General features: G+C 53.2%; 45 protein-coding genes and 1 pseudogene (1 of these 46 only partly in view). 21 read left to right on the forward strand and 25 right to left on the reverse strand.

The window, feature by feature from the left end; all coding sequences use genetic code 11:
* The 4 genes from L2731_RS03670 to gcvP form a co-directional block, all read left to right on the forward strand.
* On the forward strand, window positions 1-494 hold the 3' end of the coding sequence (locus L2731_RS03670) for an FAD-dependent monooxygenase (RefSeq protein ID WP_249251884.1). It extends 715 nt beyond the left edge of the window; 494 of the gene's 1,209 nt are visible here — the last part of the coding sequence; the start codon falls outside the window, past its left edge; its stop codon occupies window positions 492-494.
* A gap of 476 nt (window positions 495-970) precedes the next feature.
* The gene (gene gcvT / locus L2731_RS03675) at window positions 971-2,065 is read left to right on the forward strand and encodes a glycine cleavage system aminomethyltransferase GcvT (RefSeq protein WP_249251886.1); all 1,095 of its coding nucleotides are present in this window, start codon (window positions 971-973) and stop codon (window positions 2,063-2,065) included.
* A gap of 202 nt (window positions 2,066-2,267) precedes the next feature.
* Window positions 2,268-2,657 carry a glycine cleavage system protein GcvH gene (gcvH, locus tag L2731_RS03680; protein WP_041508592.1) on the forward strand — a complete coding sequence of 130 codons (390 nt, stop codon included), beginning with the start codon at window positions 2,268-2,270 and terminating at the stop codon, window positions 2,655-2,657.
* A gap of 171 nt (window positions 2,658-2,828) precedes the next feature.
* Window positions 2,829-5,717 (forward strand): aminomethyl-transferring glycine dehydrogenase, encoded by a 2,889-nt coding sequence (gene gcvP, locus L2731_RS03685; RefSeq protein WP_249251887.1) that lies wholly within the window; start codon window positions 2,829-2,831, stop codon window positions 5,715-5,717.
* A 434-nt stretch (window positions 5,718-6,151) separates the two neighbouring features.
* On the opposite strand, the pseudogene L2731_RS03690 reads toward gcvP, so the two are convergent.
* Window positions 6,152-6,383 (reverse strand): annotated as a pseudogene (locus L2731_RS03690) (transposase family protein); the annotation flags it as partial.
* A 211-nt stretch (window positions 6,384-6,594) separates the two neighbouring features.
* Between L2731_RS03690 and L2731_RS03695 the strand changes: the two are divergent.
* Window positions 6,595-7,248 (forward strand): hypothetical protein, encoded by a 654-nt coding sequence (locus L2731_RS03695; protein WP_249251888.1) that lies wholly within the window; start codon window positions 6,595-6,597, stop codon window positions 7,246-7,248.
* A 169-nt stretch (window positions 7,249-7,417) separates the two neighbouring features.
* Here the strand turns inward: L2731_RS03695 and L2731_RS03700 are convergent, their stop codons facing one another.
* Window positions 7,418-10,153 (reverse strand): DEAD/DEAH box helicase, encoded by a 2,736-nt coding sequence (locus tag L2731_RS03700; RefSeq protein WP_249251889.1) that lies wholly within the window; start codon window positions 10,151-10,153, stop codon window positions 7,418-7,420.
* A gap of 234 nt (window positions 10,154-10,387) precedes the next feature.
* Here L2731_RS03700 and L2731_RS03705 point away from each other — a divergent pair, with 234 nt between their 5' ends.
* On the forward strand, window positions 10,388-10,777 hold the full coding sequence (locus tag L2731_RS03705) for a hypothetical protein (RefSeq protein ID WP_249251890.1): 390 nt from the start codon (window positions 10,388-10,390) through the stop codon (window positions 10,775-10,777).
* Window positions 10,778-10,939: 162 nt separating this feature from the next.
* Here the strand turns inward: L2731_RS03705 and L2731_RS03710 are convergent, their stop codons facing one another.
* On the reverse strand, window positions 10,940-12,136 hold the full coding sequence (locus L2731_RS03710; protein ID WP_249251891.1) for a serine hydrolase domain-containing protein: 1,197 nt from the start codon (window positions 12,134-12,136) through the stop codon (window positions 10,940-10,942).
* Between the two features lie 475 nt (window positions 12,137-12,611).
* Between L2731_RS03710 and L2731_RS03715 the strand changes: the two genes are divergently transcribed.
* Complete coding sequence (locus L2731_RS03715) at window positions 12,612-15,026, forward strand: cytochrome c family protein (protein WP_249251892.1); 2,415 nt, start codon at window positions 12,612-12,614, stop codon at window positions 15,024-15,026.
* 69 nt (window positions 15,027-15,095) lie between these two features.
* Here L2731_RS03715 and L2731_RS03720 read toward each other — a convergent pair whose 3' ends face one another.
* From L2731_RS03720 to L2731_RS03740, 4 genes are all read right to left on the reverse strand, one after another.
* The gene (locus L2731_RS03720) at window positions 15,096-15,533 is read right to left on the reverse strand and encodes a dCMP deaminase family protein (protein ID WP_239852184.1); all 438 of its coding nucleotides are present in this window, start codon (window positions 15,531-15,533) and stop codon (window positions 15,096-15,098) included.
* A 270-nt stretch (window positions 15,534-15,803) separates the two neighbouring features.
* The gene (locus L2731_RS03725) at window positions 15,804-16,826 is read right to left on the reverse strand and encodes a substrate-binding domain-containing protein (RefSeq protein ID WP_415837031.1); all 1,023 of its coding nucleotides are present in this window, start codon (window positions 16,824-16,826) and stop codon (window positions 15,804-15,806) included.
* Window positions 16,827-17,298: 472 nt separating this feature from the next.
* Window positions 17,299-19,365, reverse strand: coding sequence for a methyl-accepting chemotaxis protein (locus L2731_RS03735; protein WP_249251893.1), 2,067 nt, complete (start codon window positions 19,363-19,365; stop codon window positions 17,299-17,301).
* Window positions 19,366-19,735: 370 nt separating this feature from the next.
* Complete coding sequence (locus tag L2731_RS03740) at window positions 19,736-19,984, reverse strand: DUF3297 family protein (RefSeq protein ID WP_011866839.1); 249 nt, start codon at window positions 19,982-19,984, stop codon at window positions 19,736-19,738.
* A gap of 216 nt (window positions 19,985-20,200) precedes the next feature.
* Here L2731_RS03740 and L2731_RS03745 point away from each other — a divergent pair, with 216 nt between their 5' ends.
* Window positions 20,201-20,587 (forward strand): ribosome recycling factor family protein, encoded by a 387-nt coding sequence (locus tag L2731_RS03745; protein ID WP_249251894.1) that lies wholly within the window; start codon window positions 20,201-20,203, stop codon window positions 20,585-20,587.
* A 92-nt stretch (window positions 20,588-20,679) separates the two neighbouring features.
* On the opposite strand, the gene L2731_RS03750 is transcribed toward L2731_RS03745, so the two are convergent.
* Together L2731_RS03750 and L2731_RS03755 are read right to left on the reverse strand one after the other, a co-directional pair.
* The gene (locus L2731_RS03750) at window positions 20,680-21,645 is read right to left on the reverse strand and encodes a hypothetical protein (RefSeq protein ID WP_249251896.1); all 966 of its coding nucleotides are present in this window, start codon (window positions 21,643-21,645) and stop codon (window positions 20,680-20,682) included.
* Window positions 21,638-23,356, reverse strand: a complete 1,719-nt coding sequence (locus tag L2731_RS03755; protein ID WP_249251897.1) for a hypothetical protein — start codon at window positions 23,354-23,356, stop codon at window positions 21,638-21,640. The genes L2731_RS03750 and L2731_RS03755 overlap by 8 nt, the downstream gene beginning before the upstream one ends.
* A gap of 346 nt (window positions 23,357-23,702) precedes the next feature.
* On the opposite strand from L2731_RS03755, the gene L2731_RS03760 reads away from it, so the two are divergent.
* Entirely contained in the window at window positions 23,703-24,272 is a 570-nt protein-coding gene (locus L2731_RS03760) for an SOS response-associated peptidase (protein ID WP_249251898.1), read from the forward strand.
* On the opposite strand, the gene L2731_RS03765 is transcribed toward L2731_RS03760, so the two are convergent.
* On the reverse strand, window positions 24,259-25,161 hold the full coding sequence (locus tag L2731_RS03765) for a substrate-binding periplasmic protein (RefSeq protein WP_239852173.1): 903 nt from the start codon (window positions 25,159-25,161) through the stop codon (window positions 24,259-24,261). The two genes, L2731_RS03760 and L2731_RS03765, sit on opposite strands and share 14 nt — an antisense overlap.
* A gap of 348 nt (window positions 25,162-25,509) precedes the next feature.
* On the opposite strand from L2731_RS03765, the gene L2731_RS03770 reads away from it, so the two are divergent.
* From L2731_RS03770 to L2731_RS03780, 3 genes are all read left to right on the forward strand, one after another.
* Window positions 25,510-25,743 (forward strand): hypothetical protein, encoded by a 234-nt coding sequence (locus L2731_RS03770; protein WP_239853211.1) that lies wholly within the window; start codon window positions 25,510-25,512, stop codon window positions 25,741-25,743.
* Between the two features lie 217 nt (window positions 25,744-25,960).
* Window positions 25,961-27,529, forward strand: a complete 1,569-nt coding sequence (locus L2731_RS03775; protein ID WP_249251899.1) for a sensor domain-containing diguanylate cyclase — start codon at window positions 25,961-25,963, stop codon at window positions 27,527-27,529.
* Between the two features lie 178 nt (window positions 27,530-27,707).
* Window positions 27,708-29,894, forward strand: coding sequence for an OsmC domain/YcaO domain-containing protein (locus L2731_RS03780; RefSeq protein ID WP_239852171.1), 2,187 nt, complete (start codon window positions 27,708-27,710; stop codon window positions 29,892-29,894).
* Window positions 29,895-30,042: 148 nt separating this feature from the next.
* Here L2731_RS03780 and L2731_RS03785 read toward each other — a convergent pair whose 3' ends face one another.
* The 4 genes from L2731_RS03785 to L2731_RS03800 form a co-directional block, all read right to left on the reverse strand.
* Window positions 30,043-30,528, reverse strand: a complete 486-nt coding sequence (locus L2731_RS03785; RefSeq protein ID WP_249251900.1) for a hypothetical protein — start codon at window positions 30,526-30,528, stop codon at window positions 30,043-30,045.
* A gap of 155 nt (window positions 30,529-30,683) precedes the next feature.
* Entirely contained in the window at window positions 30,684-31,877 is a 1,194-nt protein-coding gene (locus L2731_RS03790; protein ID WP_249251901.1) for a trypsin-like serine peptidase, read from the reverse strand.
* Between the two features lie 25 nt (window positions 31,878-31,902).
* Window positions 31,903-32,508 (reverse strand): DsbA family protein, encoded by a 606-nt coding sequence (locus L2731_RS03795; protein ID WP_249251902.1) that lies wholly within the window; start codon window positions 32,506-32,508, stop codon window positions 31,903-31,905.
* Window positions 32,509-32,698: 190 nt separating this feature from the next.
* A complete protein-coding gene (locus tag L2731_RS03800; protein ID WP_249251903.1) occupies window positions 32,699-33,451 on the reverse strand; it encodes a sporulation protein in 753 nt (250 codons plus the stop codon).
* A gap of 218 nt (window positions 33,452-33,669) precedes the next feature.
* On the opposite strand from L2731_RS03800, the gene L2731_RS03805 reads away from it, so the two are divergent.
* Window positions 33,670-33,915: a hypothetical protein gene (locus L2731_RS03805; RefSeq protein WP_239853209.1), complete on the forward strand. Its 246-nt coding sequence runs from the start codon at window positions 33,670-33,672 to the stop codon at window positions 33,913-33,915.
* 168 nt (window positions 33,916-34,083) lie between these two features.
* Here L2731_RS03805 and L2731_RS03810 read toward each other — a convergent pair whose 3' ends face one another.
* Window positions 34,084-36,159, reverse strand: coding sequence for a M13 family metallopeptidase (locus L2731_RS03810; protein ID WP_249251904.1), 2,076 nt, complete (start codon window positions 36,157-36,159; stop codon window positions 34,084-34,086).
* Between the two features lie 313 nt (window positions 36,160-36,472).
* On the opposite strand from L2731_RS03810, the gene L2731_RS03815 reads away from it, so the two are divergent.
* On the forward strand, window positions 36,473-36,943 hold the full coding sequence (locus tag L2731_RS03815; RefSeq protein WP_239852160.1) for a cupin domain-containing protein: 471 nt from the start codon (window positions 36,473-36,475) through the stop codon (window positions 36,941-36,943).
* Between the two features lie 76 nt (window positions 36,944-37,019).
* On the opposite strand, the gene L2731_RS03820 is transcribed toward L2731_RS03815, so the two are convergent.
* Both L2731_RS03820 and L2731_RS03825 read right to left on the reverse strand, forming a co-directional pair.
* Window positions 37,020-38,465: a phospholipase D-like domain-containing protein gene (locus tag L2731_RS03820; protein ID WP_041508624.1), complete on the reverse strand. Its 1,446-nt coding sequence runs from the start codon at window positions 38,463-38,465 to the stop codon at window positions 37,020-37,022.
* Window positions 38,466-39,080: 615 nt separating this feature from the next.
* On the reverse strand, window positions 39,081-39,383 hold the full coding sequence (locus L2731_RS03825) for a DUF1840 domain-containing protein (protein WP_249251906.1): 303 nt from the start codon (window positions 39,381-39,383) through the stop codon (window positions 39,081-39,083).
* Window positions 39,384-39,708: 325 nt separating this feature from the next.
* On the opposite strand from L2731_RS03825, the gene L2731_RS03830 reads away from it, so the two are divergent.
* Complete coding sequence (locus tag L2731_RS03830; RefSeq protein WP_249251908.1) at window positions 39,709-41,361, forward strand: hypothetical protein; 1,653 nt, start codon at window positions 39,709-39,711, stop codon at window positions 41,359-41,361.
* A complete protein-coding gene (locus L2731_RS03835) occupies window positions 41,361-42,863 on the forward strand; it encodes a hypothetical protein (RefSeq protein WP_249251910.1) in 1,503 nt (500 codons plus the stop codon). Before L2731_RS03830 ends, L2731_RS03835 begins: the two co-directional genes overlap by 1 nt.
* A 102-nt stretch (window positions 42,864-42,965) precedes the next feature.
* Here the strand turns inward: L2731_RS03835 and L2731_RS03840 are convergent, their stop codons facing one another.
* Together L2731_RS03840 and L2731_RS03845 are read right to left on the reverse strand one after the other, a co-directional pair.
* Complete coding sequence (locus L2731_RS03840) at window positions 42,966-44,636, reverse strand: amidohydrolase (RefSeq protein WP_249251912.1); 1,671 nt, start codon at window positions 44,634-44,636, stop codon at window positions 42,966-42,968.
* A gap of 104 nt (window positions 44,637-44,740) precedes the next feature.
* The gene (locus tag L2731_RS03845; RefSeq protein ID WP_249251913.1) at window positions 44,741-45,829 is read right to left on the reverse strand and encodes a GGDEF domain-containing protein; all 1,089 of its coding nucleotides are present in this window, start codon (window positions 45,827-45,829) and stop codon (window positions 44,741-44,743) included.
* Window positions 45,830-46,136: 307 nt separating this feature from the next.
* Here L2731_RS03845 and L2731_RS03850 point away from each other — a divergent pair, with 307 nt between their 5' ends.
* Both L2731_RS03850 and L2731_RS03855 read left to right on the forward strand, forming a co-directional pair.
* Window positions 46,137-46,817 carry an energy-coupling factor ABC transporter permease gene (locus L2731_RS03850; RefSeq protein WP_249251914.1) on the forward strand — a complete coding sequence of 227 codons (681 nt, stop codon included), beginning with the start codon at window positions 46,137-46,139 and terminating at the stop codon, window positions 46,815-46,817.
* Window positions 46,818-47,028: 211 nt separating this feature from the next.
* Window positions 47,029-48,672 carry an endonuclease gene (locus L2731_RS03855; protein ID WP_249251915.1) on the forward strand — a complete coding sequence of 548 codons (1,644 nt, stop codon included), beginning with the start codon at window positions 47,029-47,031 and terminating at the stop codon, window positions 48,670-48,672.
* Between the two features lie 76 nt (window positions 48,673-48,748).
* Here L2731_RS03855 and L2731_RS03860 read toward each other — a convergent pair whose 3' ends face one another.
* Complete coding sequence (locus L2731_RS03860; RefSeq protein WP_239852139.1) at window positions 48,749-49,276, reverse strand: acyloxyacyl hydrolase; 528 nt, start codon at window positions 49,274-49,276, stop codon at window positions 48,749-48,751.
* Window positions 49,277-49,457: 181 nt separating this feature from the next.
* On the opposite strand from L2731_RS03860, the gene L2731_RS03865 reads away from it, so the two are divergent.
* The 3 genes from L2731_RS03865 to L2731_RS03875 all read left to right on the forward strand — a co-directional run bounded on the left by L2731_RS03865 (window position 49,458) and on the right by L2731_RS03875 (window position 52,630).
* Window positions 49,458-50,480 carry a M14 family zinc carboxypeptidase gene (locus tag L2731_RS03865; RefSeq protein WP_239852138.1) on the forward strand — a complete coding sequence of 341 codons (1,023 nt, stop codon included), beginning with the start codon at window positions 49,458-49,460 and terminating at the stop codon, window positions 50,478-50,480.
* Complete coding sequence (locus L2731_RS03870) at window positions 50,477-51,265, forward strand: alpha/beta fold hydrolase (protein WP_239852137.1); 789 nt, start codon at window positions 50,477-50,479, stop codon at window positions 51,263-51,265. The genes L2731_RS03865 and L2731_RS03870 overlap by 4 nt, the downstream gene beginning before the upstream one ends.
* Before the next feature lie 69 nt (window positions 51,266-51,334).
* Entirely contained in the window at window positions 51,335-52,630 is a 1,296-nt protein-coding gene (locus L2731_RS03875; RefSeq protein WP_249251916.1) for a glycerophosphodiester phosphodiesterase family protein, read from the forward strand.
* 94 nt (window positions 52,631-52,724) lie between these two features.
* Here the strand turns inward: L2731_RS03875 and proC are convergent, their stop codons facing one another.
* From proC to L2731_RS03900, 5 genes are read right to left on the reverse strand one after another with little or no spacing between them, the layout of a single operon-like run.
* A complete protein-coding gene (gene proC / locus L2731_RS03880; protein ID WP_239852135.1) occupies window positions 52,725-53,600 on the reverse strand; it encodes a pyrroline-5-carboxylate reductase in 876 nt (291 codons plus the stop codon).
* An 8-nt stretch (window positions 53,601-53,608) separates the two neighbouring features.
* Window positions 53,609-54,856, reverse strand: a complete 1,248-nt coding sequence (locus L2731_RS03885) for a glutamate-5-semialdehyde dehydrogenase (protein ID WP_249251917.1) — start codon at window positions 54,854-54,856, stop codon at window positions 53,609-53,611.
* 2 nt (window positions 54,857-54,858) lie between these two features.
* Window positions 54,859-55,959: a glutamate 5-kinase gene (proB, locus tag L2731_RS03890; protein ID WP_220072149.1), complete on the reverse strand. Its 1,101-nt coding sequence runs from the start codon at window positions 55,957-55,959 to the stop codon at window positions 54,859-54,861.
* Between the two features lie 12 nt (window positions 55,960-55,971).
* The gene (gene putP / locus L2731_RS03895; RefSeq protein WP_249251918.1) at window positions 55,972-57,468 is read right to left on the reverse strand and encodes a sodium/proline symporter PutP; all 1,497 of its coding nucleotides are present in this window, start codon (window positions 57,466-57,468) and stop codon (window positions 55,972-55,974) included.
* A 4-nt stretch (window positions 57,469-57,472) separates the two neighbouring features.
* Window positions 57,473-57,649: a hypothetical protein gene (locus L2731_RS03900; protein WP_239852124.1), complete on the reverse strand. Its 177-nt coding sequence runs from the start codon at window positions 57,647-57,649 to the stop codon at window positions 57,473-57,475.
* Between the last annotated feature and the right edge of the window lie 22 nt (window positions 57,650-57,671).

Genomic DNA, 57,671 nt, shown 5'->3' on the forward strand with positions numbered 1-57,671 from the left:
TTGAGGGAGACAAGATACAGTTCGAGCGCAGCCTTACCGCCGCCTTCGACGGTAAGCTGGGCATGTGCACGCTGGAAAGCGAGCCACAGGCCTTCCCGCTGCGGATGCGTTATGCCCGTCACTTCGCCCGTCACCGCTTGGTACTTGCCGGAGATGCGGCCCACACCATTCATCCGCTGGCGGGGCAGGGAGTCAACCTGGGCTTCTTAGACGCCGCCGCCATTATTGAGACCCTGAGCGAGCTTAAGGCCAAGGGCAAGGATATCGGCGATTATGCCAATCTACGTCCGCTAGAGCGTTGGCGTAAGGCGGACGCGCTGGAGATGATCGCGGCGATGGAGGGCTTCAAGCGACTCTTCGAAGGTAGCAATCCGGTGAAAAAAGCCTTCAGGGATCTGGGCCTCAACCTGGTGGATAACCTTTCTCCTGTGAAAACACTGTTTATGCAACAGGCTATGGGTAACAAAACCCGCTTGCCTGAGTTGTGTAAATAAGGCTTGAGAAAATGCGGCGGAATATCATTTTGTTTTTAAATACAAGTGGTTGACATCATTTGATTTGATATACGGATTCTCATGTAAAAAAACTACATTTTAAACATGAGAAAAAGTAATGGAAAAATGGTTCGGATTAGAAAATTCTCTTGTATACAAAACTGTGACGCAAGGTATAATTTCGCCGCATTTTGATACCAAGCGCGTATCTTAAAACAGAATTTGTTGATGCATCTTATTCGACGCAATTGATGCAAAAACTCATCTTTGCAATCACATCCTGGCCCTAAAGTACCCTAGGTTCAGGTGTGTCAGTTCAGCACGGTTGACTATAATCGTCTGCTTCGCTACCGCCTATTGATGACAAGAGAGTGCTTGACCGACCCTTTCGGCCTCTGCCCCATTTCATCAATCATGCCCTAGCGCTGAGGCACCGCCAGGTAAGACCCGAAAAGGGCAAAAAAGAAGAGATAATAATGGCTAATAAAACTGTACTCTTTAACAAGCACCTAGAATCTAACGCCAAAATGGTCGACTTTCACGGTTGGGACATGCCGCTAAACTACGGCTCTCAAATTGAAGAACACCATGTTGTGCGTCAAGACGCAGGGATGTTTGACGTGTCTCACATGACAGTAGTTGACGTTACCGGTGCTCAGGCCTGTGATTTTCTTCGTAAGCTACTGGCCAACGACGTCGCCAAACTCAAGGTGCCGGGTAAGGCGCTTTACGGTGGCATGTTAGACCACAATGCAGGCGTTATCGACGACCTGATCACCTATTATCTCAGCGACACCCATTACCGTATCGTAGTGAACTCGGCCACTCGCGAGAAAGACCTCGCCTGGATCACCGAGCAAGTTAAAGGCTATGACGTGACTGTCACCGAGCGTCCTGAGCTGGCGATGATCGCCGTTCAAGGCCCTAACGCTAAGGCGAAGGCGGCGGCGGTATTTACCGACGAACAAAACGCAGCAGTCGAAGGCATGAAGCCTTTCTTCGGTGTGCAGTCTGGCTCTCTCTTCATCGCAACCACAGGTTACACAGGCGAAGCCGGTTACGAGATCATCGTACCTGAGGCAGAAGCCGAAGCCCTGTGGCAAGCCCTGCTAGATAATGGCGTTAAGCCATGTGGTCTGGGCGCCCGCGACACCCTACGTTTAGAAGCAGGCATGAACCTGTACGGCCAGGATATGGACGAGAGCGTTAACCCGCTGGCGGCCAACATGGGCTGGACCATCGCCTGGGAACCCGAAGATCGTGACTTCATCGGCCGTGAAGCGCTAGCCGCTATCAAAGCCGCCGGCGCTGACAAGCTCGTTGGCTTGGTGATGGAAGCCAAGGGCGTACTGCGCACCGGCATGCCAGTCTTCTTCACCGACGCAGACGGCGTCGAGCAGCAAGGCGCTATCACCAGCGGCACCTTCTCACCAACCTTAGGTTACTCAATCGCCATGGCGCGCGTACCTAATTCTGTTGGCGATGTCGCAGAAGTCGAGATGCGTAAGAAGCGCGTCCCTGTTAAAGTGATCGCACCTAGCTTCGTGCGTAACGGTAAGCAGGCCTTCTAACTGTTTGATAAGGGTTATCCCTGTTTGACCGTCAGGTAGCCAAAAGGGCGTTGGTGGGTCTGGGTTGTTAGTCTGATACAGGCTAAGCAACTCGGGGCAAAGCTGCTAAAATATCGGCTGACCCAGTCCAACGACAGGCGCTTGAGTGGTTAAGCAGGCTTAGTTTTTAAAATTTAGCACTACGGAACAAGGAACAAAAATAATGAGCAATATTCCGACTGAATTGAAATACGCTTCTTCACACGAATGGATCCGCAAAGAAGATGACGGTTCATACACTGTTGGTATCAGTGAGCACGCCCAAGAGCTACTAGGCGACATGGTTTTCGTTGAGCTGCCAGAAGTTGGCGACAGCGTTAGCGCCGGTGATGACTGCGCGGTAGCCGAGTCGGTAAAAGCCGCTTCAGACATCTACGCACCCATTTCAGGTGAAGTGGTAGCGGTTAACGAAGCCCTGGAAGATTCTCCTGAGCTGGTTAACAGCGACGCTTACGGCGATGGCTGGTTCTTCCGCATTATGCCAAGCGACCTGAGCGAACTAGACAATCTGCTTGATGCCGAAGGCTATCAAGCGGTTATCGACGAAGAGTAATTGTCGATGACGACGAAGCCCCATATCGCATAGAGATGGGGCTTCGTTCGTTATAAGGCCATGCAATAAGCCATTGCCATATAACGAGAAGTAGAACCACATCAAACAACGAGACCGGTAACACCAGCCCCCTACAGCTAGGATACTGGCAAATATGGAACTAGGTTAATCATGACCACTGAAACCCTCACTCAGTTAGAGCAGCACGAACTATTCATCCGTCGTCATATCGGCCCGGACAGCGCAGATCAGCAAGAGATGCTGAACTTCGTTGGTGCAGAATCTTTAGAAGATTTAACACAGCAGATAGTCCCTGAGTCGATTCGTCTTGGACGCGATCTTGCCGTTGGCAGCGCCTGTGGTGAAGCCGAAGGCCTTGCTGCGATTCGCAAGTACGCCGATAAGAACAAGGTGTTCAAGAGCTACATCGGCATGGGTTACTACGGCACTATCGTGCCAAGCGTGATTCAGCGTAACGTATTCGAAAATCCAGGTTGGTACACGGCGTACACCCCATACCAGCCAGAGATCGCCCAGGGCCGTCTAGAAGCCATCCTGAACTTCCAACAGGTGTCGATGGACCTTACCGGTCTTGATCTGGCCTCAGCCTCCCTGCTGGACGAAGCCACCGCCGCAGCCGAAGCCATGGCGCTGGCCAAGCGTGTCTCTAAGGCGAAGAAGGCCAATATCTTCTTCATCGCCGATGATGTGTTCCCACAGACTATCGACGTGGTAAAGACCCGCGCCGAGTGTTTCGGTTTCGAAATCGTCGTTGGCCCAGCCAGCGAAGCGGTTAATTACGAGCTGTTTGGTGCCCTGTTCCAATACACCAACCACTATGGTCAAATCACCGACTTCACCGAGCTGTTTGCTGCCCTGCAAGAGAAGAAAGCCGTCGTGACCGTTGCCGCCGACATCATGTCGTTGGTGTCACTTAAATCGCCTGGCTCAATGGGCGCCGATGTTGTCTTCGGTAGCGCTCAGCGCTTCGGTGTGCCAATGGGCTTTGGTGGTCCACACGCGGCCTTCTTCGTGACCCGCGATCAGCACAAGCGTTCACTGCCAGGCCGTATTATTGGTGTGTCACAAGATACTCGCGGCAACCGCGCCCTGCGTATGGCGATGCAGACTCGTGAGCAGCATATCCGCCGCGAAAAGGCGAACTCAAACATCTGTACTGCACAGGTGCTACTGGCTAACATGGCCTCTTTCTACGCCGTATTCCACGGTCCAAAAGGTCTGAAGATCATCGCCGATCGTATCCACCGCTTCGCCGACATCTTCGCCGCCGGTCTTAAGGCCAAGGGCGTTGAGCTGGTAAACGATACCTGGTTCGATACCGTTTCATTCAAGGTTGCAGACAGCGCCGCCGTACAGGCACGCGCCATCGCCGGTGAAGTGAACCTGCGTATCGACAGCGACGGCATCTTAGGTGTTGCCATGGCTGAGACCACCACTCGTGAAGATGTGGCGCAGCTGTTCGATATCGTACTGGGCGAAGGTCATGGTCTGGACGTTGCGGCGATCGACGCCGACATCATCAAGAATGGCAGCAACTCAATTCCAGCCGAGCTGGTTCGTCAAGACGCCATCCTCGAGCATCCAACCTTCAATCGCTACCACAGCGAAACTGAGATGATGCGTTACATCAAGCGTCTGGAAAACAAAGATTTAGCACTGAACCACTCGATGATTTCGCTAGGTTCTTGCACCATGAAGCTGAACGCGGCGACCGAGATGATGCCGGTAAGCTGGCCAGAATTTGGCAACATGCATCCTTTCTGCCCGCAAGATCAGGCACAGGGTTATGCCGAGCTTATCGAGGAGCTGTCAAACTGGTTGGTCGACATCACAGGTTATGACGCCATGTGCATGCAGCCTAACTCGGGTGCATCGGGCGAATACGCCGGTCTGTTGGCCATCAAGAAGTACCACGAGTCTCGCGGCGAAGGCCACAGAAACGTCTGTCTTATCCCTCAGTCTGCCCACGGTACTAACCCGGCTTCGGCCCAGCTTGCTGGCATGAAGATTGTGGTTACCGCCTGTGACAAGCAGGGTAACGTGGATATGGAAGATCTTAAGGCCAAGGCTGCCGAAGTGGCCGAAAACCTCTCTTGCATCATGGTCACCTACCCATCGACTCACGGTGTGTACGAAGAGACCATCGCGGAGATCTGTGAGGTGATCCATCAGCATGGCGGTCAGGTTTACCTAGACGGTGCCAACATGAACGCTCAGGTAGGCCTGACTTCACCTGGTTCAATCGGCGCCGACGTGTCGCACCTTAACCTGCACAAGACCTTCGCCATTCCACACGGTGGCGGCGGACCAGGCATGGGCCCAATCGGCGTTAAAGCGCACCTTGCGCCATTCGTTGCCGGTCACGCCGTGGTTAAGCATGGTCGTGAGTCAGACAACAACGGTGCGGTATCGGCAGCGCCATACGGCAGCGCCAGCATCCTGCCTATCACCTGGATGTACATCAAGCTGCTTGGCTATCAGGGCCTGAGACAATCGACTCAGATGGCACTGCTTAACGCCAACTACATGATGAAGAAGCTGTCTGCTCATTACCCAGTGCTCTACACAGGCCGTAATGACCGCGTCGCGCACGAGTGCATCATCGACCTGCGTCCACTCAAAGAAGCCTCAGGCGTCACCGAGATGGATATTGCTAAGCGTCTGAACGACTACGGCTTCCACGCGCCGACCATGAGCTTCCCGGTTGCGGGCACATTGATGATAGAGCCAACAGAGTCTGAGTCTAAGGCCGAGCTGGATCGCTTCATCGAAGCCATGGTTGCCATCCGCGGCGAGATCGCCAAGGTTGAAGCAGGTGAGTGGCCAGCGGACAACAACCCGCTGCACAACGCGCCGCACACCATGGCCGACATCATGGACAGCGAGTTCGACTCACGTCCATACAGCCGTGAAACTGCCGTGTTCCCAACGGCTGCGGTTAAGGCTAACAAGTTCTGGCCGACTGTGAATCGTATCGATGATGTGTACGGCGATCGTAATTTGATGTGTTCGTGTGCACCGATTGACGATTACAAGTAAATGACTACTTGCCCTCGATAATACGGCGTCACCCCGTTGTTTTCGCTGCTCATTGACTAGAGTCAACTGCGCGGCGAAAACAGCAGGCTTCCTTGTCTTATCTTCGGCAGTAACGTCATTTGAGATGTGCATGGCACTGACCATAATAAAAAAGTGAACCCTTGTGGTTCGCTTTTTTGTTAGCTGCTTGGACTCGTTACTGCGGCGTTGAATCTCAGCTTTCGTGCTCATTGACACAAGTCAACTCCGCGCGAAAGCCTTCGATTTGCCGCCGCGGAGCTGATTGTGCAAAGAGTGCTTCGTCAGCGACGCAATTATGGCGTAACTAGCTTCATCTGAAGGTTAGATATAAAAAAGCGAACCCTTGTGGTTCGTTCTAGTGTTTGGCTGGTTGAGCATTGTTGGTGTGTTTTTAAGTGGTGACTCCACGACCACAGAATGCAAGATGCGAGCGGTGGAGTGTCGTCGAGGAATAGTATGCTTAAATGGACGGAATTTTTGTAGTCATGGCTGTATGCTATCACCATAGGTTTCAATGTCTTGCCAGCCCTTTGCACCCGAAATGATGGCGCTTAAGACAAGGAACAAAACGTCCACAATGTTATGCTTTTGGTTGACGTCAGAGCGGGCGTCTTCAACAACGGTTAGGTGTTCGAGTAAATTCATCAGGACCGCTACTTATCAAATGGGCAGCCATTAGAACAGTACCTGGGAGCTACACTCAATACTGGCAAAAAAATACAATCCCGCCCTGATTCAAAAGGAGAATTTTTTTTGGGAAAACATATACATTGGGCGGTATTAAGCAAAAAGTACCATTTCACCACAAAAGGTTTTTTAAACCCCTTATATTGGATTGTAAATAACGGAGAGTTAAATGGATTTTATATCTTGGAAAGAGCGTGAGATACATGATGGTCAGTTTTTTATTTCTGACGGAATTATCAATGAAAAGGCTTGGGAAAAAGCTCCTGTAAAAGTTCTTTTTTTGATGAAGGAGGCCTATGAAAGTTCTCCTGATGTAATAGATGAATGGGCTCTCAATGATTACCTAGCAAGTAAACGATTAAGTGAACTAGGGAAGTCCATGTGGTGGTCTATGGCGCAATGGGTCGATGGGATTAATAAGCTTATTGAAACCGGCGAGGTAATTCAGTTTGATGAGGGCTATAAGTCAAATCCTAAGTTAGAAGAGGCATTTCAAAGCTGTGCGGTAATTAATATTAAGAAGAGTAGCGGCAAAAGCTCATCAACTAACGAAGACCTGTTTGCTTATGTAAATAGTGATTGGGATTTGCTGTGGCAGCAAATTCAATCTATTAACCCTGACTTGATTATCTGTGGTGCAACGTACCCATTAATTGAATCAAAACTAGAAAAATCAGATAAGTCTGCAGAATGGTTGTACCATGCTAAAGGTTACTACTTTGTTGATTTCTGGCATCCATCGAATCAATGGCCCTACAAGGTGAAGTACTACTCGCTAATGTCAGCTTTGAAACAGTCTAAAACGCTATGGAAACCACGATAAATTTAAATAGTAATAAATAGGTTAATGGTAGGCGTTATCTAAAAAGGGTTTCTACCAGCCTCCCAGAGATAGACCTTTAGCTTCCCAATGGCTGGCTACTTACTTTAGGGAGGCCAACCTGAGGACGAAGATTGTTGGCTTTCCAGTATGTGTATCGTCGGTGATACAATTATTTGTTAGCTGGGATGTATTCCGTTTGTTTAATGCCGAACTGCTTGCAGATGTGGTCGATACACAGGTCTTGCTGCTGGCTCCACAGGCCGTAGCTCAGGGGTATTAGGTTGACGCCGGCGCGTTGCAGTAGCTTGTAGAGGTTAATCTCGAAGAAGTCCTCCCAAGGGCCAGGGTAGCCAATTAAGTCTATTGCCAGATACTGGTCGCCGTAGCGGCAGAGAATATCCAGCTCCAGCCCCGCCATATGGTAGGCGCGCCACACAGTAATCCCCTTGGCCTCAAGCGCCTGGGTCACCGACTGACCGAACTCATCTAACGCATCGACATAGTTGTGTTTAGCCTCAAACTGGGTCGCCGAGGTGAGGTATTTAGCCAGCAGATTATTGTTAGGCAGCGCCGTTTCATCCAAAGACAGAAACAGCCACTGGGCCTGTTTGGCGCGGGTGATGGCCACGTTAAACATATCGGCGCGATTCAGGTAGGCCGCGGCGCGAGTGTCTTGAGCTGTCACGCTGAAAGAGAGCAGCATGATGTCCCGTTCTTCGCCTTGAAAGCCAAAAGGCGTGGCAATACGTAGCTGATGACGCTCGATCTGCGCCAGGCTGAAACGTGCCATGATCTGCTTCGACAGATAGTCGGTCTGGTGTCGAAAACAGGAGAGCACGCCAATGCTGGCGGGCACCAAGGCATCGACCTGCTCATCGATGAGCTGGCTCAGCTTGTCGATTAAGGCCTCGGCCTCGAGGATGTTAACTCCCTTGGCGTCGCGATCGCCGTCTATCCGTATTCTGTGCAGATGTCCCGAGCTGGTGCAGGGCCTATGCAGCATCACCTTGAGGGCATTTTGATAGAAGGCCTGATTACTGAACTGGATAAGCTCAGGCTTGCTGCGAAAGTGCTCGTCCAGGAAGGTGACCTGTGACTGGGCACTCAGCGAACCAGATACCAGGTCGAGCATGCTGGCATCGCGATAGCTCATCAGTCCGCGTCTGTCGGGCGCTATGCCAAGCTGGGCCTGAATGCTGGCTTGTTTCTCGCGAGACAGAAACGAGAAGTGTCTCAGCTGTTTGCTATCACCCACCACTAGCGCCGCCTTGGCACGCTGCAGGGCGGGCAGACACTCGGCAATATTGGCCTGGGTGGCCTCGTCGATGATCACCAGATCGAACATCTCCTGCTGCATGGGCAAAACCCGGTGCAGGTTGGCCAGGCTGGATAACCAGATGGGAAAGGTCTGCTGCAGCGCCGAGAAGTCTGTGTTGTAGAATGCCTCCAGCTGTTTCGCCGACTGGCGCGCCCGTATCGCCTTGGCAAAGTTCACCAAGGAGCCGCGCTTGTTTTGCAGCAGGCGGTTTTGCCTGTGGCTGGTGGCCAGCTGCATATATTCAAGGCTGAGCTTCTCTTTCTGCGCTATCAGGCCGTTTAAGCTGTCGAGAGCCTCCCACTGACGGGAGAAGCGCTTAATGCCAGCGCGATAGAACCAGTTATAGTAGGGCAGGCGCCAGCGGGATTTTTGCTGCTCGAGTTTTGCCAGCTTCTGCCCGCGGCCGATGGCGCGTTTGCAATGGCGTGTAAAGCTCTCTTCCAGTTTTGCTTGCTGCTTGGTCACTATCTCTAGCTGTTTGTAGGCTTTCTGCAGCTCGATATCCGTCACCTTGCGATTGGCGACGGGATGAATGCCATTGAGCATGTCGTCCACCTGGGACTTGAGCTGCTTGATAAACTGCGGCGAACCGGCGCGGATCAGGCTGCTGCCTAGCTTAAATTGTTGCTGTAACTTATCGGCGATCACGTCCACGGCAACATCTGTGTGCGCGGCGATCAGTACCGACTTTCCCCGTAATATTTGTTCGGCGGCAATGGTGGCTATGGTGTAGCTCTTGCCTGTGCCGGGCGGGCCTGAGATCTGCCCTAGGGTGTGGTTGGCGGCGATATCCAGTGCCTGCATCTGGGCATTACTCAGCAGTCCCGGCAGGCAATCTTGCTGGGTTGTGATCTGTCGTTTGATCTGGAGCGATGGCTGCTGCTCGGCAAACAGGGCCTGTAGCGGCGGCGAAAGCTCAGTTGTCGCCATCAATAGGTCGAGTTCGTGCAGTATGCCGCGACTGGCCAGGGACCGCTCGGCCAGCACCAGCTGGCTGCGACTCACCAGAAAGCCTTTGCGTTTTCGCCTTAAGCCTTCAAATTCCGCTTCATCAATCAGCTTGGGAAAATGCAGTAGCTGGGTGGCATCCACATCGGCCTGTCCGGCGCTCAGCCAGGCAATCCAGCCGCTCACGTCGGTGGGATTATCACGCAGCTCCTGGGTTAGGCTGTGGCCTTCCACCACGAGCTTTTCGAGCAGCGCCTCGTTGATGGTAAAAGGGTTTTGGCCGGTCAATGACTCGCTGGCTTGCAGGAAGATCTCATCGCCATCGGCCTGTATCTGGCACTCGCGATAGAGCAGCGGTGTAACTACCTTACGTCGCTCGCCATTGAGCTCTATGGTGCCGCTAAAGAAGAGGCTGCAATGCAGCAATACCCGCTCGCGCAGATAGAGGGCGCTGCGGTTCATTAACGCCGAGGCTAAGGTGTGGGGCAAGGGGAGACGGGGGAGAAAGCCACTGGCAAGCTCATCTTCACCCTGTAGCATCAGCTGATCTTGCTCGGCCAGTTTATGACACGACCAGAGGTTGATCTCGGCGCTGTCGTGCGCAAAGCACTGTTTGTAGTAGCTCAGAATCCCTTGCAAACCCTATCCATCCCCATGGTTTATTAGCGTTGCAAGAGTAACTTAACCATTAAATTTCAACAAGGTGTGGTGGGAGATTGCGCCCTGGGTTTTGGTCTTTACCATTGCATCTGAGGCAGTACACCAGCACAATCAAATTCTATCGACAGACCGAGGTCATTTCCGGCAGCCAAGAATAAGAGCAAGCTGGCGGGTAAAGTAAGCGAAAAGCTTACGCAAGAGGTAAAGAGAGCCATGCAGCAAGGATTCCCCATCACCATCACAGCCGATGATAGATTTTCGAGTTCACTTAAGCCTTTACTGGCCAAGCTTGAGATGTGGATTAACTTTCAGGCGCTTAAGGCAGATTGGTATGGCAAGGAAGACCATATCTTATCCTTCGACTTCACCCTGGTCAGAACCTTGGATGAAAAGGCCGAGCAGCTAATCTCAGAGAGCTGGATAGTCGAACCGGGTTACGCCTATCACTACGAGAGCTGCCGCCTGATGACTATCGCCTTCATCGCCGTTGATGACTTGCTTGAGCGTGGTACAGGGATCGAGGAAGAGATAAAAAGCCGATTGGTGGCGGTTGCTAATGCGGTGGGGCAGCAGCACGGCCTCATAGCGCTAATTGCTGCTTAGGCTTGATAATACTGCCTCAGTTCGAGATTTTCGCTGCTCATTGACTTGAGTCAACTCCGCGGCGAAAACCCCAAACTTCATTGTCTTATCATCGCCAGCGACGCAATTATGGAGTAGCTGGCTTTAGTGGTCTTGGTTAATAGGAGCGAGACGGTAAGGGCACTATTCACGCATCCACATTGGAGGCCAACCATAAGCCTCCGAAACGGCTCTGGATATTTCGTGGATTAATTGAAAGCCGTTGTCCGAGTTGGTCATCACAACGAAGCCTCGTCCCGAATTTGCAAAGGAAACTGCATAGCAGGTGTATCCGGCGTTTCCGCCGCTATGCCTAAAGCGAAAAGCGTCTGCTTCACCATCTATTCCTATGCCTGTTCCACCCGCGCCGGGCACTCTGGTTAACATGGTTTTGGCTGATTGTTGTGATAGCAAAGTTTCATCCTCGCCGCGGTAGGCTTTACCCAGGGCTATCATAAATTTTGCCAAATCGGTGGGCGTGCTCCATAGACCTGCTGCCGCCTTCTCTGGGTAGAGATGGTAGCCCCCTTCAATCATGGATTGCTGGCTATCGTATCCTTTTGCAATTTGGCTCTGGAGTTCATTCGGCAGTGCCAGTTCGAATGAGCTTTGGCTCATATTTAAAGGCTTGAGTATCAATTGCTTCATTAGTTGTGAGAAAGGCTGCTCACTAGTGTCTTCCATCAAGAGTTGCAAGACTGTCATGCCACCGCCAGAGTAATATTCAGACTCACCTGGTGTTTGAAAGACCTTAACGGCAGGAGAGTTACTCAGGCTACTGCCTTGTAATATTTGAACTAGTGAGGGAATAGTCTGGTTTTGGGCATAACCTTCAAATCCAGAGACATTCAGCCCCGATGTGTGGCTCATGATCCGGCTTGGTGTGACTTTTTGTTGTTGAGTAAATTGGTTTTCGGGTACACGCCAACGTTTAAGTTTTAAGTTCACATCTTCATCAAGCTCAAAGTTGCCGTTCTGAATCATTTTAAATGCTGCGACACTGGTGACCGCTTTCGAAATGGAAGCGGCCTGAAACAGCGTATCCCTGGTTACTCCTTGGTTCGATTCTATGTCTGGCTTGCCGTATCCCTTCGACCAGATAATTTGGTTGTTATCAAATACGGCAATGCTCACCGCCGGGACGCCATAAGCCTGCATTCGCGCTTCTAGCGTATTGGTTGATGCGCTGCTGTTTCCATCATCGTCGATTGAACGAATGTTGCTTTCGAATGCATGTTGACGGGCGAGTTGTTGATTTGCGGCTGTCGATTCTTGGTTGCTGACCGAGCATCCTGCCAACGCAAGAAACATCGTTGTGAGTGTGAAATGGCTAAGCTTCATTTTGTTGCTCCTAATCTTCTTGTTTTCTGTCCCTGAGAAGTCACTTGTATGCCGTTTGTTTTATCGACAATAAAGGGATTAGCTATGTATTCCAACACTTACATATTTCCAATTGTTACATTAAGTGTTTAGGGGGACTGTCTCATTGGGAGTAGAGGGGAAGCTAGCCGGCAACAGTGGTGGATTGTGTTAGCTTAACTTGGGCATTTGATGGTTATCCTTTTCTTTTCTGTCTAGAGCAATCAATACGTTCATGGTGGAGAATATCTTGCAAAAGCTTTCAGGCATTACACCGCTTATCTACTAAGCGCTATGACGCTAAGTCATTAAGGGTCTAATGCTCTTGGCAGTATGTTCACAATGTTATAACAAAGCTTACCTAATTTGAGGTAGGTCAATATTAGATAAATTGGATTGGTTAAAATTTAACCATTAGCTGTCGCCTTTCCACAGCTTAAAATCAATGGGGGCAAATATGATGTTCAATAAACTCTCCTTTATCGCGCTTGGCGCGAGCTTGCTCATCGCCCAATGTTTTGCGGCAGATGTGGTGCCTACCGAAGTGCAGATGCCTGGGACTCAGCAGGGGCAAGCAGGCAATTTTGAGTCACCGGACAAGTGTGATAACTGCCACTCTGGCTATAACAAAACCAACCCTGAGTATGAGCCTGCTACGGGCTGGCGCGGTAGTGCCATGGCCAATGCCAGTCGCGACCCGATCTTCTGGGCGACCATGGCGGTGGCAGAGCAAGATTTTGATGGCGCGGGAGATTTTTGTATCCGCTGCCACAGCACCAAAGGCTGGTATGAGGGGCACTCAACCCCAACCGATGGTTCGGGAATTCCTGCGATGGATGACAATGGTGTGGATTGCGACACCTGCCATGTGATGACCAACACCGACAATTCCGATCCTGTGTTGCAAGGTGCGATGATTGCACCCTTTATTGCTAACTGTAGCGATAAGGCATTAGCGCCGTCGGGCACATGTCAAAGTGCCGATGAAGGTTTCTATGGCAGCGGCATCTTGTCACTCTGGAGCGCCAGCAGCGCCAAGTTAGGCCCTTATGTCGATGCTGATGCCCGTCATCAGTTTATGCAGTCAAAGTTTCATCGCCATGTGGACTTTTGTGGCTCCTGTCATGATGTGTCCAACCCTGTGGTGGGCGATTTAGCTCCGGGTAATGGCACGCAGCCCGGAGCGCCGCAGGTGATCTCCTCTCAAGATGCCAGTGGAACCCCAAATGTGGGCGGCTCTGTGGTTGAGAAGGCAGCGTTTAATAACCCTCCTTATGCCTATGGCGTGGTTGAACGTACTTTTAGCGAGTATAAAGCCAGCGCATTTCCCACCACGCAGGTGGCCGATTTTCTCTCTCTGCCTGAAAACTTACGTCATCCAGGCGGCGCGATTGAGCAGACCTATCAGGCTGCGCTATTAGCGGGAACCGGTGGAAATTATGCCGATGGTGATATTCGTTATTTCAGCTGTCAAAGTTGTCACATGCGGCCAGTGCAAGGCGCCGGTGCGAATAAGCGCGGTGTTCAAGTGCGTAAAGACTTGCCACAACATGACTTTACCGGTGGTAATAGCTGGATTGGCGATGTCATCAAATATCAGGACAGTCGCTCGCAACTAAGGCTGGGTGATGGGCTGACCACGGTGCAGTTATCGGCTATCGACTTGGCGACCGAAAGGGCGAAGCAGCATCTGCAACAGGCGGCCAACTTGAGTGTGGCGGGTAACCTGCTCACAGTTGTGAATCTCACCGGGCATAAACTGATCTCTGGTTATCCCGAAGGTCGGCGTATGTGGCTTAACATCAAGTGGTATGACGGTGACGAGCAATTGTTACGTGAAGATGGCGCTTACGGGCCGATAGGTGTGACGCTTGCCAATCCTGCCGGTGGCGCAGCTGTTGAAGTGGAATCGATAGTGGATCTAACTGGTGCCAATACCCGTATCTATTCGGCGCATTATGGGATCACCCAAGCCTGGGCTGAGCGGTTAGTGTCCTTAGGTGTCAGCGGTGATATAGCACTAGCCTATGACCGCTTGAGTGGTGAGGTGGTAACGACTCTGGCGGATTTAGCCACTGGTAGTGCAGACAGTGTGGCGGAGAGTTTTCACTTTGCGTTAAACAATCGTGTGGTGGCCGACAATCGTATTCCTCCCTATGGCATGAGCTTCGATGAGGCTAAAAGGCGCAATGCATTGCCTGTTCCCGCCAATCAATTTGGCGCTCCCGGTGTTGGCGGTGTGTATGACCATTATGATCGGCTGACGCTTAATCCTCCGGCTGGTGCTGTGTATGCCACTATCGACCTGCTTTACCAAGGCACCAGTTGGGAGTACATACAGTTCCTCTACTTGGCCAATAATCGCCAGAGTGCATTTCTCGGCGCCGAAGGCGATAACATGCTGGACGCTTGGCTCAATACGGGGATGGCTAAGCCACAGTTGATGGCGTCAACTACTTGGGGCTCACCACCTGTGACTGATGATACCTTGGGGGTGAGCAGTATCAGCACCGGGTATTTACAGCAAAGTGGTAAAGGTAAATCCCAGACAACCACTTATATCGTTTCAAGCACTATGACAGTCGGCGATGAGGTGGTTATTCGAGCCTTGGTGCAGGAAGCTAATGGCGAGCTAGAGGAAGGTGCCCTAGTCAGTATGAATGTGACCAACACTACGACGCTGGAAAGTTTTATGCTTGTTAGTGGTGCCAGTGACAGTTCTGGGGTTGCAGAGGTCCGCTGGAAAACCTCTGCGCCCAATAGAAAAGGCAGTGGCGGTACGACGCCCGGTACTTATACCATTAGCGTGACCGATGTCAGCGGTAGTTGGGATGGTGTGCCGACCAGTAGCAGTTTCAACTTAGTGAATTAACACTAGGGTCTGTAAATGGAATCAGGCACCGAAAGGTGCCTGATTCCGTGACTGATCTTGGGACTGATTTTACCGTTCAACCTGCATCCAATCGACCTCTACGCCTGCCTGGTCAAACATATCCTGGCTGACTTTGATCTTATCGCCCCAGCGGGAGAGGAAGTCGTCGCTGGGTTGTGGGCTGTGGACCACCTTTAGCCCAGTCTGGATGATCTTGGCGGCGCAGTTGGGGCAAGGAAAGTGGGTCACCCAGATCTCGCAGCTGCTGAGATCCCGCTTGGCGTAGAGAATGGCGTTCTCTTCGGCGTGCAGTGTCTTCAGCAGTTTCATCTCGCGGTTATCTGTCTCGGCACTGTCGGAGATCCCGTGCGGGTAGCCGTTGAATCCCAGTGAGACAATGCGGTTGTTTTCGGTGATCACCGCGCCAACCTGGGTCGAGGGGTCTTTACTCCAAGAAGCTACGAGCTCGGCCATCTGTAAAAAACGTATTGCCCATTTGGTCATCATCTTCTTGAGGTTCCTCTGCTAAATATCTGAATATGTTAGGCGCTATTCTCTATGGAGAACAATGAGAAATCAACTACTGCTTAGTCTCTTAATTAATCACTTGCCTAGTCACTTTTCGAGCGGCTGCTTCGTTTAGAATTTTCGCTGTCTTGGCTATGGGAAACTGTCAGCCTGAGCTAGGCGAAAGAGGCTGGCTAACGCCTATTGACTGCAATTGACGGCTATTGAAAAGTGAGAGCGTCGGAGCCTCTGCTTAAAGGTTAGCTCGGTTTAGTCGCTGCCTGTCTTAGCGCAGTGCTTGGCATTTTCTGGCGTGCAGAGTTTGATAGGGGTAAAGACGATCTGCTCGAAGGCTTGGTCGCTGACAATTTTGTGCAGGGTGAAGATTGCCTGGCGGCCCATCTCGTAGGGGCTCTGGCCTATGTTGGTATGGGCGAGGTGGTCTTGCAGCATGGCCAGCTGAGGAGGTGCCGCATCCGATATGATCACGACTATCTCTTTGTTATTTAACTTAATTTTATAGGGCGCTATCATCTTGCGATACAGGGCTTCATCGTTTTGCGGCCAGCCACCCACGGCGATAAAGGAGTCGGCCTTAACGGGTTTGCCCTTCATGACGGATTCCATCTGTCTCACCGCCTGACTGAGTTGGTCGAAGTTGGAGAAGGGCTCCCTGATCTCCGTCCAGCCGTTATCCTTGTGTAGGCGCTTTCCCGGTGGCGTGGTGTAGGTTTTGCCTGAGAGCGCGCTGCGAATCCCCATGATTCTGAGGTTGAGGTTAGGGGAGTCGGGGCGACCGGTTTGTATGATGAGGCTACCGCCATTGGGCCTGAGCTTCTTGAGTTGCTCGCCCAGTGCCAGGCCGAAGGCAAAGTTGTCTGTACCTATGTAGGCGCGGCGCAGATCTTGATGCTGGGCCAGGGTTGGGGCGTCGAAATCTGAATCGTAGGTGATCACCGGGATACCGGCGGCCTTGGCCTTGGTGAGACTGTTCTCGGCGAGAAACTTAGACTGGGTGATGGCCACGGCAATGCCGTCTATGCCTTGGTCGATAAGCTGCTCGATCACTTTGTCTTGCAGGCGCACGCTGGAGATCTCTGGCCCCAGATAGATACACTCGACATCCTTGAGCTGCCTTGCGGCGGCTTCGCAGCCGAGCTTACTCTGATCGAAGAAGGCGCCGTAAAATTTTGGCACTACGGCAAATCTCAATGTTTTGGCACTGACATCGGCGCTGAGCGTGGTGGTGGCCAGTAAGGTCAGCGAGATGAGTGTGATGAGTACCCGAGTCACAATAGCCTCTCGAATCCATTTCCTAATAACTAGGTTAGTCGTAGCTAAGGTATTAATAACTAACGTCTTGATTGCATAGCTATATCAAGCCAGATCAAGATTTCACATTTTGATAACCAAATGTAGCAAAGTGACACCGCCAAAGATATGTGTTGGATCAAGAATTTTTAGTGATAAAGGCGTGGAGCCTTGACTCGTCTGTTTGTGAAAGCGCCTCCCGGTAGGAGGCGCTTAAGTGACTAGTGCATCCTACCGAAGGGACTAGGGTCTGTTTATCTTTCAGGTTTAATTTTTGTTCAATCTAAACGCGTTTTGCTCAAGGCGCGTTTAAATGAACCCTTCGGGCAGCTTTTGTAGGCCATTTCTACGGCGTTATCTCCCGTTCATGTAGATTAACTACGCTACACAGGCTCTGCCTTGTATGAATCCCCTACAAAATGCTGCAAAAACAAACAGGAAAGGTCAACAGACCCTAGGCCAGCTTGAATTTATTCACCATGGCGCTGAGCTTCTGATTGGCGGCGGCCAGGCTTTGGGTACTGGTCACTGTGTCTTTACCGTTTTTTACCAGCTCTTGTGCCATGGCTTCTATCGTATGCATGTTTTGGCTGATCTCAGCCGTGACCGTGCTCTGCTGCTCTGAGGCGCTGGCGATCTGACTGCCGAGATCGTTTATCTCTGTGATAGAGCCGGTGACTGTGCCCAGGCTAGAGGTCACGCGTGCCGTATCCTGGGTGACCCTGTGACAGCTGTCGGTGGTTTCATGCATCACCTTTTCCGCTGTGTCGGCGTCGCGGCGTAAGGTGGAAAGGATCTGCTCAATCTGGTTAGTGCATGATTGGGTACGTGAGGCGAGAGAGCGCACCTCGTCAGCCACCACGGCAAAGCCACGACCTTGCTCGCCTGCACGGGCTGCCTCGATGGCGGCATTCAGGGCGAGCAGATTGGTCTGATCGGCGATCTCTTTTATCACGCTCAATACCGAGATGATCTGATTGGTATTACCGCTCATGGTATGAATACTTTGGGTGGCCGACTGCATCTCCTCGACCAGAGCCTTAACACTGTTAGCGGCGTCAGAGACTCTAAGGCTAGAGGTCTGTGCTTCGTTGTCGGCCTGCTGGGTGCTGCCGGCCATTTTTACCGCGCTCTGGGCGACGGCATCGGCCGAGGCATTCATCTGGCTAATGGCGGTGACAACTAGCTCGGTTTCCGCTCTGTGATTGTCTAGCGCCAAGCTGTTGCGCTCCGAGTGGCTGTCGAGCTGGCTGATCTCGCGGGTGATTTTGCTGGAGGCCTGAGAGATCTCAAGCAACATGGCTTGCAGATAGCCGATAAAGCTATTGACCGAATGTCCTATGGCCGCCAGTTCATCCTTGCTGTTGATGGCGAGTCTTGAGGTTAGGTCGGCATCCCCGGTCGATAGGGCATCGATACGGTTTTTCAGCATCAGCATGTCGGCGATGATCTTGTTGAGCAAAAACACACAGAAGGCCAGCGCAACGATGATCAGAACGCTGGCAACGGCAATGCTACGGTAAATTTTTTCGTCAAATATCGCCGCGGTGCCATCGGTAAGCCCCTGCTCTATGGTTTTGATGTTGGACTCAAAGGTACCTGTCCCTATGACCCAGCCCCATTCGGGGAGTATCTTCCTAACATAGGCAATCTGAGTCTGCTGCTTGTTGGTGGCCGGATTGGTGATGCTGAGCTCAAGGAAGGCATCGGCTTTATCCCCCAAAACCTGTTTGGCTTCTTGGGTGTTTTTGGTGCTCTGTCCTACCAGTGCTTGCTGAGGATGGGCTAATAGCTTGCCGTTGAGGTCTTGTATCCAGAAGTGACCATCCTCGCCAAACTTGGCGGCCAAAATGGCTTGCAAGGCATTGTTGACCTTGTCTTGTCGCAGAGTGCTGACATATTCACCTGTGGCGATCACTAAATTTAGCGGCTCGAAATAGAAAGAGGCAGAGAGTTTTTCCTCCACCTGTTCGGTTGATGGGTTGGAGAAGTAGTAGCTGGTGTAGCCTATGGGATTGGCCTTGGCCGCGGTGACGATATCCCTCGCATAGTAGTTGCCTCGCTCATCCAGTGCATCACGGCTATTGCCCATGGAAACACCGCCCATGCCCGAGGCCTCGTTTTCGAGGGTGTCGGCATTGTAGGCAAATAGGTAACGGCCCTCGCCCCAGCGGTATTCATTGAGAAAGGTGTAGATCAGCATAGCGGGATCGTCGGTGAGGTCATTTTCATATAGGCGATTAATGACATCACGGAACATTTTGATCTCATCGCCTAAGGCCTGTTTGATGTTCTCTTCTCGTGATTGTTGGTAGAGGTCGTTGACTGAGCGGCTTAGAGTGTCGACTTGGCCGATAAGGTTCTGTTTGATGAGGGCTTCAACTTCATGACTGATATTGAGCTCTTCTTGTTTTAGCACCTCCTGAGCGATGATGAAGGTGTTGATGATAAACAAGCCGGAAACTGCAATGAGTAAAGCGCCTACTAATATGATTAGTTTAGCTTTTATTGTTATTTTCATAAAAACCAGCCTAGTTAATTTGACCAGATATAAGAAAAATCTAATGGATATTTAGTGGCAAAATTCAACTAAAGGCAATCGGGTGGTTACAGAATCGTGATGTGGATGCAACTTGTTTGACACAAATGAGAGTTGATTAACAGATATTGCTAAGAGGTGAGCCTGTTGGCATCGCAACTGGGTCTAACTAGTTGGCAACATTAGCCATTGAGGCTAGAGCGACAGAGTGACAGCGTGATAGAGAAGAGCAAGTATGAAAAAGGGAAGCCTGGGCTTCCCTTTTACGCAGTAGATTTGTCTCAGCCTGTTGCCTTGCTTGATTGAAGCTGGCGGCCGATAGCGACTACTTGATAGCGACTACTAATAGCGACTACTTGTAGAAGGCTTCGATGGTGCCTTTGACTGTCATCATTAGCGGTTGGCCGTGACGGTCCAGGGCCTTAGGGCTAGGGATCTTTACCCAGCCTTCACTGATGCAATACTCTTCGACGTTGAAGCGCTCTTTGCCATTTACAAGAATGCCGATGTCGTGCTCGAAGTAGTCGGCCACATGGTGTGGGCTACGTGGATTGACAGATAGGCGATCGGGCAATGCAGGTAGTGATTTAGTGTCAGTCATAGTGGTTATCTTCAATCAAATAAGTTGTGCGCTATTGTAGGCAATACTGGTTATGGGCTCAAGCGAATAACACCCGCCTTGAGTTTTTGGCTTTGGGCTGGAAGAATGGCGCTCATTCCTGCCTTATTTGAGGCGCTCACGATTCATTTTAAGCATTAGCGCTTCATCCCAAGCACTAAGGTTAAGTTGAGGCTTTAGCCCGAGGACATTGCCGCCATGAACGAAGCGATCGTCATCGCCTTACCCTCGCTGATCCATCGAATCGGTCGCGAGAAGGTGACACAGGCGCAGACCTTAGCCGACGATTTTGGCTGCAGCCTGAAGCGGGTGCGACGGTCACGTAACTGGCTGCTGGCGGGCGGGGCGGTTGATGTGCAATCTTTTATCCAGGCACTCAAGCAGTGTCAGCCCGTTATGGCGCCCTATCTGATCACTAAGCTGGAGGCGGGCCTACTGCCGCATGCCGATAAGTTAGAACCCCTGGAGGTGAAGTTGGTGCGAATGATCAGAGAGACCCCAGGTATCACCCTGGGGGAGCTGATGGAGCAGACCCAGTGCACTATCATTGAGGCTCGCCAAGCAAGATTTGAGGCCGACAGTTAAGCTCTGTTTTTTAAACAAAAAGAAGGAGGATTGCCAGGCCGGCCATCCCCCTTCTTGTTAGATGAGCCATTACGCGACTCGATGAGATTAGGCTAGGCGCTCAGCTTGCGCCAGGCCGTGCCCATCAGGGTAAAAATAAAGGTGAACAATTTATAGGTGAGCCAGCAGAAACCGATAAAACCGCCGATCATCAGTACCCAGACGATCACCTCTATGGTGGTCGAAGGTTTCTTCTTGGCCTTGTCCGTTTCGCCATCTTGTTTGGCATCGACAGATTTTGCCGCCTGGTCACCGGCGGTTTGGCTAGGCTTGTGGCTCTGCTCGCCTCTGTCCGCATCTGTATCCGCGCCTGTATCTGCGCCAGTATCTGCTTTAGTTGTGTCGCCTTTTGCTGCTGTGACCGTCTTGCCACTCAGCGGCTGTAGGCTGATCCCAAACTGATTCTGGTTGTGGTCCAGCCTCACCTTAAGCTTGCGGGTTTTATAGCCCTTGTCGCTCACCTCAAGCTGGTAGTCTCCAGGTCTGAGGGGCATGCCAAACTCATATTTAGGCCCTATATTCATCACCCTGACCTTAGCCGAGGTCGGCTGGGTCACTATCTCCAAAGGGAAGGTCTTGCGTCCCTTCTCCCAAAAAGTGAGAGTCACCTGGCTGCGGCGCTTGGCCTGAACATAGACCTTGCGGGAGATGGCCTGCTTCTTCTTATCCTTGGGGCTGGCCTTGAGCCAATAGGTACCGGGGGCCAGGTAGGCTTGGCGGCTGATCTCAAAACCCGCTCCGTTGGCACGGGTAGACAGGGTTGCATTCTCGAGATCGCTGTTGCGGCCCAGAACCAGCAGGCCTGCATTCTTGTTGGTACTTATCAGTTGATACTGGTTACCTTCCACCTGAGCTATCAGGTGTGATAGCCCAGGCAGCTTGGCCAGTTCACCGGCAAAGGCCTCGAAGATGCCATCTTCTATCTTGTCTTTGATCTTCTGTTTCAGATCGGCGTGGGCGACCTCGGGAGCGAGGAGAAGTAGCAGCGCCGCACAGCAAGGTAAAATCCATTTATTCATCTGAACCTCCGATGATCTGCAGCAGGCTAGCGGCCAGTTCCGGGGCGGCTTCACCAAGTAGGTCGATAACCATTAATACGGTATCTGTGTCGCCGTGATTGACGATATAGTCACGAATGACCGCATCGACCATCTCTTTGTTTTGCTTATAGAGTTCTTCGCCGCTGCTCTTGATCAGCTCGTCTAATGCCTCACCCCTGAGGGCATCTTCGAGCTTGTCGGCCAGCTGGTTAGAGGCTTGGGTCTGGCGCTTGGCTTCGAAGGCGGTCTGGTTGCTCAGCTCTATGGTATGTTGGTTAATTTTCTCCTCGCTGATGCCCATCATCTGGGCGAATAGCGAGCTGATGTTGGAAAGCGCGACCACATCGAAGATATGTCTCTCGATTTCCGCTTTCTCCGGCATATTCTGTTTGGTCGGGCGGCTAACGTTACAGATGTTGGAGTCTGGATAGCACTTATATTCTCCTTTGTTGACCTCTACGCCATCGATAATCAGGCGCCACTCAAACACCAAACCAAATACCAGCCAGAGCATGTTGCCGCCAGGATATTGGGTGTCACCCATAGTGATCGTCTTGTGCTTGAGCTCTCCGGTCCAGACACCCGATGCACGATTACCCTGCTGTGCATTGAGGGACTGCATGTAGCTGAATTCGAGCCTCACCTCAGGTTGCTTAAGGCCTAACTCGCTGTGTGGGGTGAACTGTAATAATTCATCGCCAAGAAAGCGTTTCTTGCCTTGGTTGAGCACGCTGGCAAGCTGCTTCTCCAGCAGTCTGCCGGCAACATGAGGCTCAGGATAGGTGAAGCGCAGGTGTTCCGGGGTCTTGAGTAGCTGCGCCTCAAAGGCATCGGGCTCGGCTTTGCGCTCGGCGCGCGCCTTGCGATTTGCGTAGTAGCGTTGCATGAACAGCTGCGGGTCTAGGCCACTCCAACCAGAGACGAGCATGTTAATGTCTTCGATCTCGGCCGCCGTTTTGGTGCAGGGCATATGGGCAGCCTTGATGCTGATCTGTGAATGACCCGCCTTGATCACCTTATGTAGCATGTCGAGAAACTCGGCGTTGAGCCCGCGTTCGGCCCAACCCTTGCGGTACATCTCGAGTTTCAGGCGTCCGCGCTGGTCGATAGACTGCATGGCGATATCTGCCTTCTTGAGCATGCCGGTGCAGTGGGCACGCCTGAGGGGATTGCTGCGCGCCCAGGTTAAGAAGTCGCGGTAGCCGGCCTTGGTGTCGCTAGCGACGGCCTCCTGCCAGCGCTTATCGGTATGGCGATGGCGAGACAGATAGGCGGTGAGCCAGACAAGCAGCAGTAAGGTGCCTAAGAACTTGCTTATTCCCTGAAAGCGCGGCTCGTAGGGATATTGCTTGCTGAGGGATTTCTCGGTGGCCTGACTCATGGGAAAGCTGGTCTGATAGTCCAGCGACAGTAGCACGGGCTTGGCCAATGCCTTAATGGGCAGCAGGCGGTTCTCTTCCCAGGCGAATACGGTTTGCACCTTGCTCTTGTAGGTGTATATCTTGTCTGTGTAGATCTGGTATTTCACCGAGCCAAACGCGATCACCACAAACCAGGCGACGGCGCCAAGCATGAGGTAGCGGGTCAGGCGTCTTAGCTTGAGTCGCCAAATCGAGTCGGGTTTAGACTTGCTGAGCTTGCGAATAAACATCCATGCCACAAAACAGCCAAGAATGATCAGTTTTATCATTGTCGCTTCCGTGTCCGAGCTGAGGTGTCATGGCGCGAGTTGGGCTGAGTGATTGAGTCGGTGCGCCACGAACTGGGGTTACTTTTGTTAAAAACTATACCTATAGCCGAGGGGAAAAGAAACCTAAGTATCCACCTAAGTGTGTGATTAATCACAGAAGATTAACAAGATTGTCTTTGGGCACCCAGCCGAAAGTGGGATTGGACAGCGACAGCCCGATGTTTTAGCTTGGTCCTTGCAAGGTTTACATTTAAGCCATAGATAAATGGGCTCATTGGCTCAATAAACAATAAGCAGCTCGGAAAGAATAGAGCTAAGAAGGAATAGAGCTAATAAGGAGTAGAGCATGTGTGGCCGACTCAATGTGATTAGCGATCCCCTGTGCGACTGGGTGTCGGGTCAGCTGGGGATTAAGTTTCACAGCGAGACCAATAGGGATCTCAGACCCACCCAGCGGGTGGCAACCCTAGCATCCGACGGTATGGCCCTAAACCAGGTCGATGCCAGTTGGGGGATAAAACCCGATTGGGCCAAACGCCTGCTGATCAACGCGCAGGCCGAGACGGTTAGAGAGAAACCTACCTTCGCCCAGGCGTTTGCTCATCACAGGGTAGTGGTGCCCTGTAGCGGCTGGTATGAGTGGCAACAGGCGAATAGTGCTAAGCAGAAGTATCTGTTTCAGAGGCGTGACGGGCAACCGCTCTTGATGGCGGGGCTAGTCTATCCTCAGCTTGATGGTGGTCATGCCCTAGTGACCCTGACCACCAAGCCGATTGCCAGCTGCGCCCCCTACCATCACCGTATGCCGCTGCTTGTCGAGCCGCAGGCGCTGGACTTCTGGTTTGGCGCTGCACCCCATGAGCTGGATGCACTGCTGAGCTCGCCGGATATTCCCTTGTCTATCACCAGCTGTTAGCGGCTGTGAGGCCTATCTCCTGCGCCTGGGGGATTAATGCGCCATCGGGACGCGGGTTTGATTCTGGCTGGGCCGGAGGATTATCTGTGTGCTCCTGGGTGTGTGCCAGCGAGGTTTGTTGCCACTTCATCATCACTTTGGCTAATGCCCCCTGCTGGGAGAGGATGTCGATGGCCTGATTGACGGCGCTGACGAGTGCCAAATGGTTTACCTGCTTACTGAACATGAAGTGGATCTGGTTGCTGTCGACCAAGAGACTGAGTGGCGAGAGCACCACGCCATGGGATTGATTGGCCGTATAAGGCAGGGCCATGGCATCGCCGATCAGGATATCGCCTCTGTCATAGGCCAGCATCTGGATCGATTGGTTAGTGTTTGGGCTCAGTACCAGCAGGCCTTGATGTGACAGGGTATCTTTAGACGCCTGGTAGTCGGGGCCATACCAGCCGTAGAAGGGGGCCAATAGTTTAAGCTGTTGACTAAAGATATCTTGCCACTTTTCGACGTTTATCTGTTCGGCTCTCTCCGCCTTCACGAAGAGTTTGACCTCTTCACTACGATAGCTATTTGAAAAGTAAGCGTAGTTGGCTCTTTCATCGGTATAGCTGGCACCCATTATGATGTCTAGCATGCCGGTTTGTAACATCTGGTGGGCTCGTTTGGCTGGCATCTTGATGAAGTTGAGGCGACAACCCAGCTGCCGGGCGATCAAGGAGAGCATCTCGACATCCAGGCCTAGTACTTCGCCCTGTGGAGCTGTCCAGGAGTAGGGGGCCCAGTCGTTGAAACCGACGTTTAACGGCGTTGGACATAGGGAGGCGTCGGCTTGCGCCCAGGCTTGCCAAGGCGAGGTTAACAGCAATATGAGTAAGAGTATTTTTCTGTTCACGCTAATTTTGTTCGCACTGTTTTTATTCAGACTACTATTGTTCGTACTACTTCTGTTCGTACTACTTTCTGTTCGAACTATGGCCTGCCAGGTTGTCGGACGCTTGGTTAATCACTGTGGTTACTGGTGCTCGTGTGATTCAATGCCATCAATTTAGAACCTGCGCAAAGGGTGAGCCGCCTCTGTAAGCCTAGTCTTTGCATTTAGCTTCTTCCAGCCAGAGCCTTTAGCTGGGGCTCAGAGGCTTTCTTATGATCCTGGTCAATATGGCGCCTATGAGTGCTTAGTATATTAGTTAGGTTTAATGCTTTGCGCTGCAGGTATGGGGATGAGGCCACTATGGGAGAACTGACGGATGCCAAGCTTATTCGCCTGTTAAAGACCTGTATCTTTATCGGGCTTTGCCTGATCGCGCTCGGGATCTATCTGCATAACTTTAGTGACACCATGGAGGCCATGGGGGTGACGGGCATTATCATCAGCGCCGTCTGTGTGGCCTTCGGCATGGTGCTCTCGCTACCCACCAAGATGTATCTCACCTTTATCCTGGTTAAGCGCGAGGCCGACAGGCAGGACGATTGAGTCGGATTAGTATTACCTTGATATCAGCATGAGTGCACTTTGAACCATGGCCAGCTATCGGTCGATTCTTATCTATAGTTACCAAATGTTGAATTAAAACTCAGTTTTTAACACAAGGTTAAGGTTTTGAAAGGCAAGGTAATTTATACTAGGCTCAAATAGGCCTGCCGAGCAGGCCTTCTTGTTTAATCTGGATGAGTATTAACGTATCGCTATTATGTATAGAGACGATCATCAGGAGGCTAACCTGACCTCCGCTAAGTACAAGAAGAGCATGCTCTATTCCTTGTTGCTCCTCTTGTTTCTGTCTGCCGTGTTGGCGATTGTCTACCTGACGTCCAGCAACAATATCGCCAAACAGCGGGAGATGCGCCAATATGCCGAGCTTGGCAACATGCAGGCAAGCCTACTCGCCGAGCTGAATATCGTGGGAACGGACTTGGCCTACTATGCCCATAGTGAGCTGGCTATCTCGACCCTGCAAGATAAAGAGCCTCAGGCCAAGCGTTATCTTACCTCGCTGATGTTCCAGATCGGTAACCTATACAAGCATTACGATCAGATCCGCCTACTCAATGATGAGGGCGATGAGGTGATCCGCATCGATCAACTACGGGACGACAGCCTTTATCTGGTGCCGGACGAGGCGCTGCAGAATAAGGCGGACAGGTATTATTTCCGCGAGCTTGCCGGACTCAGGCCGCAGGAGATCTATGCCTCGCCCTTCGATCTCAATGTCGAGCATGGCGAGGTGGAGCTACCCTTTAAGCCCACCATACGTTTCGCCACGCCTATCTATGGCCCGGCCGGGGATTTTATCGGTGCAGGAGTGATCAACTATCAGGGTAAAGACCTGTTGCAGATCATCGAAGCGCTGAATGTGCATGAACATGACAAGGCCTATCTGCTTAACGGTAAAGGCTTCTACCTTATGGCAGATCAAGCCGATAAGGAGTGGCGCTTCATGTTCCCCGAGCGTGAGCAGCTTAAGTTTGGTGATGACCACCCAGTGGCCTGGCGCAAGATGCAACAGGCGGAGCTTGGCAAGGTGGTGACGGACGATGGCGAGTATTATTTCAGCCGCTTTCAGCTGGCGCCAGATTCACTGTTTACCATAGTGAATAAGGAGAGCGCCTATCTGGTTATGTTTGTGCCCGAGAGTAAGATTCAGGCCACCCAGCAGAATCTCAACAACAGCGCGCTGATCGCCTTCTTGTTGGTGTCACCCATGTTTGTCTTCCTGGCCTATAAGCTGGCCAGCGCTCAGGTCGAGCAGCAGCGTCTGTTTAGCCAGCTGACCTTCGATGCCCGTCACGATGCCCTGACAGGCCTGTATAATCGCAGCGCCATCATAGAGTATCTGGGCAAGAATATCAGCCAAAGCCGACGCCAAAAGTCCGATCTGGCGGTGAGCTTTATCGATGTGAACGATCTGAAGAGGACCAATGATCTGCATGGTCATGAGGCGGGAGACGATCTGCTCAGGGGCGTGGCCGAGGTGATCAACATGTCGATCCGCAATGGTGACTTTGCCGCACGTATCGGCGGAGATGAGTTTCTGATCGTCTTTGTGGACTGTGACGGCAGATGTGCCAACGATATCATGGAGCGAATTCAGGCCGCCTATGGCGTGATGGGGCTTGGCAAGACGGGTAAGGCCTGGAGCCTGAGCTTCGGCTGCACTCAGCTGCTGCACGAGACCGACGATGTGGACAGCATCATAGAGCGTGCCGACAGCCTGATGTATGAACACAAGATGGGACAGAAGAATCAGCAGATGCCCTAGATGGGCCCAAAGGCGGCGCTTAGGCGCCGCCTTTGGCATTAATTCCGGCCATTTGGCCTTTTTCGGTAATTAACCCAAGACTAATGGGGTAAAAACACCGATAATTCCCCTCAATTGTTTCATTCTCAAAAATAGCCTGTTGGGCCTCAGGGCGTTGCAGCGCAGTGGAAAGCACCCCATGGAAATCAAAGTTAATTTTCTCGATAACCTTAGACTCGAAGCCAAGTTCGACGACTTTACCGTTACCGCCGATCAGCCGATCCGTTACAAGGGTGATGGCTCGGCGCCTAGCCCCTTTGATTACTTCCTGGCATCGTCTGCCCTGTGCGCCGCCTATTTCGTTAAGGTCTACTGCAAGGCCCGTGATATTCCCACCGACAACATCCGCCTGTCGCAGAACAATATTGTCGACCCTGAGGATCGCTACAATCAGATCTTCCAGATCCAGGTAGAGCTGCCCGACGACATCTCGGACAAAGATCGCGAAGGGATCCTGCGCTCCATCGACCGTTGTACGGTTAAGAAGGTGGTGCAGACTGGCCCCGAGTTTAAGATTGAGACGGTGGAAAACTTAGACGCCGATGCTAACGCCATGTTGATGGGCCAGCCAGATGGTGACACCAGCACCTATATTTTGGGTAAAGATCTGCCGCTGGAGCAGACCATCGCCAACATGACTGGCCTCTTAGCCGATCTGGGGATGAAGATAGAGATCTCCTCCTGGCGTAACATAGTGCCTAACGTCTGGTCGCTGCATATCCGTGATGCGGCCTCGCCTATGTGCTTCACCAATGGTAAGGGAGCGAGCAAGGAGAGTGCGCTCTGCTCGGCCCTGGGTGAGTTTATCGAGCGTCTGAACTGTAACTTCTTCTACAACGATCAGTTCTTCGGCCTGGATATCGCCAATAGTGATTTTGTTCACTACCCGAACGAGAAGTGGTTTGCCCTGACCGATGACGACTCGCTGCCTGAAGGCATGCTGGACGATTACAGCCTGGCCATCTATAACCCAGATGGCGAGCTGTGCGGCTCACACCTGATCGACACTAACTCGGGCAATATCGAGCGCGGCATCTGCACCATTCCTTACAAGCGTCGCTCGGACGGTGAGACAGTCTATTTCCCCTCGAACCTGATCGAGAATCTGTTTTTAAGCAACGGCATGAGTGCGGGCAACAACCTGCAGGAGGCCGAGGTGCAGTGTCTGTCGGAGATCTTCGAGCGCGCGGTGAAGCGTCAGATCATCGAGCAGGAGATAGTGCTGCCGGATGTGCCCATGTCTGTGCTGGAGAAGTACCCCAGTATATTGGCCGGTATCAAGGGGCTTGAGGAGCAAGGCTTCCCCGTGGTGGTGAGAGATGCCTCCCTTGGTGGTCAGTTCCCCGTGATGTGTGTGACCCTGATGAACCCTAAGACGGGCGGCGTGTTCGCCTCTTTCGGCGCGCACCCAAGCTTCGAGGTGGCATTGGAACGTAGCCTGACCGAGCTTTTGCAGGGCCGCAGCTTCGAGGGGCTCAACGATGTGCCTAAGCCAACCTTCAACAGCATGGCGGTGAGCGAGCCGGAAAACTTCGTCGAGCACTTCATCGACTCGACCGGGGTGATCTCCTGGCGCTTCTTCAGCAATAAGGCGGATTATAAGTTCTGCGAGTGGGACTTCTCCGGCAGCAACGAGGAGGAGGCCAAGGGGCTGTTCGGCATTCTGGAAACCCTGGGTAAGGAGGTCTATATCGCCGAGTTTGAAGAGCTGGGGGCGTCGGCCTGTCGTATCCTGGTGCCAGATTACTCTGAGGTTTATCCGGTGGACGACCTCATCTGGGACAACACCAACAAGGCGCTGGACTATCGTGAAGATATCCTCAACCTGCACAGGCTGAGCGATGATGAGCTTGCCGAACTGGTCAATCGTCTGGAAGAGAGTCAGCTGGATAACTACACGGATATCCGCACTCTAATCGGTATCGTGTTCGACGAAAACACCGTCTGGGGACAGCTGACCATTATCGAGCTGAAGATCCTTATCTATCTGGCGTTGGGCGCACACGAAGAGGCGCTGGAGCTGGTGGAGGACTTCCTGCAGTTCAACGACAACACGGTTCAGCGCGGCCTCTTCTACCAGGCGATGAGCGCGGTACTCGAGGTGACTCTGGATGAAGAGCTTGAGCTTGAAGACTTTATCCTTAACTTTACTCGCATGTTTGGTGAAGAGGTGATGGCTCAGGTGGTAGGTTCGGTAAATGGCGAGGTGCGCTTCTCAGGCCTTACCGAGACCAGCATGGCGCTGGAAGGGATAGAGCCGCACCTGCGTCTCATCGAGAGCTACAAGAAGCTGCATCAGGCCCGCAAAATTAAAGCCGGCCTTTAATCTTTAATACTGTGCGTTACAGATAGTGAGTTACAGATAGCGAGTTAAAAAGCGAGCCTTGGTGCTCGCTTTTTTGTGCTTGCTGTTTGGTCCTCGCTTTTGGGTGTCGGTTAGCCGAGCCTAGCGGTTAGCCGTTAGCCGTTAGCCGTTAGCCGTTAGCCTTGGCGCAGGCGGCTGCCTTTTGTTGTTGCACCTCTGGGCTCTTGTTTTGCATCGCCTTGAGGATCAACTCATTACAACGCTTCTGCGCCCGTTGCTGCTCGCTGCGCAGGCTTGGCTCGCCTATGTGGGCGATCATAGGTTTAAAGCTGAGGGAGGCGTTACAGTACATGGTCGACAGGCGCCTGCCGTGTTGATTGAGATCGTCACGCCCCGAGAGCTGCTGACACAGACTGGTGAACATGTGCTTGGCCTTGCGGGTGCAGTAGGCATATTGGGTGACATCCTGTTTGATGTCGGCGCAGACGCTGTTATCTCGGATTCGCCACAGCTGATGCTGAAAGCCGATGGCCGTGTCTTCATACACCAGGCGCTGGCTGACGACACGGGTATTGGCGGCATCTTCATAGCTGGCGACAATGTTGCTGCTGACCATTTCCAGATAGGCGGCAAATAGCTGGGAGATAGGATCCATGACTCGTCCTTAAGTGGTTAACCTTAGCCATTTCCTTGCTAAGGGCGTTTGTGATCAGATACTTGGCCTATGATTAGGCGGCGATATTTTACGCGATTTATCGATTAGGTGCCAGCGTCGAGAACATTGCAAATGTATCCTTAATAGGTTTTGGCTTACAAACAATGCACTCTAAGGAAATAGTCACCATAGAATAAGCCGCCATTGTCGTTGAGGTATGGGACGGCACGTTGTTTAAAAAAGTAAGTTTCTCCATCGATCAAGAATGCCTTATCTCTACCGACGTTGTAGGGAGTGTTATTCTTATCGCGAATATTGCTGTACCAGGTTCGACTGTTTATGGCATTAAATAGGGCTGATCTATTTATCGGAATGGTACGTTTTATGACTCCCCAATCATCCCTGCCCTCGGGTTGATGATAGGCCTGAGCAATGATCTCTCTATCGCAGCGGTTTTCGATATGGATATAGACTTTCTTCGTGGTTTTGAATGCCACTTGCTCAAACTGAGTGACCTTATCGGGATGCCGAGCGATGATTTGCTCTATGTCTTGAATCACCTCATTTGAAAAGAGTACCGCTTCACTAATATGACCGTTCTCTTTGGCGCTTGATAAGACCCCGATTAATCTATTCCTCCTGGTTTTAGGATCTTTCATCATTATGCCCGCACCACTTGCGCCAGGGGCGACACGGCAATTGGATTGACCTATGAGTGAGCTTGTTTTCTTTAGCTCACAATCTTGATACCAAAGTGTGTGTTCTGCTTTATCCGAGGGGTAGCTCAACAGGCTCACGGGAAGATGATGGGCCTCAGTGGAAATTGCGCTTTCACCTATTGGCTTCACATAGCCAAAGCGCTTACCAAGCCCTTGTCCTGTATTAGGATTAATGACTTTTAAGATAGCGAGATCGCTAGTGTGAGTATTACGATTCAGTGATACCAAGCCATTGGGAAACTGTTGAACCTCCTTGTAGTCCTCCTTGATGTACTGCTTGTGTATCCACCCCTCCTCGATAAATACCCTAGAGCGTTTTTGTTGCCCCTCACCGAGGAATTGAGGAAAAAATTCAACACTCATGGCTGGGGTTGCACCCAAGTGGTCGAATACGCAATGGGCAGAAGTCATTAAGTATTGCTCAGCGATCAGAATAGCCGTGCAGAGGGAGCGGGTGTCTGTGGTCAGTCGGTTTTTGATGACCACCAAATTGCCGACACTTTCGGCTGGCACTATCTGACCGATTTGCGTGACCTGTACGCGCGAGTCTTGGTCAGAAAACTCAAATGCATGACAGTGAGATGTTATCAATACAGCCAGTAAAAGCAGTGTCTTGGGGATAAAGTCCATTTTATGTTGTTCTCTTTAATTAGCACTATCGGGCATGTTTTATCTGCTCAATACAGGTGTCGGCATGCTGGTAATCTATGGTGATTGGCGTGATGCCAGCAGGGCTTTGCACAAACAGGGAGGGGAAGCTATTGCCACCAATGGAGCGTGCAAATTGGATTTCGTCCAATAGGGTTTGCTGGGTCGCTTCATGGCGCAAGTCGGCGTTGAATTTGGCCGCATCCAGCCCCAGGTTTTTGGCTAAGTCGATCAATAACGCATCGTCACTCGGGTTACGCGCCTTAAGATAGTAGGCCTCTTGTATGGCGGTTAGCATCTCGGCTTCGGCTTGTTGAGCGCGGGCGGCCAGTATGGCCCTGCAGGCGGGGTAGGTTGCTCGCCTTGGCGTGTTGAGCGCCCAAAACTCATGATTAAACTCTGTGCCTAGCAGGGCCTCGATTCTGCGCCAATACGCGGCGATCTGCTGCTGCATAGCTATCGGCATAGGTTGGTCGCTATCTGGCGCGAGCCCGCCAAGCAGATAAACTATCTCAATCTCGCCCGATAGCGCCTGCTCGATTTTTGCCCAGGTGGGCTTGAACCCCCAGCACCAGGAGCACATGGGGTCGTAAACATAATACAGCTTATTCATATCGGGCCGATTCTCTGTCGAAATAGTATGCATACTATCATGGTGCATAGGCATTGAATTGATAACAGCTTATTGAGTGCTGTGGTGGCTCTGGTTATGGCGACTCTTGTTACGGCGACTCTTGTTACGGCGACTCTTGTTACGGCGATCGTGCTTGATGAGTTACCACGACCGCCATATTCGCTCGCAATTATGAAAGCAGTTCTTCCACATAGGGACGAACCGCCTCTACGGAGTCCAATTCGTTAGGGATGGCGATGCTGCGATAGCCGTCGCCTAAGAAGGCGCGATCTACCTCAATCAGTACACCTGTCTCCTCGCCGTTGTCGACGAAGCTGACTTCCAGCTCCCTGGCACCGAAGAAGGAGTGTGACTCGGGCTTAAACTCATACTCTTGATAGCAGGGCAGGTGTGAGGCGAACTCGCGAGCATGGATATAGCCCGCCTCGATATCTGTCTTGTAGAGGCGATAGCCCGCCTGCTCGATAAGCTCTAGCACCGCAAGTTGGGTGGGTGAGGGTAAGATGGTCAGTGGGTCTTTATCGCTGCCGTCGATGCCGTTCTTGATATCCAGGCCTGTCTGTAGCCAGACTTTGCCGATGCGCTGGCCAAAGAGGCGGGTGGCCGGCGTCTCTGGATGCAGGTTGAGATTAAACTGGCGCGTAATGGTCTCACCCGGGGCTATGGTCTGCTTCAGCATGGGCTTCCAGCTCTGCAGTACTAGGCTCTTGTTGTATTTTATCTCGTCGTCGCCAACGCTTTTTTCCGCCTTGGCTTCGGCCATGATGGCAAACTCCAGACCGTTGAGTTCCTGTTCCACTTCACCGCCTGTGATCACTACCTCGATGCGAAACGGCTCTCCGGCGCGCAGTTGCTCATCGAGCAAAATGGTATCGACGCTGGCCTTGCCTATGCCGACACTGGCTAAGATTTTCTTTAACATTTTCTTTCCTTGAAGGTTTATCAGTCGCGCAGACCCTAACATTGTCTGTTTTGCGCTGCAACTGACAGTGTGTAACGGCATTTTCAACGCCTCAAGCCTGAGCGCCTGAGCGCCTGAGGGCTATGACGCCAACAAGGTTCACATCTTGACTTACTCAGGGTAGAGTACGCGACATTGATTAAGTCCCGTTTACGGGCATGAAGATGAGAAGCAAAGTCATGAGTGATGATAAGACTGTAATTGATAACCTGGACGATCTTGCCAGCTTCCTGCTGGCGGTGGAAAACGGTGGTCTGGGACTGGAAGGCGTCGAAGGGGTCGGCATGGCAACCAATAACGCCGATGGCCGCCATTTTGTGGCGGTGTTCGACAAGAACCATAAACTCCTGCATGCCCGCTGGATAACGGATGAAGTATTCGAGCAGGGTAAAGAGATGGTGCGTCATGGCGTCTCGCGCCACTAAGCAGTTGATATAAAAAATTAAGCCCGCGGCATGATACCGCGGGCTTAATTATATGGTTCCCTTAACTCTAAATGAGTATTAGGGGATTAAAGTCAAGAGGTGAAACCTAATGCCTTGTTTAGGTATCGATTGAGATACCTAACCAAAATCACAGGCATTTTTATCGGTTTACCAGATCTTCACTCGTTGATCTTCAGGCAGGTACAGGGCATCACCCGGTTGAACATCGAACGCCTTGTACCAGGCATCGTGGTTACGTGGTGCAAGTGCACGGTAACGTCCTGGAGCATGGGTTCCGCCGCGAAGCTGGTTAAGCATGCTCTGCTCGGTACGCTTCTCTTTCCAAACCTGTGCCCAAGCTAAGAAGAAACGTTGATCGCCTGTCAGACCGTCGATAACGGGAGCTTCTTTACCATTAAGACTCAGCTTGTAGGCGTGATAAGCCATCGCCAGACCACCCACATCACCTATGTTTTCCCCTAGGCTGTTACGGCCATTAACGAAGTTGCCTTCGATGGGCTCATACTTGCTGTACTGGGCGGCTAGCTGATCGGCTTTGGTTTCAAATGCAGCGCGATCGGCATCTGTCCACCAGTTACGTTGAATACCGTTAGCGTCAGACTTTGACCCCTGATCATCGAATCCATGTCCCATTTCGTGGCCTATCACGGCGCCGATACCACCATAGTTAACGGCTGGATCGGCATTAGGGTCGAAAAATGGTGGTTGTAGAATGGCCGCCGGGAACACAATTTCGTTAAACGAGCTGTTGTAGTAAGCATTAACGCGCTGTGGTGTCATGCCCCAACGGTTGCGGTCAGTTTTTTGCAGCTCTTTGGCGATGCTATCTTCGCGGAAGAAGGTTCTTAGATTCTTAATGTTACCCACTAAGTCATTGTTGCTGATGGTCAGGCCATCAAACTCCTGCCAAACATCGGGGTAACCAATTTTAGGGTTGAAAGAGGCTAGTTTTGCATGAGCATTGACTTTGGTTTCTTCACCCATCCAATCTAAGCCGTCGATACGCTGTCCCAAGGCGGTGCGCAGGTTTTTCACCAACTCAGCCATCTGCTGCTTGGATGATTCAGGGAAGTAACGTTTGACGTATACCTTACCTATGGCAAAGCCTAATGACTGGGTACCAGACATCTGCTCAACAGCGCGTTTCCATCGTGGGCGCGGCTCTTGCTGTCCGCTTAATGTCTTGCCGTAGAAGTCGAAATAAGTGGTGTAGATCTCATCTGATAAGAGTTCGGCATTATCACTGACGGCGTGGAAAGTCAGGTAATCCTGCCAAACCGTTAATGCTTCCTTGTTGATCAGCTCGATCATCGCCTTAATAGGTTCAGGTTGAGAGATGTTGAGCTGAGGAACTTTATAACCTGTCTCGGCGAAATAGATGTCCCAGTTAAAACCTGGGTACTCAGTGCTGAGTTGATCGCGCTTAATCTGATTTAAGGTGAGGTCGCGGTTACGACGCTTTTCTCGTGGCCAATGGCCTTCAGCGATTTTGGTTTCTAATGCTAAGATGGCCTCAGCCCGAGGGGCTGCATCTTTAATACCAGCAAATTCAAGCATTTTGGTGATGTGGGCTAAGTAAGCATCACGAATCTTGACGAAACGTTCACTGTCTTCCAAATAGTAAGAGCGATCCGGAAGACCCAGGCCACCGGCACCGATAGACATCTCATACTGATCAGGATTGAGGCGGTTAAACCACATGCCACCACCAATAGGCGCGCTAATGCCCTCTAACCAAGCATTACCAAAGACTTTAGTGAGATCATCGGTAGACTTAATAGCGGAAATTTGATCTAAGGTTGGCTGAACCGGAGTGATCCCCAGTTTGTTGATGGTATCGATATCCATGTAAGCCTTGTAGAAGTTAGCAATAAGCTGCTCTTCTGCATTGAGGTCTTTACGACTGGCGATATCATCGATGATCTCTTTTACCTGAGTTTCACTGCGCTCTGCCAAGGCATTAAAGGCGCCAAAGCGGGTTTTATCTGCTGGCATAATGAAGTTGTCATACCAAGTTCCACTGGCATACATGAAGAAATCATCGCCCGGTTTAACATTTAGGTTACGGGCCGTGAGATCGACACCAAAGCTGCCTAATTCGGCTTTTGTCTGAGATGGAATGCTCACTTCTGATGAAGCTGCATTGTTAGAACGGCTATCTTGGTTGCTGCAGCCACCTAGAACTGCTGTGGTTAAGGCAATAGCGATTAGGGACTTTTTCATTGGTGCTCTCTTCCTCACTGAGTTATTTTTTTGATTTTAAAGCTATGGCCATAGAGCTTACCAAGCTGAACAACAAAGTTAAAACGCTTATCAGCGAGACAATTGTAATAAAAAAATACATAGCTTAATGGCTGGTTGGGCGACATAGGGTGTCATTGCCCTGTTAGGTCTGAGTGTCTACGAGAGTGTGCCTTGGCGTGGGTCACAGCCTTAGATGGCAAGATAGGTTAGTGTAAAGAGACGCCCGCAGCGATAGCGTGGCGTTAGGTTTGGATAGTTAGGGTATTGAGAGTAACGAGAGTAAGGAGTTGTTATGCAGGGCGCGGATTATTTCATTAAGGAGCTTGAGTTAGAACAGCATGTCGAAGGGGGCTATTACTGTTCCTCCTACCGGGCACAGGAGGCCTTCGATGACAAGCGCCAGCTATGGACCAGTATTTACTTCCTGCTGCGTACCGGTGAGGTGTCTCACTTTCATCGATTGACCGCCGACGAGATGTGGTATTTCCATGGCGGTGAGCCGTTGACGATCTATATGATCGACGAGGCGGGCGAGTTGACCACGGCTCAGCTGGGGCTAGATATTGCCGCCGGTCAACGACCACAATTTCTGGTGCCTAAGGGCTGTATCTTCGGCTCTGCGATGAACAATCCGGGGTTCTCACTGGTGGGCTGCATGGTATCGCCAGGATTTACCTTCGAGGATTTCGAGCTGTTCGACCGCCAGACCCTGCTGAATGCCTATCCCCAGCATAGGGCGATCATCGAGCGTCTGACCCGCTAATCCTGTGGGCTGTTTTGTGATTGAATAAAAAAGGCGCGACCCAAGCGGGCCGCGCCTTATCTCACCTAGCGAGTGACTACTTGCTCAGCCACTGGGCAATATAGTCCTTCAGATCCACCATGGCGGCGTTACCCACGTAAGGCACGGCAGCCAGGGTGTCCATGTCGGCGATCGGTCTTGCCGCGATGATATTGTTGGCGGCGGTCTTGTTCATGGCCGCGTCAATATCCAGCTCGGTCAGAGTCGCGTTGTTGACGATATCCAGCACTGTACCGACTTCGCTTGCGCTGAAGAAGACCCCTTCCCAGGTGCCTTCCTGATAGGCGGGCTTAGCGCAGTCTGCGCCGTTGCCAGCCACGCAATAGGTGTAGCTGAAGTGTCCCTCAAACTCGGCGGCGGTTTCACTGTCGTGGATCACCACGATGTTTTCGTCGTTACCAAAGGCCGCGGCGCCACTGATGTTGTGGGAGCCGGTTAGTACTAGATCGTCGATAATCATGTACTTATGATGGAACTTGTCGCCACCGTTTAGCTTGGCTACGCGTACGTCGGCGGGATTTTCCCAGATGTTGTTGGCGGCGCCAGTGTAGCTGTCTACCTCGATCTCGCCCGAGGTATTAGGCTTTTCAATGCCTAACATATCCTGGAACTCAGAGTAGTAGCGCGAGAAGAAGGAGGCGTCGCCCAAACCTTGCACCTCGACGCCCGCATCGTGTCTTAGCTCCATCTCATCGGCGACATCCTGGGCGCTGATAACAAATTGCGCCAGATGAATGCGATACTGAGCGTTGCGAATGTATTGCTGCATGTTGTACAGGGTCGAACCCACATAGACGCTTGGCGATTGGGGCGTGAATTGTACATCGATGCGGATATTGTCGTTGTTGGTGTAGACAGTTTCGAGCTGGTGGTCGGGCTTGCCCAGGCCAAAGAGAGAGTCTTTAGCACCGCCCTGACCGTCGCCCCACATCAGGTTGAACTGGTGGGTGTAGACGCTGGCCAGCTGGTTGGAGTCGATGATAACGATATGGTTATCATTGCCTTCGCTGATCAGGTTACCCTGGGCATCCAGATCGCCGTGGACGCCAGACTGGCTAAAGTTGGTGCTACCTGTGAGTACCTTCTTGCCATCGACCACGATGAACTTGTTGTGTTGGATCTTGGAGCCTGCGCTACCGTTCTCGGTATCGTCGATCCAGGGCACGCCGCCTTGGTTTAAGATGGCGATGGCCTGGTCATTTTCACCGGCGATATTGTCTTCGTCGGTGACAAACTTTACATCGACGCCGCGTTGCTTGGCGGCCACCATGGCATTGGCGATGCCGGGCAGGTCGAGATCATAGATTGCCATATACAAGGTGCTATTGGCGGAATCGATAAGCTCGATAATTTTCTGTTCAAGGTTGGCTTGAACGGCGGGTGGATTGACCACGTGATTAAAGTAAACTTCAACATCATCGGCATAGCTCATTGCTGAAACTAGCGATAACAACAACCCCATATTCAGTTTATTAATTTTCATGTTTTACCTTATTTTTATAATAAAAGTGTAAATCGAAAATGAGTAATCTGAATCCAAATTTCATTGTAGGTTTTAGCTACATTTAACCATCCTTAGTTTAAAAACTCGACAGCATACTAACAGTCTATTGTGACATTTAGTAGATGTTATTTAACAAAAGTTATACAAATGTCTCAAAATTTGTACCTTTTAAAATGTTCATATTTTCTGTTAGTTATGCGGCGCTTTGAATAAGAGTTGCGCAATTAGTCAGCGAAAGTGACTAATCATTCCGTTGCGATTGTTTTGCTTTGAAAACAGTAGGCTGGGCTTGTTATTGCTCTTGGGGGATTCTGAGTTTTTAGCGATTAGAGCAAGTGAGTTATAACTGGTTAATATTATTTGCTTATGTTTTTAATGCTTCAGTTTTATTTGCGTAACGCCTGGTTGTTAATTAACTGTTAATTGGCTTGTATTAAAAACAGGCGGGTTGGTATGGGGTATTTTTTTTTGGGTGTTTCTGAATATAAATAAGTCATAATATTAAGGTGGAAGAGGAAAGCTTTTGAATATGGTAGAAAGTATAAAATGGGCCGATTAAGTGATATTAATAGACCCATTTAAGCGCTGTTTTTCTTATTCCCACATTACGTTGTCATTGTTTTTAACTGCCGACTCGAATAGCTCGATAAGGGGAAGCGCCCTCTGTCTCAGGCTCACGAAGGGACCCTTTTCATCCTCATCTTCTGCCGTCTGAGGCGCCTCGGTTGGAGCGTTCGCCACCGCCTGTTGCAGACGGGTGAGGGCGGCGGGCACATCTTCGGCGCGTATTGCACCGGGCACCGAAGTGCTGTGGCCGAGTATCTTTAGGAAGGTCTGTGCCACATCGCCAAACAGGGTGATATTGGCATAGTGCTTGGTTTTAAAGGTGACTAACATTGCGCGACTCCTTGATGAATGCCCTGCAAGGTGGGCGTCTCCCCTCTGTTGCTGTGCCGTTTACGCCGCTAACGGCGGCGGAATATTGCTTCGCCAGCGGGCAACAATTCACACTTGTATATCCCGTAGATCAAATTATAACCTATTGTCTATTAAACGTTTTGTTAAATTTCATTCGATGAGATTGTGACCTCGGTTTCATTTGCCTGTAATGGGACATGCTATAAATAGCAACACTCATTTCGGCGCTCATCAATCGCGCATTTGGCCATGGGAAGGACCCTTGTTTCGCCGTCTCTTCCCGGGCAATTCACAAGGAAGCAAGATGCAAGAGATCAATACCTTCATCAAAGAAAACATAGGCAGCGTCAGCAAGAATGTCTTCGTCGCTCCTGGGATCCCAGAGAAAAAGCTCAACAACGCGGCCAAGTCTATGGGGCTGACGGACAGGGTCAATACCATCATCGCCATCTATGACAACACCTTGTTCGGCAGCGCTAAGGATGGCCTGGCCTTTACCGGGGAACACCTGGTGTTTAAGCCTATGTTCGATGAACCAATGATCTTCCCCTATAGCGATATCGAGAAGGTGGATTATGTCGAATACGTTTCGACAAACGATAAGGGTAAGGAGAAGAAGGAGGTCGTTGTCGAGCTCCTGAGAAAGGATGGCTCACGTAACACCATAGACGGCCTAATCGATTGCGACTACCGGCTGCTGGCCGAGATCCTCAATCGCGCGGTGACCGAGTGCGACAGCTTTGAGGAGGAGAATCAGATAGTCACCCTGGCGGAGATGTCTGAGGCGCTAAAGGTTGCCTATGTCAAAGTGATCGCCAACATGGCTTTTGCCGACGATGGTGAGGTGGATAAGAAGGAGTTTTCCGAGATTCTGATGCTGATGACCCGGCTGGAGCTGACCACCGAGTCTCGCTTCGAGCTGCGCAGCTATCTGTCCAGCGAGCACAATCAAGTTCCCCTGGTTGATCTGCTGGCCATCATTGACGCCGAGTGCGTACCCAGCCACAACAAGGCGGTGAAGATCTCTCTGGTGAAAGACCTTATCAGTACCTACATGAGCGTCAACGATGGGTCCTATGAAAACTTCGCCTTCCTCGACGAGCATCAAGCACTGTTTGGTGTGTCCGACGATGAGGTGGAGCTGGCGCTGATGGCGATTAAGAACGACTTCAACATGCTCAGGGAAGACTTTACCGATGACGCCCTGAAGCGTGGCATGAAGGAGTTATCGGCCAAGGCCGGCGCGGTCGGTGTGCCGCTGGCCGCCGTCTATCTGTCGGGCTCCGTGGTGGGGCTCTCGGCGGCGGGCATGACCTCCGGGCTTGCCGCCCTGGGGCTGGGTGGCGCACTGGGCTTCTCCAGCATGGCAACCGGCATAGGCGTTGCTGTATTGCTGGGCGTCGGTGCCTATAAGGGGATCAAGCACTTCACCGGTGCCAACGAGCTGGATAAGACCAAGCGCCGGGAGCTGATGCTCAATGAGGTGATTAAGCAGACCCAGGCGACACTGTCGCTGCTCATCAACGACCTCAACTATATCACCGACAAGTTTAATCAGGCGGTGGCCAGCTATGGTATTCAAGATGCCAAGGTGCAGAAGCTGATGAAGATGATGACATCGCTGACGGGGGCCGCCGATGTGCTGAGCAGGAAGTCGGGTATCATGCAAAACTCCTGCATCAAGTTGCGCTGTCCTATCAAGCTGGACGAGGCCAAGTTGAAGTCGCTGACTCAGGAGCCGCTGAAGAAACAGTTCTACGCCCTGGTGATGGGATACTACCAGGAGGTGGAAGAGGAGGTTCAGCGGGGGGATGAGTCGGTTAATGTCATAGTGCTTAAGATCAAGCCGGACATCCCGACCCGTGAGCTGGATAAACTGGCCACCGTGTTCGATGCCATTGGCTATTTTAAGGCGGCCGATGTGATTAAGGGGAAGCTGTCAGGGATCTTCTCCTGATGGCGAGCCGTGATCAGCAAGCGGCCGCCCTGTTAGCCCAGCAGCAGCAGCTCGAGGCGTCGGAGCAGCGCATGGCCGAGCTGGACGCCGCCCTGTCGGCGCTGCATCAGCATCAAGCGCAAAACGATGCGGCGCTGGATAACATGCTGGAGGATATGCAGTCGATTCTGGACAGCTGTGGCATCGCCTTCGATGAGGAGATCGCCATCTCTTCCGAGGTGAGCCGTTACTGTGAGGTAACTCAGGAGGAGATCACCTTAGGCATCGGGGCGCTATCGCCTTTAGCCAGCTTGGACTTCAACGAGCAGATGAGCTGGCAAGCTTACATCGCCTCGGTGGAGCACTACGCCGAGCAGCAGGGGATAGATCTTAGCAGCGACCCATACCGCCGGCTGATGACCCTGAGTCAGCGCGTGGCGCTGGAGAAGCGGATCGCCGAGGAGTTTTCGCTCAAGGGGGCCCAGTGTGATAAGTATGACTATCTCATCGCGGGTTCGGCAGGTGTGATTGGTGGTCTCATCGATCTCGCCTTCGGTGGTACGCCCAAAGAGAGCCAGTTGACCAGGGGCGCCGACAAGCTGGTGGAAAAGGCGGTGGAAAACTTTGCCCGCTTCAACGGCTGGCAGGGAGGGCGAGGTAATCAGACCTCCAGTGCTATCAGCTATCTCGAGGGGCTGTTTGAGGTGAACTATGATCAGGCCACCTCCTTCGGTCCTAACGGCACCGCTGGCGCAGTCAAGCACATGAGTACCAAGAACCACCACCTCAAGAGTCTGGCCCACAGTCCCTGCCTGGTGGGGCTGTTCTTCTCCATCATCAATCAGTTTACCCAGAGTGCCAGCTTCGTCAGCGAGGGTAAGCTGGTGACCATCTCGGCGGAGGCTGAGCTACAGGGACATAACTTCATCGCCAAGATCTTCTGTGGCGTGGCCAACTGGTTTGGGCACCTGATGTCCGACGTGTCCGGCTCGTCGGGGATAGACAGAAACCGCCCCGATTATGGCCGAGGCTCGGGGATCCCCATTCCATTCTATAACCTGTTGCAGTTTATGGACGTCGGCGAGTTTGGTCAGCATAGGCAGAGCTTTGCCGTGGTCTGCACTAAGGTGTTCGAGCAAGGCTATGATCTGCGCCATGGGCTGGGCCTCTGTGTGCCCGTGCTGGTGACCGAGTTGATCACCCGTCTTGGCTGGACGGTGAAACAGCGCTGTTACCATCAAAAGCCCTGGTCTGAGTGTGTTCCCCTGGCTAGCAATCCCGAGCTTAGGCGGATGCTGTTGGTGGCTCACGGCAGCATGTGTCTGATCGATGGTGGCGAAGCGGCGCTACGCTCCGGTGGGGATATGGTGCAGTTTCTGCTGCGCACTAACCTGGTGGGCTGGAGCCGTTTCGGTCACCTGGCGCTTAAGGAGATGTATGCCTGGTATAACGCCGGCCATATCGATGCCGAGGCGGTGGATGCCTATCTGGACAGCGAGTATCGCGCCATGTTGGCCAGCTAATATCTCATTAGTCTAGGCGCCCTAAAAAAGCCCGGTCGTTAAACCGGGCTTATTGCTACGTCTTGCTAGTGGGCTTATATCCATCTAGCAAAGGGCTTATCGTTACTGGGTATCCTTGATATCGAATACCTTGTGGCCATTGACCCAGGTCTGGTTCACCTGAGTTTGCCATAGCTGCTGCGGGTCCATGGTGAAGGGGTCGTTCTCAAGCAGGATGAAGTCGGCCTTCATGCCGGGTCTGAGCTCGCCTATCATGGTTTCCTGATGGGCGGCGTAGGCGGCGTCATGGGTAAAGCTGTTTAGCGCCTCGGTGAGGCTCATCCTCTCGCCGGGATACCAGCCTAGCTCTGGGCGGTTAGCATGATCCTGGCGGGTGATAGAGGCGTGCAGACCAAAGAAGGGGTTGGCCGACTCGATGGGAAAGTCTGAACCCGCGGCGATCACCGCGCCGCTGTCTAACAGCTTGCGCCAGGCGTAGGCGCCCTTGATCCGCTGCGGGCCGACCCTGTCTTCGGCCATGTTCATGTCGCTGGTGGCGTGGGTTGCCTGCATGGAGGCGATCACCCCAAGCTCGGCAAACCTGGGAATATCGCTCAGCTGCAGTATCTGCGCATGCTCCACCCTATGCCTCAGCGGCTTGGTGTGGGTCTTGGCGATCAGACTCTGGTAATCATCCAGCACCAGCTTGTTGGCGCGATCACCTATGGCATGGGTGTTCACCTGAAATCCCGCCTGCATCGACTTTAGCATCAAGGCCTTCAGCTCATCTTCCTTGTAGAGCAGCAGTCCCTTGTGGCCGTGGAGATCCGAGTAGTCCTGCAGCAGAGCGGCGCCGCGACTACCCAGGGCGCCATCGGCGGAGATCTTCACGCTGCTGATATCCAGCATGCTGCCAGGGTGGTGATAGGGGCCATTGGCCAGCGTCTGGTCGAACTGGCTGTCGTCGGCGGCGACCATGGCGTAGATGCGGATCGGCATCTGCTGCTCATCGGCGAGTTCACGGTAGGCGGCCAGGGTATCGTGGCCGACACCGGCATCGTGCACGCTGGTGAGGCCTAAACGGGCAAGGTCGGCCATGGCCGAACGCAGTACGCGGGCCTGCTCAGCCTGGGTCAGTGGCGGGATTTTCTGTTCTATCAGCGCCATGGCATTATCGATAAACACGCCGCTGGGTTGTCCCTTATCGTCGCGGGCGATCTCGCCGCCGCTTGGGGCCTGGGTGTCGGCATTGATGCCCGCTAGCTTCATGGCGGCGCTGTTGGCCCAGCCGGCATGGCCATCGACCCGTCTCAGCCACACGGGCGTGTCGGGAAAGGCCTTATCGAGTGTCTTGGCCGTGGGAAAGCTTTTTTCTGGCCAGAGCACCTGGTTCCAGCCTCGGCCCAGGATCCAGTTAAGATCCGGGTTTTGCTTTCTAAAGGCCTGAACTCTCTCTACGGCCGCCTGTTCAGACTCGCTGCCCTTGAGATCGACGCGGATAAGGTTGAGTCCCCAGCCGAGCACGTGTCCATGGGCATCGATGAGCCCGGGTAGCATGGTCTGCCCCTTGGCATCGATCATCCGAACTTGAGGGGATTGAGTTTGCAGCTCGCTTGGCAACTGCTGATAGATCATATCTATCTTGTCACCACTAAAGGCGATGGCGCTAAACTGGGTTAGCTTGCCCTGTTCCAGGGTGTAGCCCTTGAGGTTGTGGATTAGGGTGGTTTGTGCCAGAGCACTGGCGGAAAGCAGCAGGCCAACGGCGAGGCTTACTTGAGTTAGGGTATTCATATTATTGGTTTTTTATAGGTTGTATTGGTTTCATACTAGCAGTTTAAGCGTCGCTGGCAAACTAGCCATAGGTAGTGGCAAGTCTGTATTGCGGTTGTTAATCTTTAGTCGTTAACGGCGCGGATGTGGGGGCTTTCGGCTTCGGCCACGACCCGATTGCGCCCCGTGTGTTTGGCCTGATAGAGGGCGTTATCGGCGCGGTTGACCAGGGTCTTGATGGTGTCATCTTCTTTGAGCTGGGCGGCGCCTAGGCTGATGGTGAGAGATTGGCCATCAAACTTCTGTGCGGCGATATCCTGGCGTAGCTGTTCGGCAACGGCGACACAGATTGAGAGTGAGGTATCGGGCAGTAAGATCACGAACTCTTCGCCGCCCCAGCGGGCCAGAAAATCCCCCTCACGGCAGAGGCTCCTGAGGCTGTCGGCCAGTTGGATCAGCACGCGATCGCCGGTCAGGTGACCGTGGGCATCGTTAATCTGCTTGAAGTAATCCACATCCAGAATCAGCAGGCTAAAGGGGGTCTGTCGGTGATGGCTCAGCAGCACATGCTCCTCCAGCGTGATGTCGAGCTTCTCTCTGTTGTAGAGACCGGTGAGCTTGTCGGTCTCCGCCAGTTTCTGGATCTTGGCGTTGCGCTCACCCAGCTGACGATAGGCCGAGGAGCGGGTGCCCTCGTAGAAGCGAAACAGCAAGATATGGGCAATGGATACTTCGATAACATTGAACAGGGCGCCCATGCCGAAGGTGACGGGCTTGGCCTCCTGGATCTGGCCATAGACAATATAGGCGCAAACCCCGAAGGCGATTAGAGAGACCAGGCTGCCTCGCTGCCTACCTAGGAGGAAGAAGGCGAATGGCGGGATCAGGGTGGCCCAATAGAGAGAGTGGGCATAGCCGCCCACAGAGGCGACGAACAGGAGGATCAATCCGGTGACCATCAGGGTCACCGCCCAGGAGGCGAGGTTGACGTTAGCTGTGTGGTTGAAGAAGGCCAGAATCGATAGTGAGAGTACGAAGCCGCTGGCGTCCAGGGTGGCGTACTCATAGCTCTCGAAATAGAAGATGTTGAGCAGGGTGAGCACCAGGAAGAAGCTGCTGCTGAGCAGCAGGGTATGGCCGATCAAGCGGGTTCGCCAATAGTCTCTGTGGCCTGGTGGATATTGGGCAAAGTCTTTGTACCAATACTTGAGCATGATGTCCCTTTCCTCTCTGCGTTTGAGAATTATTACCCAAAATTAAGTAGATTGACAGTGGCTTATGCGGTGGTTTCAAGTACCTTGGTATTCGGAGAGTCCGACCCTCTCTGGCTAAGGTACGATGACGCCATGTTTGGGGCTGTGTTAGGGTGATCGCAAAGGGGAAGCGGTTGACCCAAGGGCATTTGGCACGCAGCGGGTAGAAAGGGTTTTAAAGAGGGAGAGGTGATGACGGCATGCTTACTACAGAGATGGAGTGAGGATTAACGTTGGCAACTAGGGTTTCAAGGGAGTTGGAAAAGCAATGACGGCATTCTTGCTACAAAGGTGGAGTGAGATAAATTGGCAATTGGGCGGCGCCCAGCTGCTGGCCATGGTCGTGTTGGCGCTCTGGCTGTGGGCTATATGGCCCGTCGAGGATGTGAAGGCGCTACTCAAGGATAAGGCGCTACAGACCCGCTTGCTGCTGGCCATCTTCTTCGTCAATGCCCTGTGGCTGATCGACGCCAGTATTACCCCGGGGATTCATGCCCACTTTCTCGGTCTGGTGACTCTGATGCTGATGTTTGGTTGGCGCCTGGCTACCCTGGCGCTGCTGTTGCCGGTTGCCTTCTTCGCCACCTTCATGCTCAAGTTGCCGCTGGATTTCGCCATCTATGGCCTGGTGGCTATCGCCTTGCCGCTGTTTCTCAGCTATGTGGTCTACAGTCAGGTATTTAAGTATCTGCCCCACCATCTGTTCGTCTACATCTTCTGCGGCGCCTTCATGAACGCCTTCCTCTGCATAGTGTTTCACATACTCAGTTGGTCGACCTGGTTCTACCTGACGACCGACTATGACTGGGCCTATCTGGCAGATAACTATCTGCTGCTGATCCCCTTGCTGGCCTTCCCCGAGGCGCTGCTTAACGGCATGGCGGTGACCCTGATGGTGGTCTATCGCCCCGAATGGCTCTATGACTATTCGGACAGAACCTACTTTTAATCCCTAGGGTAAAAGCCCCGCACAAAACACCTGTTAGCTTGATTTTAATCAAAGGTTATCAAGATGATGGTTTAAATGTTTCAAATTGTAATCAGGTAGCGCTAGTATGCCTCCTTGTGCTCCCCGGAGGGATTTACCTCCGTGGTGTACGGGGTCAGCCCAGGCCTTAGGCCGGGCTCAATAATAAAAAATACTAGAGTGAAAATTTACGATGGATATGTATAAGTTATCAACAGCTGCGTTAGTGGCTGGCCTGGCTTTCAATGCCAACGCCAATCTGCTGATCAGCGAAGTGTTATACGATGCGCCCAACAACGACAGTGTCGAAGAGTATGTCGAGCTGTTTAATGCCGGCTGCAGCAGTATCGACTTGAGTCAGTACCAGCTCAGCGACAACGGCAGCAGCTATGCCTTGGAGGGTACGCTCGCTCCAGGCGCCTACTATACGGTGGCGGCCAATCAGGCGGGTTTCTACAGTCTTTTTAACACCAACCCCGATCAATCCCCCATGTCGTTAACCCTGGGTAACTCGGGCGACTTCGTGCGTCTGTCGAAGGGGAGCGAAGAGGTGGATCTGGTGGCCTGGGAAGGTGGCCTGAGTGGCTGGACGCTAAATGTGCGCGACGTCTCTCTGGCGCGTACGACTGTGATCAACACTAAGTCCCAGGCCGATTGGAGTGCTATGGACAATCCAGGTACCCCGGGGACGGGCAGCCTGGATACCTGCGACACTTCCGCCGGTGGTGGTGACAATCAGCTGGGCAATGGTCAGCCTAAATCTAACCTTAGCGCGGCTAAGGGCGAGAGCTTGAGCTATCTGTTCGACCTGCCACAGGGGGCGAGCGAGGTTGTGGTGACCATGAGCGGTGGCACAGGGGATGCCGATCTCTATCTGCGCCAGGGCAGCGAGCCGACGCTATCAGAGTATGACTGCGCCCCTTATCTTACCGGCAACAACGAGCAGTGCAGTGTTAGTGCACCTGTGGTCGGTCGCTACTATGTGAACATCAATGCCTATGAGGCCTTTAGTGGCGTCTCGCTCAGCCTAAGCTATAGCGTGGCCACTGGTGGCGATGGTTCTGGTAGCGGCTCGGGCACTGGGACTGGCGGTGACGGCTCGGCCGGCGACAATGGGGACTATGTCTACACCAGTTACTATGGCGATGCGATCGGGAAAACCGGCGCGGCGCTAAAGGCTAGCCTGAACCAGATCATCAAGGGGCATACCCGCTTTAGCTATAGTCAGGTGTGGGATGGGCTCGGCTATGCCGATGAAGATCCTGCCAACAGCAATAACGTGATCCTCTTGTACACAGGGCGTTCTGAGCCTAAGAGCAATCGAGCCGGAATGAGTAACTCGCTCGATGCCTGGAATCGTGAGCATGTCTGGGCCAAGAGTCATGGCTTCCCCAGCAGTAGCCAATACGCCTATACCGACCTGCATCACCTGCGTCCGGCAGATGTTACGGTGAACAGCAGCCGCAGCAATAAAGACTTTGCCGCGGGCGGCGATGAGATCTCTGAGGCGCCGGGTAACTTTACCGATGCAGACAGCTTCGAGCCCCGCGATGAGGTGAAGGGAGATGTGGCGCGTATGGTGTTCTATATGGATGTGAGATACGAGGGGAACGATGCCAGTGGCACGCCTGATCTTAGCGTGGTCAGCGGCGTCACGGGTAATGGTGAGGCGCTGCTTGGAGACCTCTGCACCCTGTATCGTTGGCACCAGCAAGATCCGGTCAGCGATTGGGAGCGTCGTCGCAACAATCGTGTCTTCGAGTGGCAGAAGAATCGTAACCCCTTCATCGATAACAGTAGTTGGGTGAGTGAGATCTACGGCGCCTCTTGCCCATAGCTTTATTTAGCCTATCTGATTGATAAGAAGCGCGGCCTCCTGGCTGCGCTTTTTTATGTCTACCAGTTTGATATGGTTACCAAAAATAGCCATAGCTGAGGCCGACCACATTGAAGCCATCGTTCTCGTTGGCAAGATTGGCATTGGAGTAGTGGCTGAAGGTGAGGCCCAGCTTGTGGCGTTTCTGAAATATGACGCCGGCGGCCAGCTTGTCTTCGAACTGCCAATGGGAACCCAGGCTGCGGTCGAGGTAGTGTTCGCTGTCGATATAGGTGATGCCTATGCCTCCCTCGACGTAGAGGCTGAGGTTGTCCAGGGGATATTGATAGATGAGAACCGGAGTGATTGAGACGCCATGATTGTCGCTCGGTGTGTAGTCTTGCCAGTAGTGGTAGGCCAGCTCCAGGTTGATGCCGAGGTGGTAGCGGGTGAGCAGGTTATCTTCCATGGGGAGCTGATAAACCAAGGCGAGTCTGTGGGCCCTGGCGTTTTCCGAGCCATGCCATTTGGGGTCGGCTTGCCCCAGGTTGTAGCTCAGTCCCCACTCGGCAAAAGCCGATAGGGAGGTGAGGAAGAGGCCTAAGATAATCAACATATTTTTCATTGGGTCATCCTTAGAAGCTGCGCCAAAATTCGCGGCGTTAGGTGAAATCCCTAAATTAAGATTAGTCTAAATCTGTATGGCCTTGTTAAAGCCTCAACCGATAGGGGCAATCCAGTGTCATCTGCCTGTCGCATTGTCAGGCTAAGTTAGGCTTATGGATAAGCAGTGTTAAGCTGGGGCTATGAGCCGGTTCTCCTTCGAGCATGCCTTTGAAATCGATACCCTTAAGCGACTGATTGCCCAGCATCAGGGACATTTTCATCATAGTTCGCTGCTGGACTTTTATTATCGCGGCGAGGCGCTCTCTGTGACCGCCATAGAGCTGGGGACTCAGGAAAGCGATGTGCCCTGTGTGCTCTTCGTCGGTGGGGTTCACGGGGTCGAGCGCATCGGCGCCCAGGTGGTGCTGGCGTTTCTCGGCAGTCTGCTCAATCGGCTCGACTGGGACACACATCTGCAGGCGTTATTGAGCAGGGTGAGGCTGGCTTTCGTGCCCATAGTCAATCCGGCGGGATTCCTGCGTGGCAGTCGTGGCAATGGCCAGGATGTGGATCTGATGCGCAACGCGCCGATTGAGGCGCAGGAGGGGGTGACCTTCCTGGTGGGTGGTCAGCGCCTCTCTCGTCATCTGCCCTGGTATCGTGGTGAGGCGATGGCGGCGGAAACCAAGGCCTTGATAGACTATGTCACCTCGCTACAGGCGCGCAGCAGTAGCCTGCTGGCGCTGGATGCCCACTCGGGCTTCGGGCTCAAGGATCACCTCTGGTTTCCCCATGCCTATACGGGTGAGCCCTTCGCCGGCATAGGCTACGTCTATCGACTCCATAGGCTGTTCGAGAAAGGTTACCCCCATCACGGTCACTATCAGCTGGCGCCTCAGAGTCATTTCTATCGCACCCACGGCGATATCTGGGACTACCTGGTGACCCAGGTTGACGGCAAGACGCCCTTTGTACCGCTAACCTTAGAGATGGGCTCCTGGGCCTGGGTGCGCAAAAATCCGCGTCAGCTGTTTAACTTTCCCGGTTACTTCAATCCGCAGGCGCCCCACAGACACCACAGGATCCTGCGTCGTCACGTGGTGCTGATGCAGTTTCTGCTCGACGCCGCCTATGGCAGGGTGCTGGAACAGGTGAGACCGCCTGAGCTGACGAGGCTGACCGCCGAGGGGCTGAGACTTTGGTTTAATCGAGGAAAGAGATGACCACCTGGGTAATGCTAAGAGGCTTGATGCGCGACGAGCGCCACTGGCAGGGCTTTGCCGAGCGCCTGGTAGCGAGCGGCGAGCGGGTGATCACGGTCGATCTGCCGGGTAACGGCCGCCTCGCCAGCGAGCCGAGCCCCAAGTCTATCGACGGCTACTGCGACAGCGTATGGTCTCAGATAGCGCCGCATATCAACCCCTTTAAGGGCAAGTCTGTGGTGCTTATCGGTCTCTCTATGGGCGGGATGACGGCGCTGGCACTCGCCAGTCGCTATCCGGATCGCATACGTCAGGTGGTGCTACTCAACAGCAGCGCCGCCAATCTCTCCCCCTGGTATCGCCGTTTTCGTCTGCTCCCTCTGCTTGGCGCGATAATGAGGGTTGTACGGCTTAAGCTGATCCAGTTGGGGAGGGGACTTAGCTTAGTGGAGGCCTGTGTGCTGCAATACACCAGCCTGTATCATGGTGACGACTTGGCGCTCATCGCCAACTGGAGCCGCTGGCGCAGCGAGCGGCGTACCCGTCTCTGTAATGGCGTTCGCCAGCTCATCGCCTGTGCCCGGTTCCAGGCGCCGCCCCTTAGCAGTATTCCCGTGGTGGTGATCTGCGCGGCCGATGACAAACTGGCCGATCCCCGCTGTAGCAAAGCCCTGGCCAGCTTCTATCATACCCAGGCGATAGTGTTACCCAGTTGTGGTCATGATATTAGCCTGGATGCCCCCGAGGCGCTGCAGGCCTGTCTAAAGGCGAACATAGTGGCCGATGGCGGCAAACTGTCACAATAATTTTGTCTAACTGTCATCTGCACTGGCTAGTATCCCTGGCCGACTATGGTTAATTAAGGGAATAGTAAAGTGCGAAAACCAACAGCTAATCTGACCGCCTTAGCAGGCATCCTATTGGGAGGTCTGAGCCTTGCCGCCTGTAATAGCAACGACGATGATAATCAGCAAACCAGCAACCCACTCGCTCAGGCCATGGGCATCGATAAGCAGGTGCCGGCTCAGGTGGGTGTCAGACCCCTGTTTTTAGTGGATCAGATGGTCGATGGCGAGTTCAAGAGCCAGCTAGAACAGTGCCGTCAGGGGCCGTTTTATCGCAGCGACTTCGCTATCGGCCATCGCGGCGCCGCGATGCAGTTTCCTGAGCATACCAGAGAGTCCTACCAGGCGGCGATCGACTCGGGCGCGGGGGTGGTGGAGTGCGACGTGACCTTTACCGCCGACAAGGCGCTGGTGTGTCGTCACTCCCAGTGCGATCTGGCCACCACCACTAACATCCTGGCCATCGACGACATCGCGGCCAAGTGCAGCGTGCCCTTTACCCCAGCGGATCCAGTTAACGGGGTGAGCGCCAGCGCGACCTGTTGTACCAGCGACATTACCCTGGCAGATTTCAAACGCCTCAAGGGCAAGATGGATGGCGCCAATGCCAATGCCACCACGGTGGAAGATTATATGGCGGGCACGGCTAACTGGCGCACGGATCTCTATGCCGGGGACGGCACCCTGATGACCCATGGCGAGAGTATCGCCATGTTTAAGGCGGCGGGCGTCAAGATGACGCCCGAGTTGAAGGCGCCGAGCGTGACCATGCCGTTTGATGGCATGACACAGGCTGACTATGCCCAGATGATGTTGGATGAATACACAGCGGCCGGCGTGTCACCATCCCAGGTCTATCCTCAGTCGTTTAACCTGGAGGATGTGAAATACTGGATTGCCAACGCCCCCGAGTTTGGCCAGCAGGCGGTCTACCTGGATGACAGATACGATCTGAGTGATTTCGACCCGCAAAACAGCGCTACCTGGTCGCCCAGCATGGATAGCCTGGCTGGTGATGGCGTGCAGATCATCGCGCCGCCGCTCTGGGTATTGGTGACCCTGGACGACGAGGGCAAGATAGTGCCTTCGGAATATGCCAAGGCGGCGAATGCCGCCGGGCTTAAGATCATCACCTGGACCCTGGAGCGCTCAGGCCTGCTGACTCAGGGAGGCGGCTGGTACTATCAGAGCATCACAGAGGCGACGAGAGATGAGGGCAAGGCCTTCGAGCTGCTGGATGTGCTCGCCAAAGATGTCGGAGTGATCGGCGTATTCAGCGATTGGCCTGCGACCGTGACCTACTACGCCAACTGCATGGCGAAGTAACGCTTTCTGCGGTTTATCACCCGTGGATAAAAACAAGAGGCGCGCTCATCGGAGCGCGCCTCTTCTCTTTTCTAAGGCTTAAGAGGATAACCGCTTAGCCGAGTGCCAGCTCTTTGGCCCGGCGGGCGGCGCTGTCCATCGCCTTGGCGACCAGGGCATCGAGATCCCCGTGCTGAAAGGCGAGCACCGCCTGCTCAGTGGTGCCCTTGGGCGAGGTAACCTGACGGCGCAGGCTGGAGAGCCCCTCCTTGCTAGCCATCGCCATCGAGATGGCGCCCATGGCACTCTGCAGTACCGCCTTGCTGGCGGTTTTGGGGGGTAAGCCCTGGGCGATGGCCGCCTTCTCCATCGCCTCTAAGAACAGGAAGAAGTAGGCCGGTGAGCTGCCTGCCGTGGCCACTATGCTGGCCATCTGGGTCTCATCTTCCAGCCAGACGGTGTCGCCTACGGCGCGCATCAACTGCTCGGCATCGTCGAAGGCGAGCCTGTCGAGGTGGCTAGGCACAAAGAGGCCCGTCAGTCCCTTGCCGATGGCGCTGGGCAGGTTCGGCATGGCGCACACCAGCTGGGTATGCTGGGGCAGTCTGCCTGAGATGCTGGCGTGGGTCAGCCCCGCGGCAATCGAGACAATCAGCTTCTGCTTGCACAGGGGGGCTAGCAGTGGGCGCAGCTCCTCGCAGACTAGGGGGACGATAAAGGGTTTCACCGCCAGTATGATGATGTCGGCAAAGGCGACCGCGGCGCTGTTGTCAGAGTGCACCTTGACATTAAAATCCTGCACCAGGCGGCTGCGGGTGTGCTGGCTGGGCGCACACACCAGGATCTGATCGGCTCTGTGACCATGCTTGATCAGGCCACGTATGATGGCGCTGGCCATGTTGCCGCCGCCGATGAAGGCGATGCGCAGGTGCGGGCTTAAGCCTGTGTCTTGGGTAGAGATACTTGCCTCCTGTAACGCTTGATAGGACATGTTTTATGTTAGGCGCGGATCTGACCGTCGCCATTGACCAGGTATTTCTCCGTGGTGAGGGACTCGAGTCCCATAGGGCCGTAGGCGTGCAGCTTGGTGGTGGCGATGCCGATTTCGGCGCCTAGCCCCAGCTCGCCGCCATCACTGAAACGTGACGAGGCGTTGACCATGACTACAGAGGCATCGACGGTACGCTGAAAACGCTTAGCGGTTAGCTCGTTTTCGGTGCAGATCACCTCGGTATGACGACTGCCGAAGCGATGAATATGAGCGGCGGCCTGGTCGAAGTCCTCTACCTGGCGAACGGCGAGTTCGAGCGCCAGATACTCCTGACCGAAGTCTGCCTCCTCTAACACCTTGGCCTCATTGAAGTACTGCTGAGTATTGGTGCAGCAGTTGATCTTCACCTGGTGTTTGGCCAGTGCCGTGGCCGCCATGGCGAGAAACTGAGGGGCAATCTGACTGTGCACCAGCAGGCCCTCGAGGGCGTTACACACACCGGTGCGTTGCGTCTTGCCGTTAAGCAGTAGTGCCAGCGCCTTATCCAGATCGGCATCTTTGTCCACATACAGGTGACAGACGCCCTTAAAGTGCTGAATAACCGGGATCTTACTGTGCTCGGTAACGAAATTGATCAGCCCCTCGCCGCCACGTGGGATGATGACATCGATATGATCGCGTTGCTGCATCAGCTCCATCAGCAGGGCGCGGTCGGGGTCGGGCACCACGGCGATCAACGCGGCCGGTAGCCCGTATTGTTTGAGGACCTTCTGCAAGACGGAGGCGATCACCTTGCTGGTGTTGAGTGCCTCCTTGCCGCCACGCAATATCACCGCATTGCCCGACTTAAAGCAGAGGGCACCGGCGTCGGCGGTGACGTTGGGGCGCGCCTCGTAGATCATGCACACCACGCCCAGAGGCACCCGCATCTTACTGATGTTGAGGCCGTTGGGGCGGGTGCTGAGGTCGCGTTGCTCGCCGATAGGGTCGGGGAGGCTGGCGATGTTTTCTATGCCTTGGGCCATCGCCTCGATACGATCGCCGTCCAGCGTCAGCCTGTCTATCATGGCGGCGCTTAGGCCAGCCTGTTCGGCGGATGCGAGGTCGATAAGGTTGGCGCTGCGGATCTCGAAGCTGGCGGCGCGCAGGCTGCGTGCCATGTCCAGCAATATGGTGTTCTTGGTCTGGGTGTCGACCTGGGCCAGCGTCTTCGCGGCCTGGGCGGCATCCCTAGATAGGGTTTCAATTATGCTCATATTTACTCCAATATGGCGATGTTCTCATCGCTTAAGATGGGACCGGTTTGCTGCTCGACATCATGGGCAAAGGCACGGTCCGGTTGCTTGGCGATAAAACTTAGTAAGCAACTGCTGTAATTGGCCTGGGCCTTCGCCAGCTTAGTGCCATCGCCTTTGCGCACTAAGATGGTGTCGCCGACGGAAAAGTTGCCTTTTACGGCCACTACATCGTCGCTGGTCAGTTGCGTCTCTTGGTCGTCCAGGGGGGCGTCGAAGTTGTCTTCGACGATCACCTCGCCCTGGGCCTGTGAGGTGTGGGTCATCCAGTGCACATGCTCCTGCATGGGCTGGTCGAACGGGGTGAACAGGGTGCCCGGGTTTTGCCCCTTGAGCAGACGGTTGAAGGCGTCTGGATCGAAGCCATTGATGATCACCGTCTCAATGCCGTGGGCGATCGCCTTCTCGGCCGCCTCTATCTTGGTGCGCATGCCGCCTGTGCCAACCTCGCTGGTGGCACCACCGGCCATGGCGTAGACAGACTCGTTGATCTCGTTCACCTGTTTGATCAGCTTGGCATCATCGTGCAGCTGGGGATTCTTGGTGTAGAGCCCGTTAACGTCGGAGCAGATGATCAGGGCGTCGGCATCGGCCGCCGCCGCGACCATGGCCGACAGATTGTCGTTGTCGCCCACACGCAGTGTGTCTGTAGTGACCGCATCGTTTTCGTTGACTATGGGCAGCAGGCCGTGATCCAGCAGGCTAAAGAGGGTGTTCTTGATGCTGATGTAACGCTCACGATCCCTGAGATCCCCATGGGTAACCAGCAGCTGGGCCGAGGGAAAGTCGAATAACTTATCCCAGGTGGCCATCATATCGGCCTGGCCCGCGGCGGCCATCGCCTTCTTCTGTGATACGCTTGGCTGTTTGACGTCACCCAGTCGGTGCCAGCCGGCGGCCACCGAGCCAGAGGAGACCAGGACGACCTGGACGCCTTGGGCACGGCAGTTAGCGATAAATTGGGCGATACCCAGCAGGTAATGGCTGCTGCATCCTTGCTTATGAGGCGCGATCAGGGCACTACCCACCTTAACGACGATGCGTTTCCAGTGTATGTTTGCCATGTTTCCCCCGCCTTATCTCTGCTCGGCTAGTTGACGCCCGGCCTCATCGAAGGTCTCTATGGTGTTTTCACAAGGATCGCCATCTAAGGCGCTCACGCCCCAGATCACCAGGCTGCTGGCCATGAATCCTGGGATCATCTCATAGAGCATTGAACTGAGCGCCTTGCCCTCGGGCAGTACTGGCGCGTAGATCCAGAAGAGTACGGTGGCGGCACCGGCGACGATACCGGCTACGGCAGCCTTATGGGTCAGGTTCTTCTTGTACAGGCTAAACAGCACTAGCGGACCAAATGCGGCGCCGAAGCCGGCCCAGGCGTTACTCACCAGTGACAGAATGCTGTTAGAGCGATCGAGCGCCAACAGGCTGGCGACTATGGCCACCCCTGCCACGCCGAAGCGGCCAAGTTTTACCATCTCCTCTTCGCTGGCCTCTTTCTTGGAGACCACACGGTAGATATCTTCGGTCAGCGAGCTCGATGACACCAGCAGCTGAGACGAGATGGTGCTCATGATCGCCGCCAAGATCGCCGCTAGCAGGAAGCCGCTGATCAAGGGGTGGAACAAGAGCTCAGAGAAGACGATGAAGATGGTCTCTGGGTCGCTCAGCTTCATGTCGAACTTGTTGGCATAGGCGATACCCACCAGGCCGGTGGCCAGTGCGCCTATGATGGTGACTGTCATCCAGCTCATGCCTATGTTCTTAGCCGTCTTGATATCCGACACGCTGCGGATCGCCATGAAGCGCACTATGATGTGGGGCTGGCCGAAGTAACCCAGACCCCAAGAGAGCGCCGAGATCAGCCCCAGCAGGGTGACGTTTTGCATCGCCTCACCAAAATGGGGGATAGACTCATAGGCGAAGTTCATCATCTTGTCGGCATTGCTGAACTCCTGATAGGCCACCACAGGGACCAAGATCAGCGCGATAAACATGATGCAGCCCTGAACGAAGTCGGTCAGGCTGACGGCTAAGAAGCCACCCAGCAGGGTATAGGAGACCACCACACCCAGGGTGATCGCCAGTCCCAGCTCGTAGTTCACCTCGAAGGCCGACTCAAACAGCTTACCGCCTGCCACCAGACCTGCAGAGGTGTAGAGGGTAAAGAAGATCACAATGATCACCGCAGAGATGATGCGGACATTACTGCTGGGATCGTGAAAACGCTTGGCGAAAAATTCAGGGATCGTCAGGGCGTTGTTGGCGACCTCGGTATAGACCCTGAGTTTGGGAGCCACGATTAGGTAGTTCACCAGGGCACCCAACAGGAGACCCACGGCGATATAGATGGTCTCGAAGCCCACCAAAAACATGGCGCCGGGCAGGCCCATCAACATCCAGCCGCTCATGTCGGAGGCGCCGGCAGAGAGGGCGGTGACCTGTGGGCTCACCTGCCTGCCGCCTAAGATGTAGCCCGACACGTCATCGGTCGAGCGGCGGTAGGCAAACAGGCCAATGGCCAACATGGCCAGAAAATAGATAGCAAGCGAGAGATAAGTTAAGTAATGCATGGATTTAGTGGCCTCCTAACGCTTTGTTATTTTGACTCCCGCCGGGTTTCAACATGACAAAAAGATAGGTGCTTAAGATGGCGAATAAACAGGTGAGTTGCATGGCATAGGTTGCCTTGCCGTGGAGCTTGTGCCACGCCTGTGAGATGAGATTTTCTTCCGTTGCATTGTCTGACGACATTGTGCCCTCCCGAGCGAAGTGA

The sequence above is a fragment of the Shewanella aquimarina genome (assembly GCF_023349185.1).
GTDB classification, from domain to species: domain Bacteria; phylum Pseudomonadota; class Gammaproteobacteria; order Enterobacterales; family Shewanellaceae; genus Shewanella; species Shewanella aquimarina.

Coding starts and splice junctions, on each gene's coding strand:
- gcvT (WP_249251886.1), top strand. CDS start 971: ATGGCTAATAAAACTGTACTCTTTAACAAGCACCTAGAATCTAACGCC.
- gcvH (WP_041508592.1), top strand. CDS start 2,268: ATGAGCAATATTCCGACTGAATTGAAATACGCTTCTTCACACGAATGG.
- gcvP (WP_249251887.1), top strand. CDS start 2,829: ATGACCACTGAAACCCTCACTCAGTTAGAGCAGCACGAACTATTCATC.
- L2731_RS03695 (WP_249251888.1), top strand. CDS start 6,595: ATGGATTTTATATCTTGGAAAGAGCGTGAGATACATGATGGTCAGTTT.
- L2731_RS03705 (WP_249251890.1), top strand. CDS start 10,388: ATGCAGCAAGGATTCCCCATCACCATCACAGCCGATGATAGATTTTCG.
- L2731_RS03710 (WP_249251891.1), bottom strand. CDS start 12,136: ATGAAGCTTAGCCATTTCACACTCACAACGATGTTTCTTGCGTTGGCA.
- L2731_RS03715 (WP_249251892.1), top strand. CDS start 12,612: ATGATGTTCAATAAACTCTCCTTTATCGCGCTTGGCGCGAGCTTGCTC.
- L2731_RS03720 (WP_239852184.1), bottom strand. CDS start 15,533: ATGATGACCAAATGGGCAATACGTTTTTTACAGATGGCCGAGCTCGTA.
- L2731_RS03735 (WP_249251893.1), bottom strand. CDS start 19,365: ATGAAAATAACAATAAAAGCTAAACTAATCATATTAGTAGGCGCTTTA.
- L2731_RS03740 (WP_011866839.1), bottom strand. CDS start 19,984: ATGACTGACACTAAATCACTACCTGCATTGCCCGATCGCCTATCTGTC.
- L2731_RS03745 (WP_249251894.1), top strand. CDS start 20,201: ATGAACGAAGCGATCGTCATCGCCTTACCCTCGCTGATCCATCGAATC.
- L2731_RS03750 (WP_249251896.1), bottom strand. CDS start 21,645: ATGAATAAATGGATTTTACCTTGCTGTGCGGCGCTGCTACTTCTCCTC.
- L2731_RS03755 (WP_249251897.1), bottom strand. CDS start 23,356: ATGATAAAACTGATCATTCTTGGCTGTTTTGTGGCATGGATGTTTATT.
- L2731_RS03760 (WP_249251898.1), top strand. CDS start 23,703: ATGTGTGGCCGACTCAATGTGATTAGCGATCCCCTGTGCGACTGGGTG.
- L2731_RS03775 (WP_249251899.1), top strand. CDS start 25,961: ATGTATAGAGACGATCATCAGGAGGCTAACCTGACCTCCGCTAAGTAC.
- L2731_RS03780 (WP_239852171.1), top strand. CDS start 27,708: ATGGAAATCAAAGTTAATTTTCTCGATAACCTTAGACTCGAAGCCAAG.
- L2731_RS03785 (WP_249251900.1), bottom strand. CDS start 30,528: ATGGATCCTATCTCCCAGCTATTTGCCGCCTATCTGGAAATGGTCAGC.
- L2731_RS03790 (WP_249251901.1), bottom strand. CDS start 31,877: ATGGACTTTATCCCCAAGACACTGCTTTTACTGGCTGTATTGATAACA.
- L2731_RS03795 (WP_249251902.1), bottom strand. CDS start 32,508: ATGAATAAGCTGTATTATGTTTACGACCCCATGTGCTCCTGGTGCTGG.
- L2731_RS03800 (WP_249251903.1), bottom strand. CDS start 33,451: ATGTTAAAGAAAATCTTAGCCAGTGTCGGCATAGGCAAGGCCAGCGTC.
- L2731_RS03805 (WP_239853209.1), top strand. CDS start 33,670: ATGAGTGATGATAAGACTGTAATTGATAACCTGGACGATCTTGCCAGC.
- L2731_RS03810 (WP_249251904.1), bottom strand. CDS start 36,159: ATGAAAAAGTCCCTAATCGCTATTGCCTTAACCACAGCAGTTCTAGGT.
- L2731_RS03815 (WP_239852160.1), top strand. CDS start 36,473: ATGCAGGGCGCGGATTATTTCATTAAGGAGCTTGAGTTAGAACAGCAT.
- L2731_RS03820 (WP_041508624.1), bottom strand. CDS start 38,465: ATGAAAATTAATAAACTGAATATGGGGTTGTTGTTATCGCTAGTTTCA.
- L2731_RS03825 (WP_249251906.1), bottom strand. CDS start 39,383: ATGTTAGTCACCTTTAAAACCAAGCACTATGCCAATATCACCCTGTTT.
- L2731_RS03830 (WP_249251908.1), top strand. CDS start 39,709: ATGCAAGAGATCAATACCTTCATCAAAGAAAACATAGGCAGCGTCAGC.
- L2731_RS03835 (WP_249251910.1), top strand. CDS start 41,361: ATGGCGAGCCGTGATCAGCAAGCGGCCGCCCTGTTAGCCCAGCAGCAG.
- L2731_RS03840 (WP_249251912.1), bottom strand. CDS start 44,636: ATGAATACCCTAACTCAAGTAAGCCTCGCCGTTGGCCTGCTGCTTTCC.
- L2731_RS03845 (WP_249251913.1), bottom strand. CDS start 45,829: ATGCTCAAGTATTGGTACAAAGACTTTGCCCAATATCCACCAGGCCAC.
- L2731_RS03850 (WP_249251914.1), top strand. CDS start 46,137: ATGACGGCATTCTTGCTACAAAGGTGGAGTGAGATAAATTGGCAATTG.
- L2731_RS03855 (WP_249251915.1), top strand. CDS start 47,029: ATGGATATGTATAAGTTATCAACAGCTGCGTTAGTGGCTGGCCTGGCT.
- L2731_RS03860 (WP_239852139.1), bottom strand. CDS start 49,276: ATGAAAAATATGTTGATTATCTTAGGCCTCTTCCTCACCTCCCTATCG.
- L2731_RS03865 (WP_239852138.1), top strand. CDS start 49,458: ATGAGCCGGTTCTCCTTCGAGCATGCCTTTGAAATCGATACCCTTAAG.
- L2731_RS03870 (WP_239852137.1), top strand. CDS start 50,477: ATGACCACCTGGGTAATGCTAAGAGGCTTGATGCGCGACGAGCGCCAC.
- proC (WP_239852135.1), bottom strand. CDS start 53,600: ATGTCCTATCAAGCGTTACAGGAGGCAAGTATCTCTACCCAAGACACA.
- L2731_RS03885 (WP_249251917.1), bottom strand. CDS start 54,856: ATGAGCATAATTGAAACCCTATCTAGGGATGCCGCCCAGGCCGCGAAG.
- proB (WP_220072149.1), bottom strand. CDS start 55,959: ATGGCAAACATACACTGGAAACGCATCGTCGTTAAGGTGGGTAGTGCC.
- putP (WP_249251918.1), bottom strand. CDS start 57,468: ATGCATTACTTAACTTATCTCTCGCTTGCTATCTATTTTCTGGCCATG.
- L2731_RS03900 (WP_239852124.1), bottom strand. CDS start 57,649: ATGTCGTCAGACAATGCAACGGAAGAAAATCTCATCTCACAGGCGTGG.